At 55.3% G+C, this 57,671-nt stretch carries 52 protein-coding genes; 36 read left to right on the top strand and 16 right to left on the bottom strand.

The features are described 5' to 3' along the window. Positions 1 to 198: 198 nt before the first annotated feature. The 8 genes from G3578_RS15455 to G3578_RS15490 all read left to right on the top strand — a co-directional run bounded on the left by G3578_RS15455 (position 199) and on the right by G3578_RS15490 (position 11,778). On the top strand, positions 199 to 1,035 hold the full coding sequence (locus G3578_RS15455; RefSeq protein ID WP_165213866.1) for a VanW family protein: 837 nt from the start codon (positions 199 to 201) through the stop codon (positions 1,033 to 1,035). A gap of 223 nt (positions 1,036 to 1,258) precedes the next feature. Next, positions 1,259 to 3,532, top strand: a complete 2,274-nt coding sequence (gene pcrA, locus G3578_RS15460) for a DNA helicase PcrA (RefSeq protein ID WP_165213867.1) — start codon at positions 1,259 to 1,261, stop codon at positions 3,530 to 3,532. Between the two features lie 23 nt (positions 3,533 to 3,555). After that, the gene (gene ligA, locus G3578_RS15465; RefSeq protein WP_165213868.1) at positions 3,556 to 5,577 is read left to right on the top strand and encodes an NAD-dependent DNA ligase LigA; all 2,022 of its coding nucleotides are present in this window, start codon (positions 3,556 to 3,558) and stop codon (positions 5,575 to 5,577) included. Between the two features lie 24 nt (positions 5,578 to 5,601). Further along, positions 5,602 to 6,480, top strand: coding sequence for a WD40/YVTN/BNR-like repeat-containing protein (locus G3578_RS15470; RefSeq protein ID WP_346774020.1), 879 nt, complete (start codon positions 5,602 to 5,604; stop codon positions 6,478 to 6,480). A 23-nt stretch (positions 6,481 to 6,503) separates the two neighbouring features. Beyond that, positions 6,504 to 8,039: a Ppx/GppA phosphatase family protein gene (locus tag G3578_RS15475; RefSeq protein WP_165213869.1), complete on the top strand. Its 1,536-nt coding sequence runs from the start codon at positions 6,504 to 6,506 to the stop codon at positions 8,037 to 8,039. Positions 8,040 to 8,054: 15 nt separating this feature from the next. After that, positions 8,055 to 9,125: a CamS family sex pheromone protein gene (locus tag G3578_RS15480; protein ID WP_165213870.1), complete on the top strand. Its 1,071-nt coding sequence runs from the start codon at positions 8,055 to 8,057 to the stop codon at positions 9,123 to 9,125. 305 nt (positions 9,126 to 9,430) lie between these two features. Next, positions 9,431 to 10,897: a proline--tRNA ligase gene (gene proS, locus G3578_RS15485; protein WP_165213871.1), complete on the top strand. Its 1,467-nt coding sequence runs from the start codon at positions 9,431 to 9,433 to the stop codon at positions 10,895 to 10,897. Between the two features lie 206 nt (positions 10,898 to 11,103). Further along, the gene (locus G3578_RS15490) at positions 11,104 to 11,778 is read left to right on the top strand and encodes an O-methyltransferase (protein ID WP_165213978.1); all 675 of its coding nucleotides are present in this window, start codon (positions 11,104 to 11,106) and stop codon (positions 11,776 to 11,778) included. Positions 11,779 to 11,997: 219 nt separating this feature from the next. On the opposite strand, the gene G3578_RS15495 is transcribed toward G3578_RS15490, so the two are convergent. Next, positions 11,998 to 12,642 carry a hypothetical protein gene (locus tag G3578_RS15495; RefSeq protein WP_165213872.1) on the bottom strand — a complete coding sequence of 215 codons (645 nt, stop codon included), beginning with the start codon at positions 12,640 to 12,642 and terminating at the stop codon, positions 11,998 to 12,000. 264 nt (positions 12,643 to 12,906) lie between these two features. Here G3578_RS15495 and pruA point away from each other — a divergent pair, with 264 nt between their 5' ends. Continuing rightward, positions 12,907 to 14,454, top strand: coding sequence for an L-glutamate gamma-semialdehyde dehydrogenase (gene pruA / locus G3578_RS15500; RefSeq protein WP_165213873.1), 1,548 nt, complete (start codon positions 12,907 to 12,909; stop codon positions 14,452 to 14,454). Positions 14,455 to 14,792: 338 nt separating this feature from the next. After that, complete coding sequence (locus tag G3578_RS15505) at positions 14,793 to 15,758, top strand: MraY family glycosyltransferase (protein ID WP_241254654.1); 966 nt, start codon at positions 14,793 to 14,795, stop codon at positions 15,756 to 15,758. Here G3578_RS15505 and G3578_RS15510 read toward each other — a convergent pair. Beyond that, positions 15,751 to 16,671, bottom strand: coding sequence for a diguanylate cyclase domain-containing protein (locus G3578_RS15510; RefSeq protein ID WP_165213874.1), 921 nt, complete (start codon positions 16,669 to 16,671; stop codon positions 15,751 to 15,753). The two genes, G3578_RS15505 and G3578_RS15510, sit on opposite strands and share 8 nt — an antisense overlap. 199 nt (positions 16,672 to 16,870) lie before the next feature. On the opposite strand from G3578_RS15510, the gene asd reads away from it, so the two are divergent. From asd to G3578_RS15545, 7 genes are all read left to right on the top strand, one after another. Next, the gene (gene asd, locus G3578_RS15515) at positions 16,871 to 17,716 is read left to right on the top strand and encodes an archaetidylserine decarboxylase (RefSeq protein ID WP_165213875.1); all 846 of its coding nucleotides are present in this window, start codon (positions 16,871 to 16,873) and stop codon (positions 17,714 to 17,716) included. A gap of 188 nt (positions 17,717 to 17,904) precedes the next feature. Then, positions 17,905 to 18,195, top strand: coding sequence for an Asp-tRNA(Asn)/Glu-tRNA(Gln) amidotransferase subunit GatC (gatC, locus tag G3578_RS15520; protein WP_165213876.1), 291 nt, complete (start codon positions 17,905 to 17,907; stop codon positions 18,193 to 18,195). A 26-nt stretch (positions 18,196 to 18,221) separates the two neighbouring features. Next, positions 18,222 to 19,694 (top strand): Asp-tRNA(Asn)/Glu-tRNA(Gln) amidotransferase subunit GatA, encoded by a 1,473-nt coding sequence (gene gatA, locus G3578_RS15525; RefSeq protein ID WP_165213877.1) that lies wholly within the window; start codon positions 18,222 to 18,224, stop codon positions 19,692 to 19,694. A 5-nt stretch (positions 19,695 to 19,699) separates the two neighbouring features. Then, a complete protein-coding gene (gene gatB, locus G3578_RS15530) occupies positions 19,700 to 21,136 on the top strand; it encodes an Asp-tRNA(Asn)/Glu-tRNA(Gln) amidotransferase subunit GatB (RefSeq protein WP_165213878.1) in 1,437 nt (478 codons plus the stop codon). A gap of 147 nt (positions 21,137 to 21,283) precedes the next feature. Further along, positions 21,284 to 21,574, top strand: coding sequence for an autorepressor SdpR family transcription factor (locus G3578_RS15535; RefSeq protein ID WP_165213879.1), 291 nt, complete (start codon positions 21,284 to 21,286; stop codon positions 21,572 to 21,574). Continuing rightward, positions 21,567 to 22,202, top strand: coding sequence for an SdpI family protein (locus tag G3578_RS15540; protein WP_165213880.1), 636 nt, complete (start codon positions 21,567 to 21,569; stop codon positions 22,200 to 22,202). The genes G3578_RS15535 and G3578_RS15540 overlap by 8 nt, the downstream gene beginning before the upstream one ends. A gap of 82 nt (positions 22,203 to 22,284) precedes the next feature. Next, complete coding sequence (locus G3578_RS15545; RefSeq protein ID WP_165213881.1) at positions 22,285 to 23,457, top strand: MFS transporter; 1,173 nt, start codon at positions 22,285 to 22,287, stop codon at positions 23,455 to 23,457. Between the two features lie 58 nt (positions 23,458 to 23,515). Here the strand turns inward: G3578_RS15545 and cyoD are convergent, their stop codons facing one another. The 5 genes from cyoD to G3578_RS15570 all read right to left on the bottom strand — a co-directional run bounded on the left by cyoD (position 23,516) and on the right by G3578_RS15570 (position 27,856). Further along, the gene (cyoD, locus tag G3578_RS15550; RefSeq protein WP_165213882.1) at positions 23,516 to 23,821 is read right to left on the bottom strand and encodes a cytochrome o ubiquinol oxidase subunit IV; all 306 of its coding nucleotides are present in this window, start codon (positions 23,819 to 23,821) and stop codon (positions 23,516 to 23,518) included. 1 nt (position 23,822) lies between these two features. Beyond that, entirely contained in the window at positions 23,823 to 24,431 is a 609-nt protein-coding gene (gene cyoC, locus G3578_RS15555; protein WP_165213883.1) for a cytochrome o ubiquinol oxidase subunit III, read from the bottom strand. Continuing rightward, positions 24,431 to 26,401, bottom strand: a complete 1,971-nt coding sequence (locus G3578_RS15560) for a cbb3-type cytochrome c oxidase subunit I (RefSeq protein WP_165213884.1) — start codon at positions 26,399 to 26,401, stop codon at positions 24,431 to 24,433. Before G3578_RS15560 ends, cyoC begins: the two co-directional genes overlap by 1 nt. A 22-nt stretch (positions 26,402 to 26,423) precedes the next feature. Further along, positions 26,424 to 27,320, bottom strand: coding sequence for a ubiquinol oxidase subunit II (locus tag G3578_RS15565; protein WP_165213885.1), 897 nt, complete (start codon positions 27,318 to 27,320; stop codon positions 26,424 to 26,426). A gap of 278 nt (positions 27,321 to 27,598) precedes the next feature. Continuing rightward, the gene (locus G3578_RS15570; RefSeq protein WP_241254655.1) at positions 27,599 to 27,856 is read right to left on the bottom strand and encodes a hypothetical protein; all 258 of its coding nucleotides are present in this window, start codon (positions 27,854 to 27,856) and stop codon (positions 27,599 to 27,601) included. Between the two features lie 182 nt (positions 27,857 to 28,038). Here G3578_RS15570 and G3578_RS15575 point away from each other — a divergent pair, with 182 nt between their 5' ends. The 3 genes from G3578_RS15575 to G3578_RS15585 all read left to right on the top strand — a co-directional run bounded on the left by G3578_RS15575 (position 28,039) and on the right by G3578_RS15585 (position 29,729). After that, positions 28,039 to 28,779, top strand: coding sequence for a methyltransferase domain-containing protein (locus G3578_RS15575; RefSeq protein WP_165213886.1), 741 nt, complete (start codon positions 28,039 to 28,041; stop codon positions 28,777 to 28,779). A 76-nt stretch (positions 28,780 to 28,855) separates the two neighbouring features. Beyond that, positions 28,856 to 29,206: a hypothetical protein gene (locus G3578_RS15580; RefSeq protein ID WP_165213887.1), complete on the top strand. Its 351-nt coding sequence runs from the start codon at positions 28,856 to 28,858 to the stop codon at positions 29,204 to 29,206. Positions 29,207 to 29,276: 70 nt separating this feature from the next. Further along, complete coding sequence (locus G3578_RS15585) at positions 29,277 to 29,729, top strand: hypothetical protein (RefSeq protein ID WP_165213888.1); 453 nt, start codon at positions 29,277 to 29,279, stop codon at positions 29,727 to 29,729. Here the strand turns inward: G3578_RS15585 and G3578_RS15590 are convergent. The 3 genes from G3578_RS15590 to G3578_RS15600 form a co-directional block, all read right to left on the bottom strand. Continuing rightward, a complete protein-coding gene (locus G3578_RS15590) occupies positions 29,714 to 30,190 on the bottom strand; it encodes a Fur family transcriptional regulator (protein ID WP_165213889.1) in 477 nt (158 codons plus the stop codon). The genes G3578_RS15585 and G3578_RS15590 overlap by 16 nt on opposite strands. Next, a complete protein-coding gene (locus G3578_RS15595) occupies positions 30,183 to 30,662 on the bottom strand; it encodes a redoxin domain-containing protein (RefSeq protein ID WP_165213890.1) in 480 nt (159 codons plus the stop codon). Before G3578_RS15595 ends, G3578_RS15590 begins: the two co-directional genes overlap by 8 nt. An 84-nt stretch (positions 30,663 to 30,746) precedes the next feature. Beyond that, positions 30,747 to 32,216 (bottom strand): catalase, encoded by a 1,470-nt coding sequence (locus G3578_RS15600; RefSeq protein WP_165213891.1) that lies wholly within the window; start codon positions 32,214 to 32,216, stop codon positions 30,747 to 30,749. 200 nt (positions 32,217 to 32,416) lie between these two features. Between G3578_RS15600 and G3578_RS15605 the strand changes: the two genes are divergently transcribed. From G3578_RS15605 to G3578_RS15620, 4 genes are all read left to right on the top strand, one after another. Next, a complete protein-coding gene (locus tag G3578_RS15605) occupies positions 32,417 to 33,169 on the top strand; it encodes a CbiX/SirB N-terminal domain-containing protein (RefSeq protein ID WP_165213892.1) in 753 nt (250 codons plus the stop codon). A 91-nt stretch (positions 33,170 to 33,260) separates the two neighbouring features. After that, positions 33,261 to 34,001: an ABC transporter ATP-binding protein gene (locus G3578_RS15610; protein WP_346774021.1), complete on the top strand. Its 741-nt coding sequence runs from the start codon at positions 33,261 to 33,263 to the stop codon at positions 33,999 to 34,001. Then, positions 33,994 to 35,172, top strand: a complete 1,179-nt coding sequence (locus G3578_RS15615) for an ABC transporter permease (protein ID WP_165213893.1) — start codon at positions 33,994 to 33,996, stop codon at positions 35,170 to 35,172. The genes G3578_RS15610 and G3578_RS15615 overlap by 8 nt, the downstream gene beginning before the upstream one ends. 34 nt (positions 35,173 to 35,206) lie before the next feature. Then, positions 35,207 to 36,112 carry an EamA family transporter gene (locus G3578_RS15620; protein WP_165213894.1) on the top strand — a complete coding sequence of 302 codons (906 nt, stop codon included), beginning with the start codon at positions 35,207 to 35,209 and terminating at the stop codon, positions 36,110 to 36,112. A 263-nt stretch (positions 36,113 to 36,375) separates the two neighbouring features. Here the strand turns inward: G3578_RS15620 and G3578_RS15625 are convergent, their stop codons facing one another. Continuing rightward, positions 36,376 to 37,347: an ROK family glucokinase gene (locus G3578_RS15625; protein ID WP_165213895.1), complete on the bottom strand. Its 972-nt coding sequence runs from the start codon at positions 37,345 to 37,347 to the stop codon at positions 36,376 to 36,378. 150 nt (positions 37,348 to 37,497) lie between these two features. On the opposite strand from G3578_RS15625, the gene G3578_RS15630 reads away from it, so the two are divergent. After that, complete coding sequence (locus G3578_RS15630; protein WP_165213982.1) at positions 37,498 to 38,388, top strand: diacylglycerol kinase; 891 nt, start codon at positions 37,498 to 37,500, stop codon at positions 38,386 to 38,388. 294 nt (positions 38,389 to 38,682) lie between these two features. Next, the gene (gene rlmD / locus G3578_RS15635) at positions 38,683 to 40,119 is read left to right on the top strand and encodes a 23S rRNA (uracil(1939)-C(5))-methyltransferase RlmD (RefSeq protein ID WP_165213896.1); all 1,437 of its coding nucleotides are present in this window, start codon (positions 38,683 to 38,685) and stop codon (positions 40,117 to 40,119) included. Here rlmD and G3578_RS15640 read toward each other — a convergent pair. Continuing rightward, positions 40,116 to 41,663 (bottom strand): recombinase family protein, encoded by a 1,548-nt coding sequence (locus G3578_RS15640; protein WP_165213897.1) that lies wholly within the window; start codon positions 41,661 to 41,663, stop codon positions 40,116 to 40,118. The two genes, rlmD and G3578_RS15640, sit on opposite strands and share 4 nt — an antisense overlap. Positions 41,664 to 41,780: 117 nt before the next feature. Here G3578_RS15640 and G3578_RS15645 point away from each other — a divergent pair, with 117 nt between their 5' ends. From G3578_RS15645 to G3578_RS15660, 4 genes are all read left to right on the top strand, one after another. Further along, entirely contained in the window at positions 41,781 to 41,930 is a 150-nt protein-coding gene (locus tag G3578_RS15645; RefSeq protein WP_165213898.1) for a hypothetical protein, read from the top strand. Between the two features lie 817 nt (positions 41,931 to 42,747). After that, a complete protein-coding gene (locus tag G3578_RS15650) occupies positions 42,748 to 43,542 on the top strand; it encodes a hypothetical protein (protein ID WP_165213899.1) in 795 nt (264 codons plus the stop codon). Between the two features lie 43 nt (positions 43,543 to 43,585). Next, the gene (locus G3578_RS15655) at positions 43,586 to 43,813 is read left to right on the top strand and encodes a hypothetical protein (RefSeq protein WP_165213900.1); all 228 of its coding nucleotides are present in this window, start codon (positions 43,586 to 43,588) and stop codon (positions 43,811 to 43,813) included. A gap of 546 nt (positions 43,814 to 44,359) precedes the next feature. Next, positions 44,360 to 45,307 carry a toll/interleukin-1 receptor domain-containing protein gene (locus G3578_RS15660; protein WP_165213901.1) on the top strand — a complete coding sequence of 316 codons (948 nt, stop codon included), beginning with the start codon at positions 44,360 to 44,362 and terminating at the stop codon, positions 45,305 to 45,307. A 316-nt stretch (positions 45,308 to 45,623) separates the two neighbouring features. Here G3578_RS15660 and G3578_RS15665 read toward each other — a convergent pair whose 3' ends face one another. Continuing rightward, the gene (locus G3578_RS15665) at positions 45,624 to 46,130 is read right to left on the bottom strand and encodes a P-loop NTPase family protein (protein WP_165213902.1); all 507 of its coding nucleotides are present in this window, start codon (positions 46,128 to 46,130) and stop codon (positions 45,624 to 45,626) included. 633 nt (positions 46,131 to 46,763) lie between these two features. Between G3578_RS15665 and G3578_RS15670 the strand changes: the two genes are divergently transcribed. Beyond that, positions 46,764 to 47,669 (top strand): vanadium-dependent haloperoxidase, encoded by a 906-nt coding sequence (locus G3578_RS15670; RefSeq protein WP_165213903.1) that lies wholly within the window; start codon positions 46,764 to 46,766, stop codon positions 47,667 to 47,669. Positions 47,670 to 47,859: 190 nt separating this feature from the next. Here G3578_RS15670 and G3578_RS15675 read toward each other — a convergent pair whose 3' ends face one another. Next, a complete protein-coding gene (locus G3578_RS15675; RefSeq protein WP_165213904.1) occupies positions 47,860 to 48,510 on the bottom strand; it encodes a TetR/AcrR family transcriptional regulator in 651 nt (216 codons plus the stop codon). Positions 48,511 to 48,855: 345 nt separating this feature from the next. Here G3578_RS15675 and G3578_RS15680 point away from each other — a divergent pair, with 345 nt between their 5' ends. From G3578_RS15680 to G3578_RS15695, 4 genes are all read left to right on the top strand, one after another. Further along, positions 48,856 to 50,325, top strand: coding sequence for a 4-hydroxyphenylacetate 3-hydroxylase family protein (locus G3578_RS15680; protein ID WP_165213905.1), 1,470 nt, complete (start codon positions 48,856 to 48,858; stop codon positions 50,323 to 50,325). 95 nt (positions 50,326 to 50,420) lie between these two features. Next, a complete protein-coding gene (ssuD, locus tag G3578_RS15685) occupies positions 50,421 to 51,572 on the top strand; it encodes an FMNH2-dependent alkanesulfonate monooxygenase (protein WP_165213906.1) in 1,152 nt (383 codons plus the stop codon). 131 nt (positions 51,573 to 51,703) lie between these two features. Continuing rightward, the gene (sfnG, locus tag G3578_RS15690) at positions 51,704 to 52,780 is read left to right on the top strand and encodes a dimethylsulfone monooxygenase SfnG (RefSeq protein ID WP_165213907.1); all 1,077 of its coding nucleotides are present in this window, start codon (positions 51,704 to 51,706) and stop codon (positions 52,778 to 52,780) included. A 59-nt stretch (positions 52,781 to 52,839) separates the two neighbouring features. Then, on the top strand, positions 52,840 to 54,024 hold the full coding sequence (locus G3578_RS15695) for an acyl-CoA dehydrogenase family protein (protein WP_481752752.1): 1,185 nt from the start codon (positions 52,840 to 52,842) through the stop codon (positions 54,022 to 54,024). A 287-nt stretch (positions 54,025 to 54,311) separates the two neighbouring features. Here G3578_RS15695 and G3578_RS15700 read toward each other — a convergent pair whose 3' ends face one another. Together G3578_RS15700 and G3578_RS15705 are read right to left on the bottom strand one after the other, a co-directional pair. Next, complete coding sequence (locus G3578_RS15700) at positions 54,312 to 55,463, bottom strand: acetyl-CoA C-acyltransferase (protein ID WP_165213909.1); 1,152 nt, start codon at positions 55,461 to 55,463, stop codon at positions 54,312 to 54,314. Positions 55,464 to 55,540: 77 nt separating this feature from the next. Continuing rightward, positions 55,541 to 56,146, bottom strand: coding sequence for a TetR/AcrR family transcriptional regulator (locus tag G3578_RS15705; protein ID WP_165213910.1), 606 nt, complete (start codon positions 56,144 to 56,146; stop codon positions 55,541 to 55,543). Positions 56,147 to 56,584: 438 nt separating this feature from the next. Between G3578_RS15705 and G3578_RS15710 the strand changes: the two genes are divergently transcribed. After that, positions 56,585 to 57,565, top strand: a complete 981-nt coding sequence (locus G3578_RS15710; protein WP_165213983.1) for an NAD(P)H-quinone oxidoreductase — start codon at positions 56,585 to 56,587, stop codon at positions 57,563 to 57,565. The last annotated feature ends 106 nt before the right edge of the window (positions 57,566 to 57,671 follow it).

The following is a 57,671-nucleotide window of genomic DNA, read 5'->3' on the forward strand; positions in this document are numbered from 1 at the left end:
GCCCCTTTAGGGGCCGGCCCGAGGCAACACGCGGTTGGCAGACTTTCAGCGCGCCTTTGAGGCGCTTGCTTGCAACATGCCCTTATAGGGCTAATGGAAGCCACCGGCTAAGCCGGTGGTTATGACTTTGTGAGGCGAAACGGACGGGGGGTGCTGTGCGTCTTTCCCATTAGAAACGGTATGACGGGGGAGGCAGACATGAAACCCATACAGCGCAGCTCGTGGCGTCTTGCCTTCGGCGTTGCCTATTATCGCATGAAACGCCGGGTCCGGTGGTTCTTCGCCAGGGCGAACCTGGCCCGAACCAGGGACGGCAAGCCCTATCCCTATCTTTACTTTCGCCATCAAACGCCGCTCTTGCGCAAGCTGAAGGATGTCGATATGCGGCTGCAGCACAACAAGGTGCACAATCTGCGCCTCGCAGTGGAGCGGCTCCACGGCCTGGTTGTGCAGCCGGGGGAGACGTTTTCGTACTGGCGGTTGATCGGCAAGCCCACCCGGCGCAAGGGCTACCGGGAGGGCATGGTGCTGGTGCAGGGGCGCGTGGGAACGGGCGTCGGCGGCGGCCTCTGCCAGCTTTCCAATCTTATCTATTGGATGACTCTGCATACGCCGCTGACGGTGACAGAGCGGCACAGGCACAGCTACGATGTCTTTCCGGATGCCAACCGCACGCAGCCGTTTGGCAGCGGGGCCACCTGTTTCTACAATTATCTCGACCTACAGATCGAGAATCGGACCGCCCAGCCGTTTCAGCTGAACATCTGGCTGACGGATACCCACCTGGTCGGCGAGTGGCGTTCCACCCAGCCGGCGTCCCTTCATTACGAGGTTTATGAAAAAGAGCATCTCATCACGCCGGCCATTTGGGGCGGATACCTGCGGCACAACACGCTGTACCGCCGCATCCGCGATGGCAGCGGGACCGTGGTGGCCGACGAATTTGTGACGGAAAACCATGCGTACATGATGTACGAGCCGCTGCTCGCTGCCCCGGGGGATGGCGAGACCGGCAAGCCCGACCAGCGCCGATGACGCCGAACAACAGCGGCTTCTCCCCGCGGGAAGGCGCTGTTTTGATTTGGCAGATAGGAGTTGCGCAGCTATGGCTCCGCCATCGCCAAAGGCTCGGCGCTCGCCGAGTTTTTCTAAGCCGGGGATTCAACTGGCATCCGTCCTGAATCTGTGTCAAAATAGGAACATATGCTTTCTTTTTGGCATGACCGTTTTGTTTCAAGGCGAAAGGTGGCAGTGACGGATGTTCACAAGAGAGAAAATCATGGCCGGGTTGAATCCGCAGCAGGCGGAGGCCGTATTGACGACAGAAGGACCTGTGCTGATCCTGGCGGGCGCAGGCAGCGGGAAGACAAGGGTGCTCACGCAACGCATCGCCTATCTGATCGGGGAAAAGAACGTGCCGCCGTGGAGCATTCTGGCGATTACGTTTACCAATAAAGCGGCGCGGGAGATGAAGCAGCGGGTGGAAGCCATCGTGGGGCGGGGAGCGGAAGAGATCTGGATCTCCACCTTCCACTCGCTGTGCGTGCGGATTCTGCGCCGGGACATCGACCGGCTCGGCATCAGCCGCAGCTTCAGCATCCTGGACGCGGGGGATCAGCTGTCGGTGATCAAGCAGTGCATGAAAGAGCTGAATATCGACCCGAAACTGTTTGATCCGCGCGCGGTGCTGGCTGCCATCAGCGGGGCCAAGAACGAGCTGATCAGCCCGGAAGCATACGCGGAGCGGGCGGGGGATCCGTTTCAAAGGAACACGGCCCGCGTGTACGAAGCGTACCAGAAGAAACTGCGCACCAACCAGTCGCTGGACTTCGACGATCTGATCATGACGACGGTGCGGCTGTTTCAGGAAGAACCGGAAGTGCTCGACTTTTATCAAAAGAAGTTCCGGTACATCCATGTGGACGAGTATCAGGATACCAACCGGGCGCAGTATCGCCTGATCAGCCTGTTGGCGCGGCAGTACCGCAACGTCTGCTGCGTGGGGGACGCCGACCAGAGCATCTACAAATGGCGCGGCGCCGACATCTCCATTATCCTGAACTTCGAAAAGGATTATCCGGAAGCGAAAATCATCAAGCTGGAGCAAAATTACCGCTCCACCAAAACCATCCTGCAAGCGGCCAACCATGTGATCGCCCACAACGTCGGCCGCAAGGAGAAGAACCTCTGGACGGAGAATCCGACCGGCGACAAGATCTGCTACTTTCAGGGCGACTCCGAGCATGAGGAAGCCTATTTTATCGTCGAGAAGATTAAGGAGCAGCTGCCGCAATTCAAACGGTACGACAAGTTTGCCATCCTGTACCGGACGAACGCCCAGTCTCGTGTGATCGAGGAAGTGCTGATCAAGTCGAACATCCCATACACCATCGTGGGCGGCACCAAGTTCTACGACCGCAAGGAGATCAAGGATATCCTGGCGTACCTGCGCGTCATCTCCAATCCGGACGACGACATCAGTCTGGAGCGGATCATCAACGTGCCGAAGCGCAACATCGGCGCGTCGACGGTGGAGAAGCTGCAGGCGTACGCGGCGGCTCACGGCATGAGCCTGTATGCGGCCATGCAAGAGGCGAGCTATATGGGTCTGCCCGCCCGCACCGCCAATGCCATCCATGCGTTTGGCGAGCTGCTCGCCAATCTGATCCAAATGGCGGATTATCTGAGCGTCACGGAACTGGTGGAAGAGGTGCTGACGCGCACGGGCTACCGCGAGTCGCTGAAAGAGGAGAAAACGCTCGAGGCAGCCGCGCGCCTGGAGAACATCGAAGAGCTTCTCTCTGTTACCCAAGAATTCGAGCGCAAGAGCGAGGACCGCACGCTGCTGGCCTTCCTGACCGATCTGGCGCTCGTGGCCGACATTGATACCCTGGCCGATGGGAATGAACCGGCTGAGCCTGCCTCTTCGGAAGGCCAGGTGATCCTGATGACGCTGCACAGCGCCAAGGGTCTGGAGTTTCCCGTGGTTTTCCTGGCAGGGATGGAAGAAGGGGTATTTCCTCACAGCCGCGCCCTCTTCGACGATGCCGAGATGGAAGAAGAGCGGCGCCTGGCCTATGTGGGCATCACCCGGGCGGAAAAGCGGCTCTTCCTGACAGGGGCCCGGATGCGCACCCTGTTCGGCCGGACCAACTACAACCCGGCATCCCGTTTCCTGCAGGAGATTCCTGCCGACCTGTTGGAAGGATCCGTGCGGGGCGGTGAGCCGGAGAGCTTTGGACGCGCCGGAGGGGCCTTCGGCAACCGGACGGGCGACAGCCGGCTGTTTGCGGGTAGAACGGCGGCTGCGCCTGCCAAAGGCTTCGGGCAGCCGGCCAAACTGCCGCACCACGGAGCGGCGGCAGGAATCGACTGGAAAGTGGGCGAAAAAGTGAAGCATGCCAAATGGGGCATCGGCACCGTCGTCAAAACGAAAGGCAGCGGCGACGATCTGGAGCTGGACATCGCGTTTCCAAGCCCGGTCGGGATCAAGAAGCTGTTGGCCAAATTCGCCCCCATCGAAAAGGCGTAAGTCGTCTGGAAGGATGAACGAGAATGGATCGAATCACTGCGGAAAAGCGGATAGAAGCACTGCGGACGGAGATCGAGCGGCACAATCGGCTCTATCATGTGGAAGACCGTCCGGAGATTACGGACCAGGAATACGATCAGCTGATGCGGGAGCTGCAGGATCTGGAGAATGCGTTTCCCGATCTGGTCACCCCCGATTCTCCCACACAGCGTGTCGGGGGAGAACCGCTCCCCTTTTTTGAGAAGGTTGTGCACAAGACGCCGATGTTAAGCCTGGGCAATGCCTTCGGCGAAGAGGATCTGCGCGATTTTGACCGGCGCGTCCGGCAGGTGCTCGGCAGCCAGCCGGTGCGCTACGTCTGTGAACTGAAAATCGACGGCCTGGCGATTTCCCTGCATTATGAGAACGGCCTGTTTGTGAGAGGGGCAACCCGCGGCGACGGCCAGACGGGGGAGGATATCACGCAAAACCTGCGGACGATCCGTTCCATCCCGCTGCGCTTGACCCGGCCCCTCACCCTGGAGGTGCGCGGGGAAGCCTACATGCCCAAGCGCGCGTTCGAGAAGCTGAACAAGGAGCGGGAGGAGCGGGGAGAGGCGCTGTTCGCCAATCCGCGCAACTCGGCTGCCGGCTCCCTGCGCCAGCTTGATCCCAGAATCGCCGCATCGCGCCAGCTCGATACCTTTATCTACGGACTGGGCGAACTGCAGGGCGAGACGGTGGAATCGCACAGCGAAGGGCTTGCCCTGCTGGAAGAGCTGGGGTTCAAGGTGAATCCCGAGCGACGCGTCTTCGACAACATGGACGACGTCATCCACTTTGTGAACGGCTGGACGGAAAAGCGGCCGCACCTGCCGTATGAGATCGACGGCATGGTGATCAAGGTGGACAGCTACGCCCAGCAGCAGGAGCTTGGCTTCACGGCGAAAAGCCCGCGCTGGGCCATCGCCTACAAGTTCCCGGCGGAAGAGGCCGTTACGATTCTGGAAGGCATCGAGGTTACGGTGGGCCGGACGGGAGCCGTCACGCCCACGGCCCTGCTGAAACCGGTCAGTCTGGCAGGCACGACCGTGAAGCGGGCCAGCCTGCACAACGAAGACATCATTCGGGAGAAAGGGCTGCTCATCGGCGATCATGTAGTGGTGAAAAAAGCGGGGGACATCATCCCGGAGATCGTGGCGGTGCTGCCGGAGAGACGAACCGGCAAGGAAACGCCGTTTGTCATGCCGACCCACTGCCCTGAATGCGGGAGCGGATTGGTGCGCATCGAAGACGAGGTGGCGCTGCGGTGCGTCAATCCCGATTGTCCGGCGCTTGCCCGCGAAGGAATCATTCACTTTGTTTCCCGTCAGGCCATGAACATCGAAGGGCTGGGGGAAAAGGTGATCGCGCAGCTGTTCGAAGCCGGACTGGTTCGGAACGTCGCCGATCTGTATGACTTGCATGAAAAAAGGGAGTCCCTGCTCCAACTGGAACGGCTGGGCGAAAAATCTGTGGACAACATGCTGGCCGCCATTGAGCAGAGCAAGGAAAACTCGGTGGAGCGGCTCATTTTCGGGTTGGGCATCCGACTGGTCGGTGCGAAGGCGGCTCGCGTCCTGGCCGAGCATTTCGGGGATCTGGACGGCCTCATGCACGCGACGGAGGAAGAGCTGACCGGGATCGACGAGATTGGCCCGAAAATGGCGGCCAGCATCATCAGCTATTTCGCCCTCCCGCAAGCGCAGGAAATCATTGCGCGGCTGAAGGCGGCCGGCGTCAATACGGCGTACAAGGGCGTGCGCGCCGAGGCTGGCGTCGATTCGCCGTTTGCGGGCAAGACCATCGTACTGACGGGAACCCTCGCCAGCATGTCTCGGCAGGAAGCGGAGGAGAAAATCGCCCTTCTTGGCGGAAAGGTGACGGGCAGCGTCAGCAAGAAGACCGACCTGGTAATCGCGGGAGAAAAGGCCGGTTCGAAATTGGAAAAAGCGGAGAAACTGGGAATCCAGGTGTTGGATGAGGAAGCCTTCCTGGCGCTGCTGGGTCAGCAGGCGTCTTCCTGATTCTGCGAGGAGGAAGTGAAAGCAGTGAAAGGCTTGATACGGTTTTGTATCGGACTTGTCGTGCTGGCGGCCGTCACGGGCTGCAGCGAAACGGCCGAACCCGGGAATCACCACGCTCCCCCGGTTTCGTCAGCAACGGTTCCCGGGGACTTGACCTATCAGGATGTTTTGCAGAAGGGGGAAGCCGTGCATAGTCTGGCGATGACCGACGATGCAACCATCTGGGTAGGAACCACCGCCGGGCTGTACCGATCGACCGGCAGCGGCCTGTGGGCCTCTTTTTCCCCGCAGATCGAGTCGGATGATGTCACCGGCTGGTACATCGATCCAGCCGATCCGCAGCATATATACATCGGCGGCAGCGGCACGATGAAGGTCTCCGTCGATGGCGGCAAGAGCTGGAAACCGATGACCGACGGGCTCCCGGATGCGCCGGATATCCGCAGCATCACCGGGGTACGCAAGGACGGTGAACTCAGGCTGTATGCCGCCGTTTCCGGCGAAGGCGTCTACCTTTCCAGGAACGGCGGCAAATGGGAAAAGTGGCAGTCTCTCGATCAGGAAATCTACATGATCGACTATGATCCGGCCGAAGAGCGCATGTATGTCGCCACCCAGTACGGGCTGTTCCATGACGAACAGGACAGGTGGGAGCAGGAACAGCTGCCCGATGCAGAGCAGGTCTATTCGCTGGCGGCGGACGATCGGGACGGCACCATCTATGTGGCAACCGAACAAGGCGTCCTGCAGAAGCGTGACGGCGCATGGACACCGCTGGAGGCCAAAGCGCCGGAGCGGCTGGTCGTCATCGCGCAGGGGGCAGGCGATACCCAGCTTGTCGGCATCGGCGAGTCTGCCTATCTCTACGCCCTGCAGGACGGGAAATGGACGAAGCGGGAATAGTAGAAGAAACGAGGTGCCCAGGCTTGGAGAAAATCGCCATCATCGACATGGGCTCCAATACGATTCGCATGGTGATCTTTCAGGTGGCGGAACACGCCTATCATCTGATCGACGATACGAAGGAAACGGTCCGCCTCAGCGAGTACATGGGTGCAGAGATGACCTTGAAACCGGCGGCGGTGGACAGGGCGCTGGCGGCCCTGCAGCGCTTCATGAAACTCTGCCGTTCCCGCGATGTGAAGACCGTCATACCGGTAGCTACGGCTGCGGTCAGGGGGGCGCGCAACCGTGAGGAGTTTCTTGGGCGGGTGGAGCAGGAAACCGGCCTTGCCTTTCGTGTTCTGAGCGGCGAAGAGGAAGCGTATTACGGATTTCTGGGCGTGATCAACGGCTTTCGGGAAGAGTGCGGCTATACGCTGGATATCGGCGGCGGCAGCAGCGAAATCACCCTCTTTGAAGGGAGGGCGCTCTCTTCGGCAATCAGCATGCCGTTTGGCGCGCTGACGCTGACGGAACGCTTTCGCTCCAAGGCGGGGGATGGCCGGGTGGAAGCGGAAGAGCTGCGCCGTTATCTGCGGACGGCTTTTGGCAGGGAGGCGTGGCTCGGCAGCCGACGGGGACTGCCGGTGATTGGACTGGGCGGGACCGTGCGCAATATCGCCCGCGTGCATCGCCATTTGATCCATTACCCGCTGGAGAGCGCCCACCAGTATGCGATGAGCAAGGAGCAGGTGGACGAGACGCTCCGCATGCTGAGCGGCTTGTCGCTCAGACAGCTGCAGGAACTGCCGGGCCTCTCCAAAGACCGGGCCGATCTGATCGTGGCCGGGGGGATGATCATCCAGACCCTGATGGAAGCGGTGGAGGCGCCGATTCTGCTGATCAGCGGCAACGGGCTGCGGGAAGGGCTGTTTTACGAGCATATGCAGCAGCGCTCCCCGGAAGGCAGGGGGGATGACGTGCTGATGAATGAAGTGGTCAACATGATGCGCTACTATCATGTGGACGAGCGGCATGCCACCCATGTCGCCCATCTGGCGCTCCGGCTGTTCGACGAGCTGGCTCCCCTGCATGGCATGGGGGAAGAGGAGCGTCTGCTGCTGGCGGCTGCGGCCCATCTCCATGATGTGGGGGTGGCGGTCAGTTTTTACGAATGGCAGCGGCACACCTTTTATGTACTGCTGCATTCCAAGATGGCCGGGTTGACCCATCGGGAACGGCTGATGACCGCGCTGATCGCCTCGTTCAAGAACAGGAAAAAAATGCGGGAGATCAGCAGCCCCTATCACGGCCTGCTGCGGCCGGGCGACGAGGAAACGGTGCAAAAGTTGGGGATTTTGCTGCTGCTGGCGCGTGCGCTGGACCGGTCTCGATCCAGCGACATTCAGGATCTGACCTGTTGCGCTGATGGGAAAAGGGTGCGCATTCGGGTCCAGAGCATCAATCCCGACATCAGGCTGGAGCTGAAGGAAGCGAGCGAGTTTCAGCAGCGGTTTGCAAAAGCGTTTGGCATGGAGTATGATCTGCAAGCGGACATCTCCGGAGCACGTCAACGGTGATAAAGGAGTAGAAGCATGAGAACGAAATGGATCCACTTCTGTTTGGCGGCGGGGCTGGCGGCTGTCACCTCCGCCTGCTCTTTCCTGCCGGGGAAGGATGAGGCGCCTGCGCCGGCGACCCCGTCCATTTCTCCGGTGATTGAGGTATCCGAAGATTACTACGGGAGCGTTCCGCCCTACCGGCCCAACCAGACGCGCGGCATGCTGTCCCGATTGTCGCAAGGGTCGTACCGCATCGACTTCAGCCATCTGGAGCTGGGGCTGATGGAGATTGCCCGGGAAACCTTCTCCACCAAGGATTACTACTTCCAGGAAGGACAGCAAATCAAGCGGGAAGAGGTGACCGCGTGGCTGTCCCGCGCCAAGGAAGATCCCGCCGGCCTGAACCCGGACAAGGGGCCGAATCTTCTCGTCCATGTCCTGGAACACGACTATCTGGACAAAGATACCCAGAAGCTGGCGGGGCTGGTGCTGGGGCTCTCCCTTTCCCCGGTCTACGAGGATGCGACCGGCCAGGAGAAAAGCTATACGCGCGAGGAATTGCTGGCGAAAGGACAACAGCTCGCCGCCAAAATCATTCCGAAGGTGCGCGCCGAGAACCAGCAGATTCCGATGGTGATCGCCTTGTATGAGGTTCCGGACCCGTCATCCACCCTGGTGCCCGGCAACTTCATCGCGACAGGCACGGTGAATGCGGCGGACAGCTCGGTTTCCAAATGGCAGCCGATCGACGAGAAATACTATCTCTTCCCCAGCGCCGAAGCGGAGGAGGATCAGCCGCAGGTATCGCTGCAGTACGACAAGCTGATGAAACAGACCCAGCAATTTTTCCAGGAGTATATCGGCTTGACGGGTGTAGGCCGATTCATGGGGGGCAAGCTGACGGAGCTGACGATCACGGCTACCGCCGAATACGATTCGCGGACGGAGGTGCTGCAGTTTACGCAGTTCGCCGCCAATCTGATCAATCAGCTGATCGACAAGGACGTCCATGTCAACCTGTACGTCCAGTCCATCAATCAGCCGCTGGCGATCTATGTGCGGCCGCCGGACGGCGAGGGGTACATGCACATCTATCGCAAATAGCCCCCAAATTGACAAGAGTTGCTTCTCCTGTTAAGATAATGCGGTAAGAAAGGCAATGAAAGGACCCGCAGGTACTGGCCGTGTCCCAGGGAGTCGGCCCTTGACTGGAAGGCTGATGCACGCAGGTATCTGTACCCCATCCTTGAGCCGCTGGCGATGAGTCATGCCGGGTTCCCTGCCGTTACCGGGGGTGGAGAGGACTGCGCGGCAGCGACAGTCAATCAGGGTGGTACCGCGGATGTAAGAACCTCCGTCCCTATTGAGGGATGGGGGTTTCATTTTTGGTGAATGGAGGAAAGGTGCAGATGGCAGATGAAAAAGGATTTGTAAAGGAGATTACCCCGCAGTCGGAAGATTTTTCCCGATGGTACATCGATACGATCCGCAAGGCGGACCTGATGGATTACACGCCTGTGCGCGGCTGTATCGTCTTCAAGCCGGACGGGTTTGAAATCTGGGAACGCATCCAGGCGGCCATGGACAAACGTTTCAAGGAGACGGGCCACCGTAATGCCTATTTCCCGATGCTGATCCCGGAATCTTTCTTCCAGAAGGAGAAGGAACACGTGGAAGGTTTCAACCCCGAGCTGCCGTGGGTAACCGAAGCGGGGGGTGAAAAGCTGGAGGAGCGCTTGGCGCTGCGGCCGACGTCCGAAACGATCATCGGCCACATGTACAGTCAATGGATCCAAAGCTATCGGGACCTGCCGGTTCTCATCAATCAGTGGGCGAACGTCTTCCGGTGGGAGAAGCGGACGCAGCCGTTCCTGCGCACCTCGGAGTTCCTGTGGCAGGAGGGGCATACGGCACATGCCACGGAGGAGGAAGCCCGCCAGGAGACCATGCAGATGCTGGAGATCTATCGGGAAGTGGTGGAGGAGGTGCTGGCGATCCCTGTCTGGAAGGGGCAGAAGACGCCGAGCGAACGGTTTGCCGGAGCGGTGGACACCTACTCCATCGAGGCGATGATGAAGGACGGCAAAGCGGTGCAGGCCGGCACCTCGCATTACCTGGGAGAAAACTTCGCCAAAGGCTTTGAGATCAAGTATCTGGATCGGGACAACCAGTTCAAGTATGTGCACACCACTTCGTGGGGAACCTCCACCCGCCTGATCGGTTCCATGATCATGGTGCATGGGGATGACCGCGGGCTGGCCCTGCCGCCGCGCGTGGCGCCGACCCAGGTGGTGATGATTCCGGTGGGACCGCCGAAGCTGCGCGACAAGGTGATGGAGAAATTCGATCCGCTCCACGACGCTCTCAAGGCGGCGGGCGTCCGGGTAAGAGCCGACCTGCGCGAAGAGACGCCGGGCTGGAAGTTTAACGAGTGGGAAATGCGCGGCGTGCCGATCCGTCTGGAAATCGGTCCGCGCGATGTGGATAACAATCAGGTGGTGCTGGCGCGCCGGGATACCGGGGAGAAAGTGACGGTACCGCTGGATGGGGCGGTCGAGGCCGTCCAAAACCTGCTGGAAGAGATCCAGCGCAACATGTTCCAGAAAGCGCTGGCCTTCCGCGAAGCTCACTCGCATCTGGAGATCAACACGCTCGATGAGCTGAAAGCGTATCTCGACGAGGTGGACAGCAAGAACGGCATCGCGGGCTGGGTGCTGGCCGGCTGGTGCGGCGACGATGCCTGCGAGGCCAAGGTGAAGGAGGAGACGAAGTTCACCTCCCGCAACATTCCGTTTGAGCCGCCGGCAACCAAGCATACCTGCATCACGTGCGGCAAAGAGGCCAAACATACCGTCTGGTTTGCGCGGGCATATTAATGATGAAGGTATTCTTGATCTGCAGGGGCATGCGTCTGAAGCATCCGGAAGATGCGAGGCGCGTGCCCCCCGTTTTTTCGCACCTGTGTGTCTCATTTGTGTTGGCTGTCCAAGGAGCATTCGCGAGGGGTGTGGTGGCGGATTATCGTAGCCGAAGCGGAAAATTTTGTGTTAGAATTTTCAAAAAGTGCGAAGGGGCTGAGACGATGGGGAAAGAGCAATGGGCAGCAGTTGACCGGTATTTTGCCGGGATGCTGATCCCGCCCGACCCTGCACTGGATGCGGCGCTTCAAGCCAACGCTGCGGCTGGCCTGCCGCCGATCGACGTTGCGCCGAACCAAGGAAAGCTGCTGCACCTGCTGGCACGTATGTTGGGGGCGCGTACCATTCTGGAGATTGGAACGCTGGGGGGGTACAGCACCATCTGGCTGGCCAGGGCGCTGCCCCCCGACGGACGCTTGATTACGCTGGAGGTTGATCCAAAGCACGCTGAAGTTGCCCGCGCCAACATCGCACGGGCCGGTCTGTCGGAGATCGTGGAGGTTCGTCTCGGAAAAGCGTTGGATTCTCTTTCGCAGCTCGTTGCGGAGGGGCATGGGCCATTTGATATTGTCTTCATCGACGCCGACAAGCCAAACAACCCCGAGTACTTCAAGTGGGCGCTCCAACTCACCCGCCGCGGCAGCCTCATCATCGTGGATAATGTCGTGCGCAGCGGAGCGGTAGCCGATGACGCCAATCCCGATCCCGGTGTGCAAGGGGTGCGCCGTCTCAACGAACTGCTTGCCGCCGAGCCGCGAGTGAGCGCCACAGCCATCCAGACAGTGGGCGTCAAAGGATACGACGGCTTCATTATTGCCTTGGTCACGGATGATCAGTAGCGTAAGAAACCCCGCCGACTTGAGCTATGCTTAACCCCAAAAAGTGACGTTGACCTTCGAAGCATAATCCGATTACTTTTTTAGGGACCCCTGAACATGTCGGCGGGGGCCCCAACCTTTCTCACGTCGCTTTTTCGCTTTAAAGAGAACTTTCCGGTATACTAAAAAAGGCGGATGCTCGCTCAGGGCCGCATCCACCATGGTGTTTCTATTTCCGCATTATTCCGGCGTCCAGACAGGATGATCGGTAAACAGGCCGTTGACGATCCCCAGTTCGTACATCATGGTAAGGCCGAAGATGATGCTGAACGATGCGGTGGCAAGCCCCAGATACCGATGGAAGGTATGCAGCCGTGTCGTGAATATGTAGGGAAGGCCGATGAGGAAGGTGATCCCCGTCATGCCGGCGACCGTTCCCAGGCCGAAGATCAACAGGTACAGGGCGCCCAACTCAGGAGACGGGATCAGGTTCAACAGCATGAGGGCAACGGCGGCGGAACCGGCCATCCCGTGAATCAGGCCCACCACAAAGGGGCGCACCAGGATCGCCTCGTGGGCCGTCTCATGCGGCCGCGCGAACTTTTTCAAACTGATGATGCCCAGGATGACGATCATGACACCGACGGCGAATTCCATCGCCAGACCTAAGCGCACCGGGATGACCACCTTCAGGTAGATGATCAGCGAACCCACGATCAGAATCGTAAGCGTATGTCCCAATCCCCAGATCATTCCGATGAGTGCGGCAATGCCTAACCGCTTTTGACGGCTGACGATGGTGGTAACGGCAACCACATGATCGGCATCCGTGGCGTGCCGCAGCCCCAAGAGAAAACCGAGAAGCAGCACCGGCCATGCTTCCATAGATCATATCCCCCTTTTTATCCACATGCAGGCAAAAGTCTCCCCCCATTCTACAAAGAGGAAGCGGGAAAGTAAAGATTCGGACGTTTTTGTGCAAAAATGAACATGTTATGAACACATATGTTCAGACAGGGAGCCGGGGGCCTATGTGTGGAATCAGCATGAAATGCAAACACTAGGGACGATCATCGGCCTGAAGATGTTTTGGTACGATCCTTGCAAGATTGTGTGAGTACATCCCCATTCCGTTAAGGAGGCGACGACATGCAAATCGAATTCAAAAACGAACCTTTTACCAATTTTAGTTTGCCAGAAAATAAAAAGGCGTTCCAGGAAGCGCTGGCCAAGGTGGAAAGCGAATTGGGCCGCGAATACGATCTGATCATCGGCGGCGAACGGATCAAAACGGAGAAAAAGTCCCGTTCGATCAACCCTTCCAATAAAGACCAGGTGATCGGTATCGTATCCCAGGCTGATCAGGCACTGGCGGAGAAAGCCATTCAGGTGGCGGCAAGCACCTTTGAATCGTGGAAAGCCGTACCGGGACCTGCGCGTGCCCGTTATCTCTACAAGGCAGCGGCCATTCTGCGCCGTCGGAAACATGAATTCTCCGCGTGGCTGGTGAAAGAAGCCGGCAAGAGCTGGGCGGAAGCGGACGCCGACACGGCGGAAGCGATCGACTTCATGGAGTACTACGGCCGCCAAATGGATAAATTGTCGGAGCGTCATCCGCTGACCCGCATCCCGGGTGAAGACAACGAGCTGTACTACATTCCGCTCGGCGTGGGCATCGTGATTCCGCCGTGGAACTTCCCGCTGGCGATCATGGTCGGGATGACGACCGCCGCGATTGTGGCCGGCAACACCGTAGTCCTGAAACCTGCTTCCACCACACCGGTTATCGCAGCGAAATTCATGGAGATCCTGGAAGATGCTGGCGTGCCGGCAGGGGTGGTCAACTTCGTTCCGGGCAGCGGCAGTGAAATCGGTGACTTCCTGGTGGAACATCCCCTGACCCGCTTCATCAGCTTTACCGGTTCCCGCGATGTGGGGCTGCGCATCAATGAATTGGCGGCCAAACATCGTCCCGGCCAAAAATGGATGAAGCGTCTGGTGGCAGAGATGGGCGGCAAAGACTCCATCATCGTGGACAACGACTGCGATCTCGAACTGGCCGCCCAGGCGATTGTGGCGTCCGCATTCGGCTTCTCCGGCCAAAAATGCTCGGCATGCTCCCGCGCCATCGTTCACCAGGATGTTTATGAGCAAGTGCTGAATCGCGTGGTGGAACTGACCCAGAAGCTGACGGTCGGCGACGTGACCAACCCTGACTTCTATACGGGTCCGGTGATTGACGAGAAAGCATACAGCAAGATTCTGGAATACATCGAAATCGGCAAACAGGAAGGCAAGCTGATGGCAGGCGGCGAAAAAGGGGAAGGCAACGGCTTCTTCATCAAGCCGACCGTCTTCGCGGATGTGGATCCCAATGCCCGCATCATGCAGGAAGAGATCTTCGGGCCGGTGGTGGCCTTCTGCAAGGCGCGCGACTTCGACCATGCCCTGGAGATTGCCAACAATACGGAATACGGCTTGACCGGCTCCGTCATCAGCCGCAATCGGGCCCACCTGGAGAAAGCCCGTACGGAGTTCCATGTCGGCAACCTCTATTTCAACCGCAAGTGTACAGGGGCCCTCGTTGGCGTTCATCCGTTCGGCGGTTTCAACATGTCGGGTACCGACTCCAAGGCGGGCGGACCGGACTACCTGCTGCTCTTCACGCAGGCGAAAGTGGTTTCTGAACTCCTGTAAGCCTGAACATACGCAGGATACAGATAGCGTTCCTCTTGGCATCATTTCGTCAGGAGGAACGCTATTTTTTTGGTATATAGGAAAATTTAAGATCTTTAAAGTACTAAAGCGAACTTGGAAAGGTTGGGGGCCCCCGCCGACACCAGCAAGGGACCCCACTCGGCAAAGCGTTAGCTGTCGCCGAGTGGGTGGAGCGTCAGCTTAAGTCGGCGGGGTTTTTTTCGGGGAACAGGGACGGCCGCCGCATGTCGGGAAGGTGCATCCGGCATTTTTGCCGATTAGGGAAGCCCTGCTTCGACCAGACTAAGAAAAGGAACCGTAACATCGGCAGGTGAGGTATGATTCTCGATTATCTTGTTCCCTTTTTGGCGGCCTTTTTTCTTGTGTACGTGTTGATCCCGTTGGCCAAACGGCTCGCCTGGCGGTATCGGCTGGTGGACATGCCGATTGGCCGGAAAGCCCACGCCAAGCCCATGCCGCTCTCCGGCGGGATTGCCATGTATGTAGGCATCATGATCGTGCTTTGCCTGTTTGCCGGAGGGCAGCCGCTTGTGCACGTTCTGGCTGTCGGCGGCGCCATGCTGATCGGAATCGGCACGGTTGACGACTGGTTTAAGGCACGCCGTCTGGAATTTCCCGTCTCCCCCAAAATGGCGGTGCAGCTGCTGGCTGCCCTGTTCGCTTTTGCCATGGATATCCGTTTCCGGGGCATCAGCCTTTCCTGGTTCGGCGGGATCGAGGGAGGGATGGTATCATTTCCGCTGTGGTTGTCGTTTGCGGCCACCCTGGTGTGGATCCTGGGATTGATTAACATGGTGAACTTTCTGGACGGGGCGGACGGATTGGCAGGAGGGGTGGTGACATTTGCGGCGACCACCTTGTTTCTGATCGCGCTGGCGAAAGGACAGGCATTGACCGCCTTGATTGCCATCGTCATGGCAGGGGCTGTCCTGGCGTTTCTGCGGTTCAACTTTTATCCGGCCCAATTGTTCATGGGGGATGCGGGGGCAACGTTTTTGGGGTTTGCGCTGGGGATCGTCTCCCTGGAAGGAACGATGAAAGGAGCCACGCTGATCTCCCTGGCAGTCACCGTGCTTGCCCTGGGGCTCCCTGTGATGGATACGCTGCAGGTTCTGGTCAGCCGTCTGCTGGCCGGCACGCCGATGCATCAGGCAGACAGGAGGCATGTCCATCATCGCCTCATGTCCAAGGGATTGAGCGCCAGGCAGACCGTGGTGGTGCTGTATCTGGTCAGCATCCTGTTCTCTGCCTTCTCCCTGCTCTTGTTCCTGTACGTCATGTAGTCGCACAATACAGCTTGAAGCGGTTTTTGCCCTGCTGTTTCGCTTGATACAAGGCTTCGTCCGCCCGTTTGAGCAGCAGAAACTTGTCATCGGCGTCATACGGATACAGGGCGATGCCGATGCTGACCGTCACCGGGAAGCGGTGCTGCTTGATCTGCCACGGCTGTTCCAGCGACTGCACAATCCGCTCGGCGATCTTGACGGCCTCATCCAGGGAGTGGATGACCGGCAGAACCACCACGAATTCATCCCCGCCCAATCGGGCCAGGATGTCCGAATCACGCAGGCAGTACCGCAGCCGTTTGGCGAAACCGGTCAGGAATTCGTCGCCGATGTCGTGGCCGAAGGTGTCGTTGATCATTTTAAACTCATCGCAGTCGAGATAAAGAACAGCCAGGAGATGATGATACTCTTTCGCGCGGGACATCGCATCGTCCAGAAGATCAAACAGCAGGCGCCGGTTGGGAAGATCGGTCAGCATGTCGTGATAAGCCATATAGAGTAGTTTGGCTTCCAAACGTTTGCGTTCCGTCACATCACGGGTCACCGTGAACACGTGCGTGCATATGCCGTCAGCGTTGAAAATCGGGGTGAGGATCGATTCGCCGAAGATGTCCCCGCCCCCCTCCTCTTCGTCAATATAGGAGAGGGGTTTCCCGCTGGCAACGGCTTGCTGGTAGATGCTGTTGAGCAGCTGCCCTTTTTTCCCCGTATAGACCTCGGTGATCGAACGGCCGTAAGCTTCTTCCGACAGCCCGGCGACGCGCATGGCAGCCGGATTCATCATCACATACCGAAATGTATCCCCGTTTTCGACAGCCATCAAGAAAATCATGTCCGAGATATGATCAAAAAAACAGGACAGCACATGGCCATATTCCTGAATGAGGTGGGTTAAATCGCTCTTTGACATACGCTTAGCTCCTTATGCGCTCGCTTCGGCTATGCTTTCCATTATAGTACAGGGTCAATCTGATTGAAAATCGCCACTTTTGTCGAAAAGTATCTATTTCCAAAAGATTCAGTCGCGCGGTACAGTTTGCTCCCCTTTGGAGATCATGGTAGAGTATGGATGAGGTAAACATGAACGCAAAAACACTGGGAGATGACCTATGCGCAAGAAACTGCTTGGCGGCCTGATTCATCGCTTGCCGCAAAACGCGATGTCGCGGACAATGGGGAAAATCACCGCGTCCCGATTCAGCCGGCTGGCTATCCGGCGATATATCCGGCATTATCACATCGACGTGGATGCGGTGGAAAAACCGGTGGAAGAGTACAAATCGCTGAAAGAGTTTTTTACCCGCCGGCTGAAGCCGGATGCGCGCCCGGTCGCTGACGGGCCCGGTGTGATCGTCAGTCCGGTGGACGGCACCATATCCCAGATGGGCGATATACAGGAAGGCACGCTGATTCAGGCGAAAGGAAAGCTGTACAGCGTGGGGGAACTGCTCGGGGGTGCGCCGGAGCTGGCCAGGCGCTTTCAGGGCGGCAAGTTTGTCACCATTTATCTGAGCCCCCGCGATTACCACCGCATTCACATGCCGGTGGACGGGGTGCTGCGTACCTATACCTATGTACCGGGTCGGCTGTATCCGGTGAACCGATTGGGCGTCGAGCAGGTGGACAGACTGTTTGCCCGCAATGAGCGGCTGGTTACGTTCATCGACTCGGCAGAGATTGGCTCCGTCGCCGTGGTGAAAGTAGGCGCCCTCTTTGTCGGCAGCGTCAAGGTGACCTACTGCCGGGCGACCACCAATGTGAAGCGGGGCAAGCAGGTGAGCGAGCAGATCCCGGATAGCCCCATGCTGCGCAAAGGGGAGGAGCTTGGCTGGTTCGAGTTCGGGTCTACGGTGATCCTGGTGTTCGAGAGCGGAGAGATCGAATGGGGCCCCGGGGTGCAGGTGGGCAGCACGCTGTTGATGGGACAGATGCTGGCGCGAAAAGCGGTGAGATAGGTACGGAAGAGACGGCCTTGTCGCGGGACAAGGCCGTTTTTTTGCAGCGCGCCTCGATAATGATCCGTAAAAAATATTTGACTGCCCGTCCCTGGTGCCATCCGCCGCGATCAAATTGACGATCATGGCTTTTTTCAAGTATGATCAAGGTTATGATGCTGCTTGGCTAGCCTTGGAGGTGGAGAGAAATGAGTGCGATTACACGCAAGGAAGTGGAGCATGTGGCCAATCTGGCCCGCCTGCGATTGACGGAGGAAGAAGCGGAGCGGTTTACCAAGGATCTGAATGCGATTCTGGAGTTCGCCGCCAAACTGAATGAATTGGATACCTCGAACGTGCCGCCCACCAGCCACGCGACGGATGTGAAAAATGTGATGCGCGAGGACCGGAACCGGCCGTCCATCCCGCGCGAAGAGGCGCTGCGCAATGCGCCCGAAGAGGAAGACGGCCAGTTCAAGGTGCCGGCCGTCTTTGAATAGCCGGTTGACGAAAGGAGGAGACAGACGTGTCATTGTTCGATAAACGATTGTCGGAAATACATAGCGACCTAAGAGCCAAACGGCTGTCCGTCACCGATCTCGTCCAGGCCTCCCTCGAGCGGATTGCGGAGACGGACGACGCGATCAAGGCGGTGCTCCGGGTGGATGAGGAGGGGGCGCTTCAGCAGGCGAAGGCGCTGGACGAGCGTCTTGCCAAGGGGAACGAGCCGCTCGGGCTGCTGTACGGCCTGCCTGCCGGCCTGAAGGACAACATCGTGACCAAAGGGATGCTGACCACCTGCGCGAGCAAAGTCCTGGCCAATTACGACCCGATCTATGACGGAACGGTGAGCGCGAAGCTGCGGGCAGCCGATGCCGTGATCGTAGCCAAATGCAACATGGACGAGTTTGCCATGGGCGGTTCCACCGAAAACTCCGGTTTCTACCCCGCCCGCAACCCGTGGAACACGGATTACGTGCCGGGCGGCTCCAGCGGCGGCTCGGCGGCTGCGATGGCGGCCCGCCAATTCTTCTTTACCCTGGGTTCGGACACCGGCGGTTCGATCCGTCAGCCGGCCGCGTTTTGCGGGGTAGTCGGCCTGAAACCCACCTATGGGCGAGTTTCCCGTTTCGGGTTGGTGGCGTACGCCTCGTCGCTCGACCAGATCGGCCCGATCACCAAGAACGTGGAAGATGCCGCGTACGTCCTGCAGGCGATCGCCGGTTACGATGAGCTGGATTCGACGTCGGCCAACGTGGAGGTGCCGGATTATCTGTCCGCCCTCACCGGCGATGTGAAAGGCCTGCGCATCGGCGTGCCGCGCGAACTGATCGGCGAAGGCATCGACCCGGAGGTGCGGGACGCGGTGCTGGCCGCGCTGAAGCAGCTGGAGAGCATGGGGGCCGTCTGGGACGAAATCTCCATGCCCCATACCGAATATGCCGTACCGGCCTACTACCTGCTGGCATCCTCCGAAGCGTCGTCCAACCTGGCCCGCTTCGACGGGGTGCGCTATGGCGTGCGCGCCGACAATGCGGACAACCTGATCGAGATGTACAAGGAGTCGCGCAGCCAGGGCTTCGGTCCGGAGGTGAAGCGGCGCATCATGCTCGGCACCTACGCGCTGTCCGCCGGATACTACGACGCCTACTACAAAAAAGCGCAGCAGGTGCGCACGCTGATCATCCAGGATTTTCAGGCGGCATTTGCCCAGTATGACGTCATCCTGCATCCGACGACGCCGACAACCGCCTTCAAGCTGGGAGACAAGCTGGACGATCCGGTCAAAATGTATCTGGAAGACATCTGCACCGTGCCGGTCAACCTGGCGGGACTGCCGGCCATCAGCGTGCCGTGCGGCTTTGCTGCGAACGGGCTGCCGATCGGCATGCAGCTTGTCGGCAAAGCATTTGACGAATCCACGATTTTGCGCGTGGCCCATGCCTATGAGCAGGCGACCAGCCATCATCTGCGCAAACCGGAACTGGTGAGGGGGTAAGCGAGATGAGCCAGTTTGAAACGGTCATCGGCCTGGAGGTACACGTCGAACTGTCGACGAACAGCAAAATCTTCTGCGGCTGCCCGACGGAATTCGGAGCGCCGCCCAACACGCATACATGCCCGATCTGCCTGGGCCATCCCGGGGTGCTGCCGGTGTTGAACAGGCAGGCGGTGGAATTCGCCATGAAAGCCGCGCTGGCCCTCAATTGCGAGATTTCCCGGGAGACCAAGTTCGACCGGAAAAACTACTTCTACCCGGACCTGCCCAAGGCGTATCAAATCTCGCAGTATGACCAGCCGATCGGCAAAAACGGCTGGATCGACATCGAGGTGAACGGCGAGAAGAAGCGCATCGGGATCACCCGCCTTCATCTGGAGGAAGACGCGGGGAAACTGACCCACGCTCCCTATGGCGGCGGATCGCTGGTCGATTTCAACCGGGTGGGCGTGCCGCTGGTGGAGATCGTCTCCGAGCCGGATATCCGCAGCCCCGAGGAAGCCAAGGCGTATCTGGAGAAGCTGAAAGCCATCCTGCAGTATACGGAAGTGTCCGATGTCAAAATGGAGCAGGGGTCGCTTCGCTGCGATGCCAACGTCTCCATCCGCCCGGTGGGCCAGAAAGAATTCGGCACCAAGACCGAGCTGAAAAACATGAACTCCTTCCGCTTTGTCCAAGCCGCGCTGGAGTACGAGGTGGAGCGGCAGAAGCATCTCGTCCTCTCGGGGGGCAAGGTGGTGCAGGAGACTCGCCGCTGGGACGAAGGGGAGAAGAAGACCATTTCGATGCGCTCCAAGGAAGAGGCGCATGATTACCGCTACTTCCCGGATCCGGATCTGGTCCGGCTGCAGATTTCGGAAGAATGGATCGACAGGGTGAAAGCGTCCATCCCCGAGCTGCCGGATGCCCGCCAGGCCCGCTATGTGGAGCAGTACGGCCTGTCTGCCTACGATGCCGGCATCATCACCATGACCAAGGAGTCCGCCGACTTCTATGATGAAGCGGTGAAGACAGGCGCTGATCCGAAGGCGGTCGCGAACTGGCTGATGGGGGATCTGTTCGGCTATCTGAACGCCAACAATCTGGAGCTGGCCGATGTGAAAATCACGCCGGAGGGACTCGGCGAAATGATCAAGCTGATCGAAAAAGGCACGATCTCCTCCAAAATCGCCAAAACGGTCTTCAAAGAGATGGTGGAGACCGGCAAAGACCCGGCCAGGATCGTCGAGGAGAAGGGGCTTGTCCAGATTAGCGATGAAGGCGAACTGCAGCGGGTGGTGGAGGACGTGATCGCCGCCAATCCGCAGGCGGTGCAGGATTATAAAAACGGCAACGAGAAGGCGGTCGGCTTTTTTGTCGGCCAGGTGATGAAACAAACCAAAGGCAAGGCCAACCCGCCGCTGGTGAACAAGCTGCTGATGGAAGCCTTGAAAAAAATATAAGCGCATGTGATGAAACCGTCTGCGGGTGCAGGCGGTTTTTTCCGCTTCGCCGCAGTTGACAGGAGAGGAAAAAAGACGTACGATCTTGTTAGATATTTAGACAGTTTTCTAAATATCTAACAAATGGCTGGCGAAAGGGGTGGATGCATGAACGAAACCTTTAAAGCATTGGCCGATCCAACGCGGCGGCACATCATCCGCCTGTTGAAGGAAAAAGATATGACCGCGGGGGAAATCGCCGACCACTTCAACATGACGAAGCCCAGCATCTCCCATCATTTAAGCACGCTCAAGCAGGCGAAGCTGATACTGGACGAACGACAGGGGCAGAATATCGTCTATTCGCTGAATACGACGGTGGTGCAGGACGTCCTGGGCTGGTTTCTGGAGATTATCGACGGGAAAGACCCGGGAAAGGGGAAGGAAGAAGATGAATAGAGTGCTCATGGTGATCATTTGGCTGCTTCCCATGATGGTCGGCCTGTTCACATACGACAAACTGCCGGAAACAATGGCGACCCACTTCGATTTTCACGGGGAGGCGAACGGCTACCAGAGCAAAGGGATGTTTTTCCTTACCTATCTGCTGATCAGCGGCCTGCTGATCGTGCTGACCAATCTGAGCCGCCGGATCGATCCCCGGAAGGAGAACTACCCGAAGTTTGAAAAGGCATTCGGGATCATCCGGCTGCTGGTGCTCTTTGTACTGAGCGCCGGGTTTATCTTCGTGATCGCCGTCAATCTTGGCCTGGCCGTGGATGCGGTCATCGCGGCCCATCTGCTCGTCGGGGTAACCTGGCTGGTGATCGGCAACTATCTGGGGCAGGTGCGCAGCAATTATTTCATCGGGATTCGCACGCCGTGGACGCTCGCGAGCGATGAGGTATGGCGAAAGACCCACCGCTTCTCCGGTCCGCTCTGGGTGGTCGTGGGGGCGATCATGGTGATTTCGGCTTTTGTCCCGTTCCTTCGCCAAACGCCTTTTCTGCTGTTCGCCCTGATCGCGGCATCGGCTTTGCTGCCGGTGCTGTACTCCTATGTGATCTACCGGCAGGGCTCCAGGTGAGCGGAACCACATTCTCCGGTTGACATTCCCCTGACGGAAACCGGTATGATAGTAGGGATAGAGAAAGAAAGGGTGGAGGTCCATGCCCAGCCGTCCTGTCCTGACATTGGTTGGCTTCAATTTCCTGTACTACGTGATGTTGTCCATCTTTATCTCCTATTTGCCCGTCTACTTTTCGGCCCGCGGCATCTCCCCGGCCGAGATCGGTTTGCTGCTTGGTCTCGGCACGGTCGTCGGCATTTTTTCGCCGCCGCTGTGGGGGTATATCAGCGACAGGTGGCAAAACGTCAAACGGGCGCTGCTGGTTATCGTAGGGGCTCTTGCCGTCCTGGGAACCATCCTGTTTCAGCTCTCGTCCCATCAGCTGCTGTTCGTCTTTGCCGCCCTCGCCTATTTTTTCATGTCGCCCATCGGCCCGTTGACGGACAGCGTCAATTACCGGGTCGCCGAGGAAGAGCGGGTCAGCTTCGGTTCCATTCGGCTGTTCGGCTCCATCGGCTACGGGACATCCGCGCTGGTCGTCGGCATGCTGCTTGAAAAATGGGGGATGGACAGCCTGGCGTACCTGTTCCTGGGAAGCGGTCTCTGCACCTTTGCCGTAGGCCTCTTGCTGCCGCAGCAGGCGGGAGCGCCCAAACCGGTTTCCGTCAAAGCCATCAAGCACTTTCTTGCGAATCGCCGCACGCTCTGGCTGCTGTTCGTCATCCTGCTGCTTTCCATTCCGCACCGTGCCAACGACAGCTTTGTCGGGGTGTATATCCAGCATCTCGGCGGGACGACCGCGATGGTGGGGCAGGCGTGGTTTTATGCCACCGCCAGCGAAGCGGTCAGCTTTGCGCTCGCCTTCTACTGGCTGCGGCACGGGAAGGAACTGCCCCTCATGGCTATTGCGGCGGCCTTCTTCGCGCTCCGCTACATGTTGTGCGCCAGTTTGACGGAGCCGCATTGGATTGCGCTGCTGCAGCTGTTCCACGGGGTAACCTTCGCCGTTTTTTACAGCGCTTCCATCCAGTATCTGTACCGTACCGCGCCCGACGAACTGAAAGCGACCGGACAAACGGTTTTTGCGTGCATCTTTTTCGGGCTGTCGGGCATCATCAGTTCCGTGTTGGGCGGCTGGATTTTCGGCAAACTGGGCGGATCGGTCCTGTATCAGTGGATGGCGGTGATGTCCGTATTTTCCCTGTCGCTTATTCTGCTGACCATTCGGAAGTACCGGTCTGCGGCCTCCAGGCACAACGGCTTGCCGCACTAAAAAACACCTCCCGCATCCATGCCCATGGATGGTCGGGAGGTGTTTCATTTTCAGCGGCTCAATGAACCTGTTCGTTAAAGGACATGACCCACACCGAGCCCGCCACGATCGTAAACGTGATGACAGCCCCCAGGATCAAGGCCATGACATTGTAGCGCGGCTTCTCTCCTTCCCGGATGTGCATGAAGAAGAAGAGCTGCACCAGAAACTGCAGGATCGCCATGGCGATGATGGCCACGATGAGCGGCACCCTGCTCAGCATGTGATTCAAGACAAGCACCAGCGGAATGATGGTCAGCACGATCGACAGCAGAAAGCCGATCGTATACGATTTTGTCGAACCATGTGTCTCGTGATGCGCCATGTTACATCACCCCCATCAGATAGACGACGGTAAAGAGGAAAATCCAGACCACATCCAGGAAGTGCCAGTAAAGCGTGACGGTGAACACTTTGCGATGGGTCACCGGCGTGATGCCCCGGCGAGCCAGCTGGATCATGATCGCGGTCATCCACACCAGACCGAGCGACACGTGCAGCCCGTGCGTTCCGACCAGGGTGTAAAAGGCGGAAAGAAACGCGCTGGTGGCGATGGTCGCTCCCTCATGCACCATGTTGGCAAATTCGCTGATTTCCAGCCCGATAAAGGCTGCTCCCAGCAGCGCCGTCACGATCAACCAGCCGATCAGCGCTTTCGTGTTGCCCTTGTGCATCGCCAGCGTTGCCAGTCCGCTGGTATAGCTGCTCGTCAGCAGGATAAAGGTCTCGGCCACAAATCCCGGAACTTCGAACAGCTCATGGCCGGCCGGTCCGCCGGCGGTGTGTGTCCTGAGCACCACATAGGTGGCGAACAGGCTGGCAAACAGAATGCAGTCGGTCACCAGGAAGATCCAGAACCCCATGATTTTCAAGGACTCTTGGTCATGGTGGTCATGCGGATGGTCGTGATGAGCCGCGGCATGTGCTTGTGCCATTAGACAGCCCTCCCCAGTGCCTTTTCGGTGCGTCTGATCTCATCCACCGAAATGTAGTAATCCGTGTCATATTGGAACGAACGGACAAGCAGGCAAATCCCGACGCCGATCAACCCGGCAACGGCCATCCACACCCACAGGAAGGTGAAGCCGAAGCCGGCGATAAACCAGAAGAACGACATGACAAACGGAATGGCCGAGTTTTTCGGCATATGGATCGGTTCCAGCTTGACCGGCTCCTGTTTGACTTCGCCCTGCTGCATCTGCTGTTTCTTTTCCCACCATGCATCCATGCTGTTCACCTGCGGCAGGACAGCGAAGTTATAGAGCGGAGCCGGGGACGGAATCGACCATTCCAGCGTGCGGCCGTTCCAGGGGTCTCCCGTCAGGTCGCGTTCCCCATGCTTGATGCTGTAGGCGATTTGCCATACCTGGAAGATAAAGCCGATCCCCATGAGGAAGGCTCCCACCGTCGACACGAAGTTCAGCGGCGCCCAGCCCATGTCCCAGCCGTAGGTGTACACGCGGCGGGTCATCCCCATGAATCCCAGGGCATACTGCGGCATGAAGCAGACGTAGAACCCGATATTCCAGAACCAGAAGCCCCATTTGCCCAAACGTTCATCCAGCTTGAAGCCGAACATCTTTGGCCACCAGTAGTAAATCCCGGCCAGGTAGCCGAATACCACCCCGCCGATCAGCACCTGGTGGAAGTGGGCGATCAGGAAATAGCTGTTGTGGTACTGATAATCCGCCGGCGCGACGGCCAGCATGACCCCGGTCGCGCCCCCCACCACGAAGCACGGGATGAAGGCCAGCGTCCACAGCATCGGCTGCTTCATCTGGATGCGGCCGCGGAACATGGTAAACAGCCAGTTAAAGACCTTCACGCCGGTCGGAATCCCGATCGCCATCGTCGAGATCGCGAAGAAGGTATTGACGTCAGCGCCGGCCCCCATGGTGAAGAAGTGGTGAACCCAGGTAAAGAAGGAGAGCACGCTGATGATCATCATGGAGAAAACCATGGACTTGTACCCGAAAATGGTCTTCTTCGAAAAGGTGCTGACGATTTCGGAATAGATCCCGAAGGCCGGAATCACCACGATATACACCTCAGGGTGTCCCCACATCCAGATCAGGTTGACGTACATCATGGGATTGCCGCCGCCGTCCAGGGTAAAGAAGTGGGCCCCGGTAAAACGGTCGATAAACAGCAGCGCCAGCGTCACGGTCAAAATCGGAAAGGCGAAAATGATCATGACGCAGCTCGACAGCACGGACCAGCTGAAGAGCGGCATCTGCATCAGCTTCATGCCGGGCGCGCGCATTTTCAAGATGGTCACCAGGAAGTTGATCCCCGTCGCCAAACTCCCGATCCCGGAAATCTGAATTCCCCAGATATAGAAGTTTTGCCCGACGCCCGGACTGCTGGACAGTTCGGAAAGCGGCGGATAGGCGAGCCAACCCGAATCGGGGGATCCCCCGATGACAAAGGAGAGGTTAAACAGCATCGCCCCGAAGAAAAAGAGCCAGAAGCTGAGCGCATTCAGAAACGGATAAGCCACGTCCCGCGCCCCGATCTGCAGGGGAACCACAATGTTAAACAAGGCAAACATCATCGGCATCGCCATAAACAGAATCATGATGGTGCCGTGTGTCGTAAAGATGGCGTTGTAGTGCTCCGAGTGCAGGAAATGGACATCGGGCATGGCCAGCTGCAGCCGCATCAGCAGCGCGTCAACCCCGCCGCGGAACAGCATCAAGAGCGAAGCGATCAAATACATGATGCCGATCTTCTTGTGGTCTACCGTGGTCAGCCATTCCCGCCACAGCCAGCCCCACTTTTTGTAATAAGTGAGCACAAACACGATGGCGAGCATTGTCATTACGATCGCAACGTCCGCCCCGTAAATCAGCGGGTCGCCGGTTACAAAGAAGGTGGACGCGAATGATTTTATCTCTTCGAACATCTCCATTTTCTCCCCTCTTGCCTTACGGTGTATGGGTCATTCCGTCATGGTTCATGGAGTGATCATGCTCCTGACCGCCGTTTTTCTTGACGATCTCTTCGAACAGCCCTTCCGGATAGGAAGAATAGGTACGGGTTTCAGACAGGCCGGGCTTCGCCAGGGCGGTGTAATCCTCCTTGGTCATGGCCGGTGCCGTCTTTCTCACGTTCTGTGCCCACGCTTCAAACTCGGCTTGCGGCTTCGCAATTACCTTGAACTGCATGTGGGCAAACCCTTTCCCCGTAAAGTTGGCCCCCTGGCCGAAATACTCTCCCGGATGGTCGGCCTGCAGCCAGAGTCTCATCGCCATGCCGGGCATGGTATATTCCTGACCGCCGAGCTGCGGAACCCAGAACGAGTTCATCGGGGCATCCGATGTCAGGACGAACTGGACGGGCACCCCTGCCGGAATCTCCACGTAATTGACGGTGGCCACCTTTTGATCCGGGTAGGTAAACAACCATTTCCAATCGAGCGAGGTCACCTGGATCGTAATGGGCGTGGCGTCCGTCACCGGCGGTTTCACCAGGGCAAAGGTGGTGCGTGCCGTAAAATACCCCAGGATGGCGATAATCACAATCGGAATGCCCCACCACACCACTTCCAGGGTGGTGCTGTGCGCCCAGTCCGGTTTGTAGGGCGCCTTGTTGTCCGGCTTATCCCGATAGCGGTAGATGATAAACGCCAGCAGCGCCAATACGGGAATCACGACAGCGGCACACAGCACAGCGGAAAGGACAATCAGCCGATACTCGGTTTCCGCGACAGGCCCTTTCGGATTCAGGACGAGATACCGGTTGTCACATCCGGCGAGCAACAAGGTCGCCATTGCCGCCATCAGCATCCATTTTCCACGATGGAACCAATCTCTCTTTCTCATGTCTGTTTCATCTCCTCGTCTATCTCCCGCTTGTGCAGCCGAATCAAAATATGTGAATTTGATCACATGTTCATCATAACAGCGAAAGAGCGTTTGTGTGTGCCGCCCGAACAGTGTTCAAAAATCTGTTTTAATTTCGTCGCAAAATGTTCATTCATTCTTCACTAGTTATCCACAAAATAAAAAAGGCCGTACCATTTTCGGTACGACCTTCAGGCTGGCGATAACGTCGGCAGCCATTTTCATTTCGAAGCGGTCTCCTGCTGCTCGCTTCGATACTACCGCTCGCCGGACTCCGTATGCAGCAGGGAAAACACGGTGCTCAACAAAAAGATGTTCATGCCGGCGATCAAACATCCAATGGAAACCATTAAGCCAAGATTTTCACTGTTGAAATCGTTTACATTCCAAATAAACAAAAATATTCCGACTGCTACGGCCAACCACGCGATCCGGCGCAGCATCTGTGCCCCCCGCAGGCCGCTTTGTTGCCTGGCCGCTTGTGCCTGTTGCATCACGTACACGTTGTTCTTCATGGCTAAAACCCCTTTTCCCCGGAGGTGTTCGTACTCCCATTATGCCATGATGTTCACCGAATGTTCAATATTTTTTCAAAAAAAAGACACAAAGCCATGAAGGTCCCGTGGTAGAAAACGGTTCATCTCTTGTCAAAAAGGAAGCCGGGCCCTATAATTGGTAATCATTTGGGAAATAAGGGGTGGCCGCTATCTTTTTCGAAATTCACAAGGACATTCCCCGGGAAGGGCCCGGGAGCAACGAATCCACACGCAAAGCATACGGATTGCTGCAGGGATTGCCGCCCCGCCCGCAGATTCTGGACATCGGGTGCGGTCCGGGGATGCAGACGCTGGAGCTGGCGCGGCTGACGGATGGGAGCATTACGGCTGTTGATACGCATGAGCCGTTTCTGGCGGAATTGACAAGACGGGCAGCGGCAGCCGGGCTGCAGGGGAAAATTACGCCGCTTGTGGCATCGATGTTTTCCCTGCCGTTTCCCGCAAAAAGCTTTGATGTCATTTGGTCGGAAGGGGCCATCTTCATCATCGGGTTCGAGCGGGGGCTGAGGGAATGGCGCTCGTATCTGAAGCCCAACGGTTTTCTGGCTGTCACCGAGATTTCATGGCTGCGCCGGGATTTGCCCGATGAGGTCGCACAGTTCTGGGCAGCCAACTATCCCGCGATGAAGTCAGTCGGGGAGAATATCGACCTGATCCGGCAGACGGGCTATGTGCCGGTCGATCATTTTGTCCTGCCGGAGTCGGACTGGTGGAATGATTATTACGACCCGTTGGAAAAACGAGTGGCCGTGTTGAGGGAGAAATATGCCGATCATCCCGATGCGCTGGCACAGCTGGCGGAGACACAAGCCGAGATCGATCTCTACCGGAAATACGCCGACTGTTATGGCTACGTGTTTTATCTGATGCAAGCCAGATAAGCGGTTCTGTTTGTACTATTTTCCCCTCTCTTCTATAATAGAAAGAAGAAAACGCATGTGAGAGGATGGAGACGCGATGAAAATTCTGTCCGTAACCGGGGAAAGCGTACCGCCCGGCAAAGGGGGCTCGCCATCGGACACCTTTGACCGGTCGATCGTCACCTACCAGGCGGGCGGGGAGACGAAAACACTGACCGTCACATATGTCCGCTATTTCGCCAAGCAGCTGGCGGAGGAGGGGATCTATGATCAGGAGAAGGAGGGCGTGCCGGTGAACCGCATCGCGGCCGTGCTCTTCCTGGAAAAACATCCGGACGGGAGATTCAGCCGTCACTATTTCAATGATTACGCCGCGTTCCGCGCCTTGTTTGAAGGCTTTTCACCGGAAGCGTTCAAAGCCAAATACCAAGAAGCGACCCTTGCCTGACGGATAACGGCAAGGGTATTTTTTCATCCGCAGGGGAACCCTATGGAAAAAAGATCCGAGGTGTTTCGCCATGATCGTCGTCCTGATGCTGGCCGCTTCCCTTGTGCAGCCATTTTCTCCCGTCCCCTTCCAGGCTCGTCCCTCTGCTGTGGAGCCGATCGCTGCCACGACAGAGTATGACCTGGTTCTTACCGACTGGCAGCAAGGGAAACCCCTCGCGCTCAAGCATCCGCTCTTTCAATTGGACTATGTGCGTGCGGGGGAAAAAGTGGCCGATACGATCGTCTTTCAAGGAACCAGCTTCGGGCAGGCAGGAGAGATCACCCTCGATTTCTATACAACAGCAGGCGACCCGGTCTTCGTGCCGAAAGAAGCGCGTGCCCGGGTTCGGGTGGACCGGGAGCACCCGGCGTTTACGCTGGCCGCATCGATTCCGCCCCTGCTGCGCGGCCGCAGCGGCGTGGTGCAGGTTACATTCAGCGGTGCGAGGCGGGCCGCCTTTTTGCTTCATGTCACCTTCTGATCCGGCTGTGAAACCGCTTGCAATTCGGGCTGCGTCTTGCACAACCGACAGATGCCGCGCAGTTCCACGTAGATATCTTCCACGGTGAAATCGCTGTCGATCCGGAGTTCATCGACCGGGAAGCGAAGCGGATAATAATAGTCGGCAATGCTGCCGCAGACGGTGCACAGCAGGTGATGATGGTGGTCGATGTTGCTGTCGTATCGGGCGATCCCCGCTTGCGTGTAGATCTCTTTGATCAAACCGTATTTTTTCAGGGTTTTCAGGTTGTTGTAGATCGTGGTGACGCTCAACGCCCGAAACTCCGGATATTTGGCCCCGATTTCCCGATGGATGTCATCCGCCGTGGGATGGTTTCGCTGCTGATACAAATACTCCAAGATCACCCGCCGCTGGGGCGTCATTCTGACCCCGGCTTCCCGCAGCTTGACCGTTGCCTGCTCCAGGAGGGCGTCATCCATTGGTCATCACCATCCTTGTCTCGTTGGTCAGGACGGCAAGGATCTGCGCATGATCCGGCTGCGCGAGCCCGTGTCCCCAACGCCTTACCCGCCGCAAATGGTCAAAGTAGATGACGGACATGGCCGGCACCTGCCTGATGCCGGCAACCTCCGGCAGCAGGAGCTCCAGACAGCGGCTGGCATCGCGGTTGGCATCGCTTAGCAGGTGGAAGGGCAGCTGCAGCTGTTCGCGAAAGGCGCTCAAGGCGTAAATACTGTCGATGCTCATCCCGACAACGCGGATATGAAGCGGCTCCAGCACGCTGTATTGATCCCGGTACCAAGCCAGCAAACGTTCGCTCTCCGGGGTAAACGCCAGCGGAAAAGAGAGCAGCAGCAAGCCGTTTGCTTCCTTCAACAATTCCCCGAACGACAGGTTGTTTCCCTCGGTAGATGGCAGCGCATACTTGTACAGCGCTTGAATCAGCCTCACTCCGCTTCGCCTCCCTTCATGTGATTGCAAGGAGGCCGACAGCTTCTGCTGACCGGCCATCCTCTGCCTTTGGACTGGATTCACTCAGGTTGTGGTCGACTGCTGAACGTACTGCCGGATGTCGAGGCCCAGCCCCTCTGCGACGCGGGAACCATACTCCGCATCCGCCCGGTAGAAGTGGCAGACCATGCGGAGTTGAATCTCGGGATTGGCTTTTTTCAGGTCATTGACCAGATTTTTCACCAGATTGTCCCGCTGCTCCGGCGTAAAGGTGCGGTAACGCTCACCCGCCTGCGTGAAGTCGTCGGTCTTTTCGATTTTTTGCCGTACCGCCGCACCGGTCAGCACCGGCTCGCTTTCGCGGTAGGCGGGGTTTTCCTTGGGGCTGTCGGCATAGCTGTTGGGCTCGTAGTTGATCGGGGACGGGTCCGGTTTCGTGGTCATGAAGCCGTCCCGCTGATGGTTGCGCACCGGGGCGTACGGGCAGTTCACCGGGATTTGCAGGTAATTGGGGCCCAGCCGGTGCCGCTGCGTATCGGGATAGGAGAAAAGACGACCCTGCAGCAGTTTGTCTTCCGACGCTTCGATCCCCGGTACGAGCGCGCTGGGCGCAAACGCCGACTGTTCCACCTCGGCAAAATAGTTTTGCGGGTTGCGATTCAGGATCATCTGACCCACCCGGATCAAGGGCAGTTCGTCTTCCGGCCATACCTTGGTCGGATCGAGCGGATCAAATGGGAAGCGGTCCATCTCATCCGGCTGCAGAATCTGCACGAACAGCTCCCAGCTTGGATAATCGCCCCTGTCGATGGCTTCGTACAGGTCCTGGGTGGCGTGGCTGGCATTTTGTCCGCCTACGACCTGGGCCTCCTCCGCCGTGAAGGTTTTGACGCCCTGATTCGTTTTCCAGTGGTATTTCACATACACCACGTCTCCGGCCTGGTTCACCCATTTGAACGCGTGCACGCCGAAGCCGTCCATGTGCCGGTAGCTGGCCGGCGTGCCCAGATCGGAGAAAAGCCAGGTGATCATGTGGGTGGATTCGGGTGTAAGGGACATGAAATCCCAGTAGTGATTGGGGGTTTGGATATTGGTATGGGGTGCGGGCTTCAAGGAATGCACCATGTCCGGAAACTTCATGGCATCCCGGATGAAGAAGACAGGCAGATGGTTGCCGACCAGATCGTAGTTTCCTTCGCTGGTGTAGAATTTGACGGCGAATCCGCGCGGGTCGCGCAGGGTTTCGGGCGAGCCGCTCGGATGGATCACGGTGGAGAAGCGCACGAAGACGGGCGTCTCCACCTGCGGGTCCTGCAGGAAGGCGGCCTTCGTATAGCGAGCCATGCTCTGGTACGGCCGGAACACCCCGTAGGCTCCGGCGCCGCGGGCATGCACCACCCGTTCCGGAATCCGCTCGCGGTCGAAATGGGCCAGCTTTTCAATCAGATGATAATCATCCAGCAAGGTTGGACCACGGCGGCCGGCTGTCCGGGAATTCTGGTTGTCTCCGACCGGTGCTCCCTGATTGGTGGTCAGCGAATGACGTTCTTCCATTCTTCAATTCACCCCATTTAGAATAATTTTAAAAAGAGAATTCCTCTACATCATAACACCACGCAACCCACTTGACAATAATGATTATAAAATGATAATTTTTATTGAAAATTGTTTTAGGAAGGTTGATTAAGCGGCGGAATGTTGGTATATTTCAGGTACGTTGTCCAATGAGATTCGGAAGAAAGCGAGGGTCGCCGGTGAGAAAAAGTGGAGCGCTGATCATTGGCCATGGCTCCAGCAATGCCTCCTGGGTCGAACTGGTGGATGAGGCGGCAGGCGCTTTGCAGGTTCCGGTGCCGGTGGTCACCTGTTTTCTGGAGCAGGTGGAGGGCCGGCTGATTGCAGACGGCATCCGGGAGCTGGAGCGCCAGGGTGTCAACCATATCATCGCCGTTCCGCTGTTTGTCGCGTCGGGAAGCACCCATATCGACGAGATCGGGTATATGCTGGGCGTTCATGATCGGCGGATGGATGACGAGTGGGAGCGGATCGAGACGGAAGCCGAGATCGTCTACTGTCCGCCGATGGACGATCATCCGCTGATCGTTGAAATCTTGAAGGAACGGGTGCGCGAGCTTTCTGCCCGACCGGAAGACGAAGTATTGATGCTGGTCGGACACGGCGCCGATGAAGGAGAGTATCACCGCCGATGGGAGGCTGTCCTGCAGCGTTTGGCCGCTGCCCTGCGCAGGGAGTTCGGCTTCAAGGGAGCCACATACGGCACCTTGCATCCCGACAACATCGGGGAACGCGTGCGTGCGGTTGCCCGCAAAAACAGGACGATCGTCGTGCCGCTCTTTTTGAGCGAAGGCTATTTCACCAAGAAGGTGATTCCCAGCCGGCTGCAAGGCGCCCCTTCCATCTACAGCGGACGGACGTATCTCCCGCACGCCCTGATTACCGAATGGCTGGAGGAGACGATTCAGCACGAGCTGGCCAAGGCAAACTAAAAAGAAGGCGAAGAAAGATCTCCCTCCGCATATGCAGGTAGGGGGATCTTTTTTCATGGGCACATGATGCCAAGCAAAGGAGTGTACAGCAGTGGAAGCTGTGACAGTTGAGGCGGTGACGAAACGCTTCGGCCGCATAACCGCCGTCGAAGGCATCTCGTTCGCGATCCGGCGGGGCGAGGTGCTGGGTCTGATCGGCGAAAACGGCGCCGGCAAAACCACCACCATGCGCATGATGGCCGCCATCCTGCAGCCGACGGAGGGAGAGATTCGCATCAACGGGTATTCCGTGCGTCAGGATGCGATGGCGGTGCGCAGACAGATCGGGATTCTGTTCGGCGGAGACGTCGGTTTGTACGAGCGGCTGACGGCCAGGGAGAATATTGCCTTTTTCGGCCGGCTGTACGGCCTGGAGCCGAAACGGTTGGCGGAGAGGATCGCTTTTTTGGCGGAGCTGCTGGGGATGGAAGCGTTCCTCGACAGACGGGTGGGACCCTTCTCCCGGGGCATGCAGCAAAAGGTGGCTATCGCCCGCACGCTGGTGCACGATCCGGACGTGATCCTGCTGGATGAGCCCACCACCGGCCTGGATGTCAGCGCAGCCGCCGTTTTTCGCCAGCTGATCACGGCGCTTCGGCAGGCGGGGAAGACGATCCTGTTTTCCAGCCACAACATGGGGGAGATCGAGAAGCTGTGCGACCGGCTGGCCATCATGCACAAAGGCAGGCTGCTGTTTGTCGGCACGCTGGCCGAACTGCGCCATTACGCGGGGCTGCACGATCTCGATGATCTGTTCGTAAAGATGGTGTCGGGAGGGGAGCGGCTTGGTTGATCGCAGCGTGTGGGTCATCTTTCGCAGGGAGTTTACGGATATCATGCGGGACGGCAAGACCTGGATCGGCGCGTTCCTGATCCCGATTCTGGTGATCCCCTTTGTCATTTATATCTTGAATCTCTCGCTCACGCAGGCGGAGCAGGAAGCGCGGTCGCATATCCCCCTTGCCATTCAGGGAGACAGCCGGGAACCGGTTGTCCTGGAGCTGGCGAAGGTGCCGGGCGTGAAGATCGTGCCGACGCCCGATCCCATCCAGGGGATTCAAGAAGGAAAAATACGCGCCGCCCTTGCCATCCCGAACGGCTTCGGCCAACGCCTGGAGAGGGGGGGAGCCGCCGCCCTCATCGTCTGGTACGATCCGTCCAATCAGAAGTCGGAGATCGCCCGGGACGTGATTCGGGAAGCGATTGCCGCCTACGAGACGAAGGTGGTGAACCAGCGGCTGGCGGCTGCCGGATTGTCCCCGCAGACCGTCCACCCGATCGGGCTCTCGTTTGCCAGCGTGGCGACAGAGGAGCGCATGGCGGGCAGCAAGCTGGCCGCCATCGTCCCGCTGCTGCTGATGCTCTCGCTTGCGTCCGGCGGGATTCCGGTGGCGGTGGACAGCATTGTCGGAGAAAAGGAACGCGGCACCCTCGAATCGCTGATCACCGCTCCGGTGACAGCCGGCAGCATTTTGACGGCCAAACTGCTGGCCGTGATGATGATGAGCACCATCAGTTCCCTTGCTTCCGTCATCAGCCTGACCCTGGTTTTCAGCATGGCGCCGGACAGCGAAGCGCCGCTTGCGCTCGGTTTTTTCCATCCGCTTTCCGTCGGGATCCTGGTGATGACGCTGCTGCTTCTATCCGCGCTGTTTGCGGGTGTGGAACTGCTGATCAGCACCCTGGCCCGCTCGCCGCGGCAGGCGCAAATCTTCCTGATGCCGGTCGCCTTTCTGGCCTCCCTGCCGGCCTATATCATGATGCCGCTCACTCCCATGGATATTCCGCCTTACGATTATCTATTGCCAATTTTTAATGGAACGGCTATGTTAAAAGAAATCTTCTACGGCGATGTGCAAATCGGGCATGCGCTGGCCGTCCTGCTTTCCTCGCTGCTGTATGTCGCGGTGGTTATCGTGATCGCGGGAAAGCTGTTCAGGCGGGAGAAGCTGCTCGTCAAATGAAGGAAGAACTTCTGACAGAAAGTAGGGAATCATCGTGAATCCGTTTTACCTGGGGAGCTTCTTCGTCGTCTTGTCTGCAGCCGGTTTCGGAGTGATGTCCATCTTTGCTTCCTATGCGTACCAGGGGGGAGCGTCGGTGACCAACGTGTTGTTCTGGCGGTTTTTGCTGGCGGCTCTCCTGTTCTTTCTCCTGCTGGGCTGGAAGCGGGAGGCACCGCGTCTCAACCGCCGCCAGCTGCTGGCCCTGTTCGGGCTGGGCAGTGTGCTGTATACCCTGCAATCGCTTTGTTTCTTTACGGCGGTGAAGTACATTTCCCCGTCGCTGGCCGCCCTGATCCTGTATACGTTCCCCATTTTCGTCGCCATCCTGGCCTGTGTGATCGACAAGGAAGCGTTGAGCAGGCAGACGGTCGGGGCCATCCTCCTGTCCGTCTGCGGCCTGGCCCTGGTGCTGGGGACCACATTCGGGGAGGTTCATCCGCTGGGCGTCCTGCTGGGATTTGGCGCCGCCCTGTTCTACTCGGTCTATATCATCCTGGGGAATCGGGTCGTCAAACACCTGCCGCCCCTTGCCACCAGCGCCTTCGTGTCGCTGTTTGCGGCGGGATCGTTTCTGTGCATTTCCCTTGTCGGGGAAGGGATTCGCTACGATCTGGGCGGACAAGCCTGGCTGGCCATCAGCGGGATCGTTCTCTGTTCCACCGTACTTGCCATCGGCTGTTTTTTCCGGGGGCTCCAGCTGATCGGCTCTACCCGGGCGTCCGTGCTCAGCACCATCGAGCCGGTGGTAACCTGCATCTGTTCGGCGCTGCTGTTTGCGGAACGCTTGACCGGGATGCAGATGCTGGGAGGGCTCATCGTGCTGGCCGGTGCCGCCTTGATCGTCGCGTCGCGCGGCAAGGGCGAGGAGCCGGCGGTTTCGCAGGCCGGGGAGCTGTAAAACCCGTCCGGTTGTTGGAGGCATGGCGTGATGGGGCCAGGCGAGCTCCTTTGACGACCGACTCAGCGGAGAAACGAAGACGCGGGAGCAAAGGGGGCGTGAGTCTCACTACGCTGAGAACACCCAGATGTTGAGCCCCCGCCCGCGTCGCGTTTCAGAGCGGACATGGTCCGCTTCATTGCTGGTCGTCACGAGAGCGAGCAGGGACCATCAGCCATGATACAGACAACAACGCTCCTGCATGGCGCAGGAGCGTTTCTCTTTCAAGAAGCGATGTGTTCGTGGATCAGCTTGCCGGCACCAATCACCCCGGCATCGTTGCCCAGCGTGGCGGGTACAATCTGGCAGGTATCCGCCAGAAAAGAAAAGGTGAGAAAGCGGACAAAGGACTGGCGAATCCGGGAGAAGAGGAAATCCCCCGCCGCCGAGACGCCGCCGCCGATGACGATCTTGGCGGGATCGAGCACATTGACCAGATTTGCCAATGCCAGGCCGAGATAAAAGGCGGCTTCGTCGATGACAGCGATGGCTGCCTCGTCACCCGCATGGGCCGCATCAAAAACGTCTTTCGCACGCAGCTGCCCGTGTTTGGACAGCGCGTCGGCAAGCAGCGGGCTCCTGCCCGATTCGGCCAATCGGGTTCCTTCCCGGATGATGGCGGTGGCAGAGGCATAGGTTTCCAGGCAGCCGGTTTTTCCGCAGTTGCAGGGCGGGCCGCCCTGGGGATTGAGCGTGATATGGCCGATCTCGCCGCCCACCCCGTTGATACCGCTGATCACCTTGCCGTTCAGGATGACGCCGCCGCCCACCCCGGTGCCGAGCGTAACCATGATCATGTTTTTTGCCCCGAGGCCGGCTCCCCGCCACATTTCGCCGAGAGCCGCACAGTTGGCATCGTTTTCCACCTTCACGAGCAGGCCCGTCAGCCGCTCCAGCTTCTCCTTCAGCGGCGTGCTGGTCCAGTGGAGATTGACCGCTTGCAGCACGACTCCCGTGGTAGTATCCACGGGGCCCGGGACCCCGAGGCCCACGCCGGCAACCTGCTCGTTGGAAACGTTTGCATTTTTGAGGATATCGGTAATCATCCGGGCGATTTTTTCAATCACCTTGTCTTCGCCTTCTGCAACCGGAGTCGGCTCTTCCAGCTTCGTCAGTATTTCTCCTTCTGTCGAAAGCAGGGCCATCTTGATGGCGGTGCCGCCCACATCCACCCCCACAATCACTTGGTTCTCCATGAATAAACATCCTCCAATTGACACGAATTATGCCGTTTTTGTATATCTTACCATGACAGGGACAGCATAGCGATTCCCAAAATTGGCGATACAGGATATGATGAGATGAGAAAAATGATGCATGGTGCGAAACGGAAGAAGGGACAGGGAGTGAAAAGAGCGCGGCTTATCTATAATCCCAGCTCGGGACGGGAGATCGTTCGCCGCCGCCTCCCCGATATTTTGGACTTGCTGGAGGCGGCCGGGTATGAGACATCCTGTTACGCCACCAAAGGCGAGTACGATGCGACGAAAGAGGCCGAGAGAGCGGTGGCCCGCGGCTTTGACGTGATCATCGCGGCGGGGGGAGACGGGACGATCAACGAGGTGATCAATGGCATGGCCGAAAAACCGGCCCGTCCGGCGTTGGGGATCATCCCCTGCGGGACGAGCAACGACTTCGCCCGAGCCATCGGGGTGCCGAAGTCGATCACCAGAGCCTGCCGCATCGTGGCGGAAGGCAGGCGAAAACGGGTGGATGTCGGGCGCATCAACGACCGCTATTTTATCAACATCGCCGGGGGCGGGACGTTGACCCAGCTGACCTACGAAGTGCCCAGCAAGCTGAAAACCCTGATCGGACAGCTTGCCTACTACATGAAAGGGCTGGAGAAGCTGCCTTTCCTGCATCCGTCCCACATGCGCCTGGAGACGCGGGACGGCGTGGTGGTGGATGAGGAGATCATGCTGTTTCTCATCGCCAACAGCCATACCGTCGGCGGGTTTGACCGGCTGGCGCCGGGAGCGGACTTGAGCGACGGCAAGCTGGACTGCATCGTCGTGAAGAAGGCGAGCCTGCCCGATTTTATCCGTCTGGTGACGCTGGCGGTGCGCGGGGAGCATCTGCGAGACGACCATGTCGTTCATTTTCGGACGGATTATCTGAAGGCCGTCTCGCTCGGCAAGGAGACGGTGCTGCTCAATCTGGACGGAGAGATGGGCGGACAGCTGCCGTGTGAATGCCAGGTGCTGCCCGGCCATATCGAGGTGTTTGTGCCATAATGACGATCACGCCTCGTCACGAGGCATCTCGACACGCGCCCATCCTGCGCGCCGCAACGACGGCTCCGCCAGCGTCCAAGGCGCGGCGCTCGCCGGGTTTTCTAAGTATATCGGAAAGTCTTTTAAAGAACTAAAGCGAAGATGGAAAGGTTGGGGGCCCCCGCCGACAGCTATTGCCGGGGGCCCCGAAAAGTAATCGGAATAAGCTTCGAAGGCTTACTTCACTTTTTGGGGTTAAGCAAAGCTTAAGTCGGCGGGGTTTTCCAAGAGAACTGGAAGAAGGAGTTAGAGGAAGTGGCAAAGACAGCAAGAAAAAGACGCGGCCCGCAGCAAGCGGAGAACGCGGAACGCAGCTATCCGGTCTCACTCGGACAGGCGGTGGAGCTGGAGGTGACCGGCCTGAACCACGAGGGGGCAGGGGTTGGTCGGCATGAGGGCTACACGTTGTTCGTGCCAAAGGCGCTGCCCGGCGAACGCATCAGGGCCAAGGTGGTGCATGCGAAGAAAAACTTCGGCTTCGCCGAGCTGCAGGAGATCCTGAACCCGAGTCCCCACCGGACCCAACCGCCCTGTCCGGTGTTTGACCGCTGCGGCGGCTGCTCGCTGCAGCATCTGGCCTACGCGGAGCAGCTGCGTCACAAACAGCAGATCGTGAAGGACAATCTGCAGCGCATCGGCGGCTTTTCGCTGGAGGGGGAAGGGGCGCCGGTGGTTCACCCGACGATCGGGATGGACAACCCCTGGCGCTATCGGAACAAGGCGCAGGTGCCGATCGGGGAACGCGACGGCGCGCTGATCGGCGGGTTTTATGCGGAGCGTTCCCATGACATCATCGACATCGAGGAATGCATGATCCAGCACGAAGCGAACGACAGGGTGGTCGCGGCGGTGAAGCGGATCGCAGGCCGCCTGCATATTCCCGCCTATGATGAGGTGAGGCACACCGGGCTTCTGCGCCATGTGGTGGCCAAGGTGGGCGCAAGCTCGGGGGAAGTCATGGTGGTGCTGATCACGACCGAGGCCTTTATCCCGGAGCGGGAGCGGCTGATCGAAGAGATCCGCCGGGAACTGCCTGACGTGAAAAGCATCGTGCAGAACATCAACCCGCATAAAACCAATGTGATCTTCGGCGACCGGACGATCACACTCTGGGGAAGCGACGTGATTTATGACTACATCGGGCGGATCAAGTTCGCCATCTCGGCCCGGTCGTTTTACCAGGTAAACCCGGAGCAGACGCGGGTGCTGTACGAGAAAACGCTGGCCTACGCGGGACTGACGGGAGAAGAGACGGTGATCGACGCCTACTGCGGCATCGGGACGATCTCGCTGTTCCTGGCACAGAAGGCGAAGCATGTGTACGGCGTGGAGATCGTGCCGGAAGCGATTGCGGATGCGAACCGCAACGCGGAACTGAATGGCATCGGAAACGCCACCTTTGAGGTCGGGGCGGCCGAAGTGGTGATTCCCGCCTGGAAGGAACAGGGCATCCGGGCCGACATCATCGTGGTCGACCCTCCGCGCAAAGGCTGCGATGAAGCCCTGCTGACCACCATCCTGCAGATGAAACCCCAGCGCGTGGTCTATGTCTCCTGCAATCCGTCCACGCTGGCGAGGGATTTGAAGGTGCTGGCGGATCTGTACGAGTTGAAGGAAGTGCAGCCGGTGGATATGTTTCCGCATACGGATCATGTGGAGTGTGTAATATTGATGTTACGAAAGGGAGCCTAACTTGCGGCTCCCTTTTGCATTGGATTTTTGAAATTGTAATGGATGGTGATCTGTCCGTCCGCCGACACTTCGACACGGTCGATGAGTCTGTGCAGGACGTGCCGAAGCGTTTCTTCGTTATCGAACTGAAGGCGGATAAAACGCTGAATTTCAGCTTGAAAAGCGTGTAGGTTTGTTTCCGTGTCAATATCTTGAGAGAGAGTAACTTCTAATGCACGCTTTTGTTGTTCCAATGCGGCTTGTTCATCGTTGATGATTTGATACTGTTCCTCATAATCGCGTTGAGTAATGACTTGGCGGGACAACAAGCGAAGCAGTTCCCTTTTTTCAGTTTGCAGGGATTGAATGTCCCGTTCGACTCTTTTTAATTCTTCCATCGCCCCAAGTTTCTTTGTCCCCGCCCTTTTTAAAGCGATATCCAGCAAAGCCTTCATGTTGAGGGAATTGGTCGCCAAGTCCCGCAAATCAGCCAGCACCTTCTCCTTTAGGTCTGTATGTTTGATGTAGTGGGACTGGCATGCTTGTTTGCCGTTTTTCTGGTAGGTGGCGCAGACATAGCCTTTTCGGTCGTTTTTGTAGTTCATCCCCGCGCCGCAATCCGCACAAAACGCCAAACGTGCAAACAGCGCCTTTTTCCCGCGCCCTCGAAAGATTTTCTCTCCCTTTTTGCTGATCTTCTCCTGCACTTCCTGAAATTCTTCCTGCGAAACGATAGTGGGGTGGGCGTCAGGAATGACAATCCATTCATCCTGCTTGTTTTGCAGACGTTTTTTATAGCCCTTTTTCTGCAAAAATATCTTGTCTTTCCCGTCCGTCTTGGAACGTCCCTGTACCAAATCACCCGTATAGTGAGGATTGGTTAGAATCAATTTCACGGTTGAGTATTGCCATTTGTCTCCTGCGTTTTTGGCTCCTGCTACCGCCCGCAGGGTGGGGATTTTCTTAGAGGTCAGGTAATTGGCTATCTTCTGCATACCCCAGCCTTCCCGTAAATACAGATCAAAAATATGTCGGACGGTTTGTGAGTGAATCGGATGAAGTTCCAGCTTGCCTTTCACCTTTTCATAGCCATATGGGGGGAGACTGCCGAGAAATTTGCCTTCCCGAGATTTTACCGAAATCCCAAACTTCACACGTTTGGAAATGGTGTCGCTTTCCTGTTGGGCAAGCGCTGAATAGATAGCTAGCTTAAATTCCGCTTCATCGTCAAAGGAATCGAAATTGTCTTCAACTGACATGACTCGAATACCGAAACTCATGAGTTGTCTAACCAAGGTAATCGAGTCCACAGTATCCCTTGCCCATCTGGATATGGATTTAATGAGTACAATCTCAAATTTTCGTTGCTCCGCGTCCTTCAACAATTTTTGCAGTTCTACACGTTTGACCGTACTTGTGCCGCTTTTGCCTTCATCCGCATAGGTTTTGACCAATTCCCAGCCTTTTTCCCTTATGAAGTTTTCAAAGAACGTCAGTTGATTTTCCAGACTGTCCAATTGACTTTTCATCTCCGTGCTCACACGGGCATAAACTGCACATTTCATCATTAGCCCCTCCTATGAGCCTCATACGAAACGTGCTACCAACAATCCAGTTTGATATTAAACGCTGGATTTTTTGCTTGCGACTTCGTATCAGGCTGATAGAGGGAGGTTCACATTTTGAAGCTGATTCCGTTGATGAATTACCCCGCCCGATGCCTAGAAATAGCAACTTTTCGGATGGCGGGCGGGGTGGCTAAGAAATATCCCGATGAAAATTTTCCAGAAGTCGTTGCGGAGGTGGAACAGGATGACAAAAAGGTTGTTTAGCGGTGAGCAAACATTGCAGGAAATCATGGAGTTATTGATTTGTACGATTTTTGAAGTTGAGCAAAGTTCAGAAACGGAATGATTGCGAAAAATGATTTATTCAAATTGGATTATTCGCTAGTGACTTCGTATAAGGCTGATGAAGGACAATTATGCAACAGCTTGTTAAAAACTAAATATAGCTTTTTACGTGGTTTTTCGGTAGCACACGTTAAAGAACCGGCCCGACTCATCATCGGTGTATCGTGCGTTAGAGGCACATTGCCTTTTCCCAGATACCACTCAATGAGTGGCCCCGTCGTAGTGCCTAATTGGCAGGGAATCTTGACAGAGTGATGGAAGGATGCCATCCACGCAGTAAAGCTACACTTGGGTGCGTCTGATGTCTCGTAGGCTCTGGAAACCTCATCCTCACATAGCCTAGTTCATTCCCCTTTTTGCAAGGGGGAATGCTCTGTGTTCCTATCTTCACATAGCCCCCCGCCTGCGGAGCGGGCGGGGGGGGGGAGGTTGGAATGATATCCAAACGATAATGTTTAAATATAAATAAACAATGACGATCACAGATTACATTAAACAACTGACTACTCTGATAAGTTTAGAAATACGATTAGGCAATCAGCTAATTTAGCTGGCTAGTCATACTTCCCCCGCCGCGGCTCCCCAAAAACCTACATGTTGAATTTGACATAGGTTTATCATCCCTATAACTTTCGAATTGTGGTGTGTGGTGCGCTCATATCTATACTTAAATTAGTGAAACAAGCGAAACAATTCACCAAAATTTGTATATATGAACCATCTAGGAGTGTTGGTAATGAAAAATTCAGATCAAACCGCTTTGCTTATAAATGAAGGATACTTAGCTTCTACTTCATTAAATCACGGATTAACCTCTTTAAGGAAGGCCTCTCTACAATTCAAGGGGGAGTATTATCAAGCATTTTTTCAATTGAGTATTGGTCTAGAAAGACTAATGAAGCTTATAATTTTACAAGAACATATGGGTAAGTATAAAAAATTTCCCGACAATAAAAGTTTAAGAGTATTTGGTCACAATTTAATACAGTTGTATGAAAGGATTATGGAACTTACCAATGAATATAATATAGAGATAAGTAGTATAGATAATATTTCAGTCAAAATTTTGAAACTACTTTCGGAATTCGCAGTGTCTTCAAGATATTATAACTTAGATAATTTAACAGGTAAAAAACAGGGTTACAATCCTTTAGGACAGTGGAGGATTATTCAAAATCAGATTACATTAAAATACTTTTCAAATAAAAAGAAAAAGACTGTTACAAAAAAATCTCAAATATTTTATCAAATACTGGACGATGTAAGTTTTACCTTGGTATATGATGAGAATAATAACGTTATTCATAAAGTTAGTGAATTAATGATCAATATTGAATATGCAGAGAAAGTCCAAGGATATGCGGTATATCATGTATATGTAGTTATAAAAGTACTGGCTCAATTACTAACTGAAATAGAATACAAGTATCATTTGTATCCTTGCTTAAGAGAGTTTTTTGAGCATTTTACATTAAAAGATTATACTTTAACAGAAATTGTTAGAAAAAAGAGATGGGATTTTATTTTTTAATTTTTGACAAGTCGATAGTAATAGAAAGGGGAAGATGACTTTAATGGATTTTGATATGTTTCCCTGGCCTAATAAGGGTGAAAAATTATTCAAAGAAGGGGGAAATTATTATGAGTATTCGCATATTGGATGGGGTGATTTATCTACTCAATTCTACGGTTACATGATTGGTTATAAACAAGCAGCGGATCAGCTAGTAGATTATAGCATTGCTTCTCAAGATATAAGAACTCTGGATACGTTCTTTTTTTCCTATTTGCTTTTTATATAGACAATACCTTGAATTGGGAATGAAAAAAATTTATTTGCAGTATTCCGAAGTAAGCTGGGAAGTAAAAGAGAAAACAATAAAGCACTTAAGCCACGATTTACTTGCCGTATAGAAAGAAATTAAGACAATTATATTTGAAGCAAATAATGGAAGTGATAGTGAAACCTTAGACATTGTAGAGGATTATATCAATCAATTCCACAATTTTGATAAATCTTCATTTATCTTTAGATACTCCATAACAAAGACATTGGAGCCAGTTCTTAATAATGAAAAAAGAATCAATTTAAGGAGTTTAAAGGAACGCATGAATGAACTGTATAATTTCTTTTCAGGTTGTGAAGCTATGCTTGATAATGTTCAAAGATATAAGGATGAATTAAGAAATATTGATTTTTGAGAGACTTAGTAACGAGAAGTTAATATTTTGGGTCAGAAGTTTAATCTAAAGGATAAGACTAGTAAGTATTACAACCTGAAACAGTGGGGAATTGTTTTGAACGCACGATCGTAGAAAACATTTTCTTTCTAATAAGGGTGAGTCCCATGAAACAAATAGAAAGGTTTCAACTTATAGATAAAATTGCTAGAAAACTACAAGAAATAATGACTTATGATGATATCGATATTTTTTTGTCTGGGTTTGGAATTACCAATTATAATCTTACAAGAACAAGCTTTAATAGCAAATGGGTATATGCTAAAGAACTCTTAAAGAACGTAGATAATATTAAAATTTTAAAAATAGCTGATGAACTAGGGATAGATCATCCATTTTCAGTAGAACTTTCAATAGAATCTTCAACTGTTCAAGAAATTCCTGACTTTTGGAAGAGGGGTTACTTTAAACTTTTTCTTAGTCATCTTGCTTCTTTTAAAGAACAAACTGCTAAACTACAGAAATCACTTTTGAAATATGGAATATCAGCATTCGTTGCCCATGAGGACATTGAACCTACTAGGGAATGGTTAGAAGAAATTGAAAAAGCCCTTTTTACCATGGATGCATTAGTAGCCATTCTCACTCCCGGTTTTAATGAGAGTAAGTGGACTGATCAAGAAATTGGTATTGCAATGGGTAGAAATGTATTGGTAATACCCATTAGAAAAGGAATGGATCCCTATGGTTTTTTTGGAAAATATCAAGGTTTCCAAGGTGAAGGTAAAACAATAGCTGAAGTAGCCCATGCAATTTTTAAAATTCTTATTACTCATAATAAAACAAAAGAAAAAATGATGGCTATAATTGTAGATTTATTTTTGTTTTCCAAGAATGAAGACGAGGCAGATAATTATCTGAAATTAATCGAAGAAATTGATGACTTACCAAAAAGATTTGCTGAAAAAATAAAAGATAATTCATTAAATAATGAGTCAATTTTTAAGTCAACAAAAATTATGAAAAGAATTAATAAAATTTTGGATAAATATGGATTGTTAGTAGGTCCTCAAAACAATGAAATTGAAATTGTTGATGATAACTTACCGTTTTAATTAATTATTTTTACACTTTTGCTGTTGGCTCTTATATGGCTAGGACATTATTAAAATTCAGACTGTGTCTTACTACGTAGCAAAGTTAAAAGTTATTTAAACTGAACTGTTGGCAACACATTCCGTACTGACAGTTATATTGATTACTCCACACATGTGGAATGCTGTTCACTGTTAGTGCGGAAGAACAATTAAATCGGAGATGTATTGGCGGAAATAGTAAAGAGGGGGCGCACCCCTCATTTTTGTTGGTCTATTACGTACTAACAAAAAAAGACCGCTATATAGATTTGTGCGGTTTATAATTAGCCTGTGCTTATAGGTGATGCGAATTTGTAAGAAAGTTCAAGTCATTATTATCGGATAGTCTAATGACTTTGTCTTTATATAACTGTAACCGGGATTCAAAATCTTCTCTATTTTTTTCAAAATCTCGCGTCCATTTATACATCGATTTTAACATCTTAATATCAGGTTTATAGTTACACTTTTCAATACCAAGATTTTGCTTGAGGAACCGGGTTAGAATTCTTATTATGCGTTTCCACAGTGGCGTATCAAGAAAAATAATTGTATCTGCCATTTCAAATAAACAACGATATGATTTTCGGTCTGTGCCTTCAAATATCCAAGCCCCATTTTTATCAATGTTCATAATAACCTCAATCTGCTCATCTGCTGTCCGTTTATATCTCCCTGTTTCAGTTTGATGATGAACGATACTATCCAACTCATACCAAGGAATTTTAATTGTTTCTGATAACCGCTTTGCGAGTGTTGTCTTACCACTAGCTACAATTCCAGTTATAAGAACCTTTTTCATACGGTATCACCTCATATTAACAAAGGTAATGTTTATTTCCTTTGTGCTATAATCGCTAAACAAACCTGCCCGTTCGTAATAAGAATTATAATGCACCATTGAAATTACAGATACTGTCTTAAGTAAATTGCTCTAAAGTTTTCTAACCACATAAGGGTGGTTTTTTGCGTCTAGCCGAAATTTGAGAAAAATTTCAGGCACGTCAGAAGACCGTAAACTTTCCCTGACGATACTATTGTTGGTTACGAGCCACTGGGTATATCATGATAATAAACTTGAACGGGGCGACCTAGACAGTCTGCCTGATATAACGCAGAAACAAAGGGTTTTGATTAATATTCTCCATGAAGGCAAGGGTTACAGAAAAATTGGATTTTGTTGGCAGCTCATTTTGCATAGGCTGTCCTAATTGCCTCCAGTCATGTGGAGTGCTTTTCACTGTTGTTGAGAAAAAATTAATCAAGTTGCAACAGTCATGAGACCCTTCTACAAGTGTGGAAGGGTTTTCTCTTTGGGCCTAAGTTGATATTAAGAACCTGTTTTTTTGTGCTGTTTACTAGACATTTTCATTACGTAACATTTTTAATTTCGCATATTAAGAATTAAGTCAAATGAATGGAAGAGGTGCAGGGAATGCGGTTTATGTATCCGCGTTGGTCCAAACTTCCTTATGCAGGTGAAAAAAAGCCGCCAACCGATCCAGTTGATCCATTGGCCGGTTCCTGGTCGACGTATTTTATTCGATTAGATCGAAGTGGGGCTATTAGAGACCGGAACGGAAGAAGAGTGAAACTGTCCATCCGAGACCCCAACTCAATCAGGTGGGATGAACAACTAAAGATTGTTCAAAAAACGTTAAAAAAATTAACGAAGCAACAGATCAGAGTCGCCAAGTATTGGGGGACAGGTGTTGCGACTAAACAGTTTACCCCGATCATTGACCGTTTAATTGACACATACGGTATATCCCCAGCAAGGGCAGCACGAATTTTAGCGGCGGTACAGGCTGGAATTAACGATGCGTTAGTGGTCACATGGTTTTATAAATATCGTTGGGACGTTGCCCGCCCTAATCAGCTTGACCCAAAGCTGACAACCATACTTTGCACGCCTCGTTTTCCTGCTTACGTTTCCGGTCACTCAGCGGTTGCTGGATGTGCACAAGTCATCTTAAGTTATTTTTTCCCCGGTGAATCAAAGCGACTGAAGCAACTGGCAGAAGAATGTGCGAAATCACGCTTGTATGCGGGTGTACATTTCCCCATCGACAATGAACAAGGATTACGTGTTGGACGACAAATTGGCAAAATTGTTGTAGCTGAACTGAGGAAGGAAAGGAACGCTAAATCTCAACCGATTGATGTTCCGATTCAAGAAAATCGCAAGGCAAAACTGCCGCCTCCTCCGTACAGTCAAGTCATTCCATTTCGTTTTAACGAACGCTGTCAGTCTAAGGTCAGGAAGAGTCAAATGAAAAAGAAGACAAAACTTATTAGAAACAAAGGACGTTCCTACAGAATTAGATCAAGAGCCGTTTAACAATGACAACGCCAACACTCCCGTCAACTTGGTAGGAAGTATTTCTTTGGATCTCACATGTATCGTCAACATAGATGGAGTGCGTAGTACTGATGGTGCGAAATGGCCGGACAAACGATTCATCGTTTTCCGGCCATTTTCTGCTTCAACCGCTGATTTGACCAAACGGACCCGTGGCGCCATGGCGGTGCTAGGATTGCTCTACTTTCATGCCCATCGCCTTGTACACCCCGAGCAGCGACAATCTTGTCAGTTGAAGCGCCATGTAGTGGGGGGAGTACATGCGGTTGTTGTCCAACCATTTGACAATAATCCCCTGCGTTGCGCAAGCGATATAGTCGAGCAAAATATCGATCGGCACCTGCAGTTTCTGGTCAAGTTCGAGAGCGGCGATCCGCTTGTAAAAGCTTTCCTTGAGCACCTCCTGCATGGTTTGCCCCAGGTTTGCGGGCGTCTGTTTGGTCAGCAGGATGTGATAAAAACGTTCATGTTCGGCCAGATGCTCAAACAGAGCCGCATAGTAGCGATCCGGCTGATGAAAAGCGGGCGCGACCGAATCGGCCGGACCGGACTTGGGGCTGACGGATTGCAGACGCTTCAGCGCCTCCATTTTCTCCTGCGTCATGCTGTGCAGCAAATCATCTTTGTCCATGTAATGCGCATAAAAGGTGGAACGGTTAATGTTCGCTTTCTCAGCAATATCGATGACGGTAATGTCGGCGTATTCTTTTTGGCGGAGCACCTCCAGAAAGGCCTCGATGATCATGCCGCGCGTCCGCATGATGCGCCGGTCTTTCTCCCTCGCTTCCTTCCGGGATTCTCTTCCATCCTGATCGTGCATGTTACCATCACTCCTCGAACACAAAGTCCAACAGATTAAACATGATTGTCGGAAAAACAACATGAAGAAAACTTGAAAAAGGTCTGCCGCCCTTGTGTGGAGGGTAGAACAGACGGTAGATACGCGATTCGAGCGCTTTTTCACCGGCAGTTGACGAAAAAAACAATCTGGGGCGAAAGCGTGGATGATTGCGTGGTTATCCAACAGAACCCATAAAAGTATGTTTTAAACAACATTCCCAATGATATTGATTGTTGAAATGATTTGGGTTGTAGCTATCATAATAAATAAACCCAAGTAATTCAATTGGAATTATAGTTGTTTTGCAAACAAAGGGGGAACAACTTGAGAGGGGAAGCTTTTTTAAAAAGTCTGAACGACGGGCGCTCGGTTTGGCTTGACGGCAAGAAGGTCGAGCGGCTCCCGGAGCACCCCGCATTTCAAGGGACGCTGCAGACGATCAAAACATTGTTCAACATGTTGGATCATCCCGATACGCAAGAAGAGGTCGGCTACTATGTGCCGGAAACTGGGCGTTATGCCCATGCTTCCTTTCTGGTTCCGCGAAGCCCGGAACAACTGGCGAAGCGAAGCCGGGCGTTTGCGAGGTGGTCCAGTGAAACATGCGGCATGATGAGCAGGCTGTCCGATTACGCGCGATCTATCGTTACCGGATGGTATGCGGCGCGCGAGGAATTGTCCGGACTTGACCCTGAGTTCGCCCGCAAAATCACCGCTTACTACGAGAAGGCGCGCGACCGCGATCTGTTTCTGACAACCGCGATCATCGATCCGCAAATTGACCGTTCCAAAAATTTGGACGATGCACGCATCGCCGAGCGGTTTTTGCATGTCGTTCGCGAGACGGAAGACGGTATCGTGCTCCGCGGAGCGAAAATGATCGCCACCGGGGCGCCTTACACGCATGACTTTGTGCTCTTTTCCTTCCTGAAATTCAAGGACGAGGACCGCAAACACGCGCATGTGCTGATCGTGCCGGCCTGTTCCCAAGGGCTGCACATCGTCTGCCGGGAATCGTTCGCCGCCCGACAGGAGCTGAATCATCCGCTCAGTGCCAAATACGATGAGATGGATGCCGTGTTGTTCTTCGACGATGTGCTGGTGCCCTGGGAGCGGGTGCTGTTGTACGGCGACGCGCAAAAGGTGCTTGCGCTTCGCGGCAACCGGACGGTCAATTCGCTCGCGTTTCACCAGAACGTTGTCCGCTTTGTCGCCAAGCTGGAGTTTGTGGCCGGCGTTGCGTTCGCGGTGGCGGAGGCGATCGGGGCATCCGGATTTCTGCACGTTCAGGAGAAACTGGGCGAACTGCTCACGCAAATTGACGTCATCAAGGCGCTTGTCATCGCGTCGGAAACGCAAGCGCGGTACGATGATGCCGGCGTGCTGGTGCCGGATTTGAACTATATCGAAACGGCGCGATGTATCGGCACCCGCTTTTATCCGAGGGCGATTGAAATTTTGCAGCAGGTGGGGGCAGGAGGATTTGTGCAGGTGCCTTCGAGCGTGGAAGATTTTTACGGGCCGATCTCGGAACTGATGCACCGCTATTTCGAAGGAGCGACAGTCAGCGCGGAGAAGAAAGTGCAGCTCTACAAGCTGGCCTGGGATTTGATCGGCAGCCCGCTCGGCTCCCGGCATCAGCTGTATGAGCGTTTTTATGCCGGGGATCCGGTGCGCGGATATGCCAATTTGTACAATTCGTTTCCCAAGGAGAAGCTTACGGAACCGATCTGGAGTTTGCTGAAGGAGACGAGCAAAGGCGGTCTGACAAAAATTGGACAGCAACGAGGATGACGTAAAGGTGGTGAAGCGATGAAGGGCTGAAAGAGATACGGCTTTGGGATGCGAACCGGACGATCAAGGCAAAGTGGAGAGGGGAAGTGAAAGGCGTGGAAGTATTCTGGTTTATTCCGACTCATGGCGATGGGCGGTATTTGGGCACGCGGGAAGGCGCGCGGGCGGTGACGCTTCAATATTGCCGCCAGATTGCGGAAGCTGCCGACAATCTGGGATATGAAGGAGTGCTGATCCCGACGGGCAAATCGTGTGAAGATCCGTGGATTGTCGCGTCCTCGTTGATTTCGGCCACCACGCGGCTCAAATTTCTGGTGGCGGTGCGCCCCGGCCTGATCTCGCCGACCAACGCAGCGCGCATGACGGCGACGCTTGACCGTTTCTCGGGCGGCAGACTGCTCGTCAATGTGGTGACCGGCGGCGATCCGGTGGAGCTGGAAGGCGACGGGCTGTTCCTGCCGCACGGCGAGCGTTACGCGCTGACGGACGAATTTCTGCAGATCTGGCGACAAGAGCTCGAAGGCCGGGACGTTGACTTCACCGGGCGGTATTTGTCCGTCAAAGGGGGCAAGCTTCTCTATCCGCCGGTGCAAAAACCTTATCCGCCGCTCTATTTCGGCGGTTCGTCGGATGCAGCGCTCGAAGTGGCGGCCGATCATGTCGATGTTTTTCTCACCTGGGGCGAACCGCCGGAGCAGGTGGCGGAGAAGATCGGCCGGATGCGCAAACTTGCCGAGGCCAAGGGACGCAGTCTCCGCTTCGGCATCCGGCTGCACGTGATCGTGCGGGAGACGGAAGAGGCCGCATGGCAAGCGGCCGATCAACTGATCGCGCATCTCGACGAGGAGACGATTGCGGCGGCGCAGGAGATTTTCGCCCGGATGGATTCGGTGGGACAGCGGCGCATGACCGACCTGCACAAGGGGGACCGTTCGAAACTGGTTGTCAGCCCGAATTTGTGGGCGGGCATCGGTCTCGTCCGCGGCGGGGCAGGCACGGCGCTTGTGGGCAGCGCCGAGCAGGTGGCGGAGCGCATCAGAGAATATCAGGCGCTTGGCATCGAGACGTTTATTCTTTCCGGCTACCCGCACCTGGAGGAAGCCTACCGCGTGGCAGAACTTCTCTTCCCGAGGCTCGGCATCGAAAAGCCTGCCGGGGCGGGCGACCGCGCCTTCATCAGTCCTTTTGGGGAGGTGATTGCCAACAATAAGATTCCGGAACACCGCGTTTCCTTATCAAGCCGGTGACAGCTTCATAACCACAGGGCCGATTAGATCACTAAAGGCGCCAGCACGTTTCATGCCGGCGTCTTTTTAAATGCCGGCAAAGCAAATCCACATACCCGGGACAAGCCGGGAAAAAACATGAGGTGATGATCATGTCATTAAAATTTGCCTATTGGGTGCCGAATGTCAGCGGAGGGCTTGTCATCTCCAAACTTCCGCAAAAAACCGGATGGTCATTTGAAGACAATGCCCGTTACGCACAGCTCGCGGAGCAGGCGGGATTTGAATACGCGCTCTTGCAAACCCGCTTTATCGCCAGCTATGGCGCCGAGAATCAGCTGGAAGCGATCACGCTTGCATCCGCGCTGGCGGCGGTGACCACCAGACTGAAACTGATTGCCGCCGTGCTGCCGGGGCTTTGGCATCCCGGCACGATCGCCAAGGCGATCACCACGCTTGACCAGATCAGCCATGGCCGTGCCGCCATCAATATTGTCAGCGGCTGGTTCAAGGGCGAGTTTCACGGCTTCGGCGAAAGCTGGCTCGATCATGACGAGCGCTACCGCCGTTCCGAAGAGTTCATCCAGGTGCTGAAGCAGCTGTGGACCGAGGAGACAACGAACTTCCGCGGCGATTTTTACCGGATCAACAACGCACCGCACAAACCGAAGCCGTATGTGCTTCCTCCGGTCTTCCAGGGCGGCAATTCGGCGGCGGCGCGGCGGATGGCGGCCAAAGTGTCGGATTGGTACTTTATGAACGGGAACACGCTGGAAGGGTTCAAAAAGCAGATTGATGAAATCAAGGCGCTTGCCGCAACATACGGCCGCAAGCTTCAATACGGCGCCAACGCGTTCGTCATCGTGCGCGATACCGAGGAAGAAGCGCGGGAAGTGCTGCGCGACATTATCCGCCATGCCGATCCGGAAGCGGTAGAGGGTTTTCGCAGCCAGGTGCAGTTTGCCGGCAAAGCGTCGCCGGAGCGGGAAGGCATGTGGGCGGAGTCGCAGTTTGAAGATCTGGTGCAATACAACGACGGATTCAAGACCGGTCTGATCGGCACGCCGGAGCAGGTGGCGGACCGCATCATCGAACTGAAGAAAATCGGTGTCGATCTGGTTCTGGTCGGCTTCCTGCATTATGACGAGGACATCCGGGCATTCGGCGAAAAAGTTATTCCGCTCGTGCGCGCAAAAGAGGCGGCGCTTGAGCAGGTAGGCGCCAATTGACGATAGGCAAAATGAGGGAAGAAAAAGGAGGTTGAAGAAACGTGACGGTGCAAACATCGGTGAGAACAGGGCCGGATTATGATGCGCTGCGGGCGGAAATTCGCGGAATTGTAGAAGAGACGATCAAGCCGAGCGCGGAGCAAATCGACCGCGAAGGCATTTTTCCGAGGGAGAACCTGAACGTGCTGGCCAAAAGCGGCTGGAACGGGGTGCTCATTCCCGAGCGCTGGGGAGGCAGAGGACTGGACCACGTGGCGTTTGCCATCGCGGCGGAGGAAATTGCCAAGGGGTGCGCTTCCACATCGCTCGTGTATGTCATGCATGTCGGCGCGGTGCAGACGATCGTGCTGTATGGCAACGATGATCAAAAAGAACGTTGGCTCACTCCGGTAAGCGGCGGCAAGATCGGCACGTATTCCACCAGCGAGAAAGCATCCGGCGGCCACTGGTGGTTCAACTTCAGCGAAGCGGCGCGCGACGGGGAAAATTATCTGCTGAACGCGGAAAAATCATTTACCACGAGCGCCGGCCAGGCGGACTTCTATGTATTCCAGACCCGTTCGCCGGGCGCGCAGACGCCGACGGATGTCAGCTTTTTCATCGTCGACGGCAAGCTGCCGGGCATTACCCCAGGCGTATGGGAGTCACTGGGCGTGCGCGGCAACCACAGCGGGCCGATCAAATACGAAAATGTGCGGGTTCATGCCAGGGAAAAGCTCGGTAAGGAGGGGCAAGGCCGCGAAATACTGGAGAGCGGCGTTTCTCCGGTATACCTGATCGGCCTTGGCTCCACCTGGCTCGGCGTGGCGCAGGCGGCGCTTGAGGCGGCAACCAATCATGTCAAAAACACCATCCACCGCGATTTCAACAAGCGGTTAGCGGATTATCAGGTCATTCGCCAGCAGCTTGCCGAAGCGAAGGTGTTGATCGAAAGCCTGAAACCTTGGCAGCGATCGCTCGCCGAGCAGCTGGACGCCTTGCAGGCGCAGGGCCGGCCGCAGGTCGAACTGCTCTTGCCGCTGGTGGAATTCAAAATTCATGCGGCTGAAGTGGCGAACAAGGCGGCCCAAGCGGCGCTTGACGTGACCGGCGGCTACGGCTACAAAAAAGGGACGATCGAGCGGATATTCCGCGACGCGCGCGCAGGCATCGCCATGGGGCCGAGCAACAATATTGCGCGCGAGTGGATCGGCAAATCGCTCGTCGGCCTGCCGCTTGAATTGTGGTACGAGGGCGGAGACTGACGCCGTACCATTTTTGCAGCAGACGCATAAAAGCGGGATGTTCCGGGAGCAAGACTCGGGACATCCCGCCCTTGTATGGATTCGCACCAGTTGGCTTCTCAGGAATGGATATTCATTTTGTCCATCTTAACGCTAATGGCCAAGCGCCCGTGATACGGAGGGATCAGCCGTCATGAAGGTTCAGCGGCGGGAAGAGATCAGTCCAATCTTCCAAGCAAATGGAAACGTTACGTTGCCGATTACTGCGCATGGCAGCCAGCCAAGGCTTTCAATATGGCTTGCTCGTTTCACTCTTCACGTTCGATGATCGTAGCCACCGCCATCCCGTCCTTGATGCAAAGCGTAGCCAAGCCGAAACGCGCAGATCGACGCTCCAGTTCGTACAGCATCGTCGTGATCAGTCTGGCTCCACTCGCTCCCAGGGGATGACCCAAGGCAATCGCTCCCCCGTTTACGTTCACCTTGTCTGGATCAGGTTTTATCTCTCTTTCCCAGGCGAGGACTACGGAAGCGAACGCCTCGTTTACTTCAAACAGATCGATGTCGCCAAGCGTTAGATTCGCCTTTTGCAGCACCTTTCGGGTGGCGGGAATAATGGCTGTCAGCATGAGCGTGGGATCGTCACCGGCAACTGCCGTGGCTCCGACACGAGCCCTGGGTTTGTACCCGAGCTGGGCTGCTCTTTTCCGGGACATGAGCAGTACGGCAGAGGCACCGTCATTGATCGAGCTTGAATTTCCAGCGGTGATGACACCCTCGGGAAGAAAGGAGGGCTTCAGGGCCGCCATTTTCTCCAGATTGGTGACACGCGGGGTTTCATCGCTGCGAAAGTCTACAAGGCTGCCGTCCGGGGAAACAGCCCGAACAGGGACGATCTCGGCGGCAAATCGATTGGCGGCCTGGGCTTTCAACGCCTTTTCATGACTGTTCAGCGAGTAGGTGTCCAATTCAAGTCGGGACAACCCCCATTTCTGCGCAATTCTCTCAGCCGATACCCCTTGAGGGATGATTTCGTACAGGTCCAACAGTTTGGCATTGGGAGCTGTTACGTCACTGCCTATGGGAACCCTGTTCATGCTTTCAACACCGGCGGCTATCACCACATCGCTCATTCCGGCGATGATTTCATGGGCCGCCTGATTCAGGGTTTCCAGACTTGAACCGCATGCCCTGTTTGAGGTAACGCCGCAAACCTCGACCGGAAAGCCTGCGAGCAATGACGCCAGGCGAGCGATATTGCCCCCCTGTTCCCCGACTTGCGTCACACATCCCATTTTCACATCTTCGACAAGCGAAGGGTCCAAGCGATTTCGTTCCACCAAGGCTCGCAGCACCTGCGCGGCAAGTTCATCCGGACGGGTGAGGCTTAAGGTTCCTTTCTTCTTTCCCATTGGTGAGCGAACGGCATCCACAATCACGGCATCGTTTTCAGCTTTCACAGCAATGCCTCCTAACGTAAGAATTTTTAAGACCGATCAGTCTGTTTTTGGGCAAAAAATGCCGTCTGAGGCTTCTTTTAGATCGTCTGGCATAGTTCTGCTGCAAGAAACGACTGGAGATGACGAACGGCTCTTTTCATATATTCCGGGTTCCAATAAAGTTTGCTCAGCATTAACGCCCCTTCGAGCGTGGAGATAAACACGGTCGCCACAAACTCAGGGTCTGCATCTTGTCTAATCTCGCCCTTTTCCATCCCTTTCTGAATAACAGAGCGTACCATTCCAAGCAAGCCATCCATTGCTTCACGAGCTTTTTCGCGAAGCAGCGGATCGACGTCATCAGCCTCAATCGCCGCATTCATAATGGGGCAACCGCCTGGCAGCAGCTCCCGTTCAGCGAGGCCTTCAAAGACGGAGGCGATGGCAAGGAGACGCTCCAGGCATCCTTTTTTTCCAGCCAGCGCTTCGCTGTAGTGATGGGTCATCATCTCGATCGAGTAGGAAAAAGCGCTCAGCATCAGCTCTTCCTTGCTTTCGAAGTGGTTGTAAATTCCCCCTTTACCAAGACCGGTTTCGTGCATGATGTCGGAAATGGAAGATGCCGCATATCCTTGGCAGTTGAAAAGTTTCGATGCTTTTTGTACGATCAGGGCCTTGGTTTGTTCTCCCCTGCGATTCCCCATGAGCATGCATACCCCCAATTTTAAGACCGATCGGTACTATTTTAAGTATACTTCCATCAATTGCCATTGTAAATACGCTGGTGGCTGTCTGCGTGCGATCTTCATACATAAAAAGAAGCACTAACTTTCGGGGTGGGCAGGTTTCAATGCCCTTACTTTTTAGAGTCGTCCCTTTACCCGCACTGTCCGTCTTCTCCACGAACAACGAAACTGGCAAAGGAAATCGGAAGGAGGAAAAGCCCATGAAAGCGACGAAATGTAACGTATGTGAACGTTACAGCTTGATCCATCGGGCACACTTTGTAGAACCCTTGTTAACTCAAGGGTATTATTTTTGAATTTAGAATGGGAAGGATCGGTCCGATGCAGCGATTGGAAGAGGCCCGCCGCTTGCACCGGGAGGAAATAATGACAGGAGCGTGAAAGGATATGAAACGGATGAAAGCCGTATTCGTTGAGGAAGGCACCAAACGACTTTTCATCGGAGAAACCGACCAACCTGCGATGGGGGATGACGAGCTGCTGATCGACGTGAAAGCGACTGCCTTGAATCGTGCGGATCTCCTGCAAAAACGGGGGCTGTATCCGCCGCCGGCAGGGGCTTCCCCCATCCTGGGCCTGGAGATGGCGGGCGTGGTGTCCGCCGTTGGAAAGGCTGTGACGGGATGGAAAGAGGGGGATCGCGTCTGCGCTCTTTTGCCGGGTGGCGGCTATGCGGAACGGGTGGTGATTCCCGCCCAAATGGCGATGCCGATCCCGGAGAATCTCTCCTTCGAAGAGGCGGCGGCGATTCCGGAAGTGTTTCTGACGGCTTACCTCAATCTGTTTTGGCTCGGTGGCTTGCAGAGCGGGCAGACGGTGCTGATCCATGCGGGGGCTAGCGGCGTCGGGACGGCGGCGATTCAACTGGCGCGGGAAGCAGGAGCGCGCGTGATCGTGACGGCGGGCAGTGAAGCCAAACGGCAAACCTGTCTGGAACTGGGGGCGGACTTGGCCATCGACTATCGGACCGGGCCGTTTGCGGATCGGGTGAAAGAAGCGACGGCGGGCAGAGGGGTGCCTCTCATCCTCGACTTGGTCGGCGCCTCCTATTGGGAGCAGAATCTTGACTGCCTGGCTGACCAGGGAAAAATGATCCTCATCGGCACCATGGGGGGAGGCAAGGTGCCGAACGTCAATCTTGGCCTGCTGCTTGCCCGGCGGCTGCACATCATCGGATCGGCGCTTCGGACGAGATCGGTCCAGGATAAGATCGCATTGACGCAGGAGTTTGCCCCCTTTGCCCTCCCTCGTTTTGCGGACGGACGGCTCAAACCGGTTATCGATTCCGTCTATGATTGGCAGGAGGTAAACGAGGCGCATGCCCGCATGGAAGGGAACCAGAATACGGGCAAGATCGTCCTGCGGATCAGCCGGTAAGGGACTTCTCCGTTTGCGGCTGCCATGACAGGGGGGGAGGCGTGCTTGCCTGAACGGATGGCCTGCGCGGCCTCCTGATTGGCAGGCCGCAGAAAAAGAATCCAGC

The organism is Brevibacillus sp. SYP-B805, assembly GCF_011059135.1.
In the GTDB taxonomy this organism is placed as follows: Bacteria; Bacillota; Bacilli; order Brevibacillales; family Brevibacillaceae; genus Brevibacillus_F.

Excerpts from the sequence above, each read along its gene's own strand:
- G3578_RS15455 (WP_165213866.1), top strand. The coding sequence starts at position 199 with ATGAAACCCATACAGCGCAGCTCGTGGCGTCTTGCCTTCGGCGTTGCC.
- pcrA (WP_165213867.1), top strand. The coding sequence starts at position 1,259 with ATGTTCACAAGAGAGAAAATCATGGCCGGGTTGAATCCGCAGCAGGCG.
- ligA (WP_165213868.1), top strand. The coding sequence starts at position 3,556 with ATGGATCGAATCACTGCGGAAAAGCGGATAGAAGCACTGCGGACGGAG.
- G3578_RS15480 (WP_165213870.1), top strand. The coding sequence starts at position 8,055 with ATGAGAACGAAATGGATCCACTTCTGTTTGGCGGCGGGGCTGGCGGCT.
- proS (WP_165213871.1), top strand. The coding sequence starts at position 9,431 with ATGGCAGATGAAAAAGGATTTGTAAAGGAGATTACCCCGCAGTCGGAA.
- G3578_RS15490 (WP_165213978.1), top strand. The coding sequence starts at position 11,104 with ATGGGGAAAGAGCAATGGGCAGCAGTTGACCGGTATTTTGCCGGGATG.
- G3578_RS15495 (WP_165213872.1), bottom strand. The coding sequence starts at position 12,642 with ATGGAAGCATGGCCGGTGCTGCTTCTCGGTTTTCTCTTGGGGCTGCGG.
- pruA (WP_165213873.1), top strand. The coding sequence starts at position 12,907 with ATGCAAATCGAATTCAAAAACGAACCTTTTACCAATTTTAGTTTGCCA.
- G3578_RS15505 (WP_241254654.1), top strand. The coding sequence starts at position 14,793 with ATGATTCTCGATTATCTTGTTCCCTTTTTGGCGGCCTTTTTTCTTGTG.
- G3578_RS15510 (WP_165213874.1), bottom strand. The coding sequence starts at position 16,671 with ATGTCAAAGAGCGATTTAACCCACCTCATTCAGGAATATGGCCATGTG.
- asd (WP_165213875.1), top strand. The coding sequence starts at position 16,871 with ATGCGCAAGAAACTGCTTGGCGGCCTGATTCATCGCTTGCCGCAAAAC.
- gatC (WP_165213876.1), top strand. The coding sequence starts at position 17,905 with ATGAGTGCGATTACACGCAAGGAAGTGGAGCATGTGGCCAATCTGGCC.
- gatB (WP_165213878.1), top strand. The coding sequence starts at position 19,700 with ATGAGCCAGTTTGAAACGGTCATCGGCCTGGAGGTACACGTCGAACTG.
- G3578_RS15535 (WP_165213879.1), top strand. The coding sequence starts at position 21,284 with ATGAACGAAACCTTTAAAGCATTGGCCGATCCAACGCGGCGGCACATC.
- G3578_RS15540 (WP_165213880.1), top strand. The coding sequence starts at position 21,567 with ATGAATAGAGTGCTCATGGTGATCATTTGGCTGCTTCCCATGATGGTC.
- G3578_RS15545 (WP_165213881.1), top strand. The coding sequence starts at position 22,285 with ATGCCCAGCCGTCCTGTCCTGACATTGGTTGGCTTCAATTTCCTGTAC.
- cyoD (WP_165213882.1), bottom strand. The coding sequence starts at position 23,821 with ATGGCGCATCACGAGACACATGGTTCGACAAAATCGTATACGATCGGC.
- cyoC (WP_165213883.1), bottom strand. The coding sequence starts at position 24,431 with ATGGCACAAGCACATGCCGCGGCTCATCACGACCATCCGCATGACCAC.
- G3578_RS15560 (WP_165213884.1), bottom strand. The coding sequence starts at position 26,401 with ATGTTCGAAGAGATAAAATCATTCGCGTCCACCTTCTTTGTAACCGGC.
- G3578_RS15565 (WP_165213885.1), bottom strand. The coding sequence starts at position 27,320 with ATGAGAAAGAGAGATTGGTTCCATCGTGGAAAATGGATGCTGATGGCG.
- G3578_RS15570 (WP_241254655.1), bottom strand. The coding sequence starts at position 27,856 with ATGAAGAACAACGTGTACGTGATGCAACAGGCACAAGCGGCCAGGCAA.
- G3578_RS15580 (WP_165213887.1), top strand. The coding sequence starts at position 28,856 with ATGAAAATTCTGTCCGTAACCGGGGAAAGCGTACCGCCCGGCAAAGGG.
- G3578_RS15585 (WP_165213888.1), top strand. The coding sequence starts at position 29,277 with ATGATCGTCGTCCTGATGCTGGCCGCTTCCCTTGTGCAGCCATTTTCT.
- G3578_RS15590 (WP_165213889.1), bottom strand. The coding sequence starts at position 30,190 with ATGGATGACGCCCTCCTGGAGCAGGCAACGGTCAAGCTGCGGGAAGCC.
- G3578_RS15600 (WP_165213891.1), bottom strand. The coding sequence starts at position 32,216 with ATGGAAGAACGTCATTCGCTGACCACCAATCAGGGAGCACCGGTCGGA.
- G3578_RS15625 (WP_165213895.1), bottom strand. The coding sequence starts at position 37,347 with ATGGAGAACCAAGTGATTGTGGGGGTGGATGTGGGCGGCACCGCCATC.
- G3578_RS15640 (WP_165213897.1), bottom strand. The coding sequence starts at position 41,663 with ATGAAATGTGCAGTTTATGCCCGTGTGAGCACGGAGATGAAAAGTCAA.
- G3578_RS15650 (WP_165213899.1), top strand. The coding sequence starts at position 42,748 with ATGAAAAATTCAGATCAAACCGCTTTGCTTATAAATGAAGGATACTTA.
- G3578_RS15655 (WP_165213900.1), top strand. The coding sequence starts at position 43,586 with ATGGATTTTGATATGTTTCCCTGGCCTAATAAGGGTGAAAAATTATTC.
- G3578_RS15660 (WP_165213901.1), top strand. The coding sequence starts at position 44,360 with ATGAAACAAATAGAAAGGTTTCAACTTATAGATAAAATTGCTAGAAAA.
- G3578_RS15665 (WP_165213902.1), bottom strand. The coding sequence starts at position 46,130 with ATGAAAAAGGTTCTTATAACTGGAATTGTAGCTAGTGGTAAGACAACA.
- G3578_RS15670 (WP_165213903.1), top strand. The coding sequence starts at position 46,764 with ATGCGGTTTATGTATCCGCGTTGGTCCAAACTTCCTTATGCAGGTGAA.
- G3578_RS15675 (WP_165213904.1), bottom strand. The coding sequence starts at position 48,510 with ATGCACGATCAGGATGGAAGAGAATCCCGGAAGGAAGCGAGGGAGAAA.
- sfnG (WP_165213907.1), top strand. The coding sequence starts at position 51,704 with ATGTCATTAAAATTTGCCTATTGGGTGCCGAATGTCAGCGGAGGGCTT.
- G3578_RS15705 (WP_165213910.1), bottom strand. The coding sequence starts at position 56,146 with ATGGGGAATCGCAGGGGAGAACAAACCAAGGCCCTGATCGTACAAAAA.
- G3578_RS15710 (WP_165213983.1), top strand. The coding sequence starts at position 56,585 with ATGAAAGCCGTATTCGTTGAGGAAGGCACCAAACGACTTTTCATCGGA.